The sequence below is a fragment of the Comamonas thiooxydans genome (genome assembly GCF_002157685.2).
GTDB lineage: Bacteria > Pseudomonadota > Gammaproteobacteria > Burkholderiales > Burkholderiaceae_C > Comamonas > Comamonas testosteroni_H.
In genome coordinates this window covers 2915011-2972681 of the sequence record NZ_AP026738.1, presented here as the reverse complement: position 1 = coordinate 2972681, position 57671 = coordinate 2915011, and the positions used below count along the sequence as shown (strand labels likewise).

The window sequence follows — 57671 nt, the reverse complement described above, 5'->3', positions numbered from 1 at the left end:
CAGGCGATGCGTATGTCAGCTGGTTGGGCTTTGCTTTGGCTGCCGCAATGATCTCCTTGACTGTCTTGTACGGGCTACTTGCGCGCACGACCAGTACATTTGGGGAGCGCACCACCATGGACACCGGCGTGAAAGCTTTTTCTGTAGCGTAAGGAAGCTTTTCCATAAGACTCGGGTTGACCGAGTGCGCTATAGAGGACACGAGTAGCGTGTAGCCGTCCGGAGCACTCTTGGCAACCATTTCCGAGCCGATGATGGTGCCTGCTCCAGGTTTGTTTTCAACGATGACCGATTGCCCGAGTTCTTGTGACATTCCGACTGCGAGCGTTCGCGCGATCAGATCTGCCCCACCTCCGGGTGCGAATGGAACCACTAACTTAACTGGTTTGTCAGGGAACGCTGCCTGGGCCGCGTTGAGACCAATGGCCAGGGTGGCCGCAAACATAGTGGCCGCCTTGAGGGACGTTCTAATAGTGCGTTGGAAGGAATGTTTCATTGATGTCTCCGGTAATTTTTATGTCTATCAAAACCCCTGCAGCTGACTCTTGCGTGGTCTTGTCTTGCTGCAGGGAGGTCGAACTGTGCTGATTCCTACAAGGCGTGGCAGGCCATGCGCCCATACCATGCTCGGTTTCAGTGGGCACGCGGTGTTTACGCTCCCTTTTGGTAGGCGCGCTATCGAAATAGAAACAACGCAAAGAAGCGGATTGCTGTCGGTCTGGGCGAGCGCTGTGGCAGGGCTCGCTTACTTCTGATAGATGCGATGAGCAAAAGCAGCGATGGCATCGGCCATGGCACGTGGCTGCTCTGGTGCCATTGCGTGACCGGCGTCACTAATCACCTGCTCAGTGACACGCTCGCCAAGGTAGAGTTTCATTACCTTCGGAATCACTACCGCATCGTGCTCGGCCTGTAGATCCAGGATGGGCACATGGGTACCAGCAGAGAAATAGTCATCGACAGGGGTGCTGCGTCGAGCATGGCTTTGAGCCTCGTGAGTCTCAGTGTTCCAGCCGTCTAGCCAGACGCGTGGATCGTGACCAGGGGCAAAGAAGGCTCGGCGCAGGCAGTCCAGCCGCTGTTCCTCTGACAGGCTAAAGTCACTTGCTCCATCTATGGCGTCGCGCAGACGGCTGTATGGCATTTCGCTCGACTCAGGCGGAAGCTTGCCCGCAGATGCAGCAGCCATGATGACGCCGCATACCAAGTCGGGTCGATCAGCGGCCAGCATGCGAGCGGGTTGGCTGCCCCAGGCATGACCCACTATGAGGATAGGGCCGGTGCGTTCCTGATCTAAGACAGCGGCCACATCGGCGGCAAAGTCATGCAAGCTGAGGCCCTGCATGGGACCATGGCTGTGCCCGATACCGCGCGGCTCTGGGCGAATTACGCGGAAGCCGTCTTGCTGCAGGTAGTCCGCCACGACGTCGTAATCGCGACCTGATCGAGCCAAGGAAGGAAGAATGCAAATGATTCGACCAGTGCCTTGATCGGCATATTCGATATGAACTTCCGTATTGCTCTTTGGTGGGAGGTACCGAACAAGTCGGCGTGATGTCTCTTTAGTTGTGTTAGTCATAGAACCAGTCTCTTACGCCACTGGCACTGCAAAAAGCCTCTAGCGGCTATATCAGCTATGCCTTTTGGCTATTTCACTGAGCATCGGCGGCACTTTGGGACTTAGTACGGCGGAGGCTTTCATTGCTTGGGGTCGCCTCAGAAAACGGAAAATAAAGCACGCTAAGCCGGTTGCAACGGTCGTAGCGGCCTGAACTTGCCCGCGCCGATCTTGGCGCTGCTGCGCCAGAGGTAATCGCCGGTCAGGTTGATGTGTTCCCAGCCGAGCGGCGACAGGTATTGCAATAGCGCGTCATCGACAGCATGCCCGTTGCCACGCAACGCATGTGCTGCGCGCTCCAGATAGACCGTGTTCCACAACACGACGGCCGCCGTCACCAGGTTGAGGCCGCTGGCCCGGTAGCGCTGCTGCTCGAAGCTGCGGTCGCGGATTTCGCCCAGACGGTTGAAGAATACGGCGCGGGCCAGCGCGTTGCGCGCTTCGCCCTTGTTCAGTCCAGCGTGGACGCGGCGGCGCAGCTCCACGCTTTGCAACCAGTCCAGGATGAACAGCGTGCGTTCGATGCGCCCCAGCTCGCGCAGGGCGATGGCTAAGCCGTTCTGGCGCGGATAGCTGCCGAGTTTCCGAAGCATCAGCGAGGCTGTCACCGTGCCCTGCTTGATCGAGGTCGCCAGCCGCAGAATTTCATCCCAGTGGGCACGAATAGCCTTGATGTTCAGCCTGTCGCTGCTAATCATCGGTTTGAGCGCGTCATAGGCGGTATCCCCCTTGGGGATGAACAGCTTGGTGTCGCCCAGGTCACGGATGCGCGGCGCAAAGCGGAAGCCCAGGAGATGCATCAGGGCAAAGACGTGATCGGTGAAGCCTGCCGTGTCGGTGTAGTGTTCCTCGATGCGCAGGTCGGACTCGTGGTACAGCAGGCCGTCAAGTACATAGGTCGAGTCGCGCACGCCGACATTGACCACCTTGGTGTGGAACGGCGCGTACTGGTCGGATATATGGGTGTAGAAGGTTCGCCCAGGGCTGCTGCCATATTTCGGGTTGATGTGACCGGTACTCTCGGCCTTGCTCCCGGTTCGGAAGTTCTGGCCGTCCGACGATGACGTGGTGCCGTCGCCCCAGTGTTCGGCGAAGGGATGCCGGAATTGGGCGTTCACCAACTCGGCCAGCGCTGTCGAATAGGTTTCGTCGCGGGTATGCCAGGCTTGTAGCCAGGCGAGCTTGGCGTAGGTCGTGCCGGGGCAGGACTCGGCCATCTTGGTCAGGCCCAGGTTGATCGCGTCGGCCAGGATGGTGGTCAACAGCAGATTTTTGTCCTTGGCCAGATCGCCCGATTTCAGGTGCGTGAAGTGGCGGGTGAAGCCCGTCCACTCATCGACTTCGAGCAGCAGTTCGGTGATCTTGACGTGTGGCAGGATCATGGCTGTCTGGTCGATCAGCGCCTGCGCGGTGTCGGGTACCGCCGCATCCAGCGGCGTGATCTTCAGGCCCGACTCGGTGATGATCGCATTCGGCAGGTCGTTGGCCGCTGCCATGCGGTTGACCGTGGCAAGCTGCGCTTCAAGCAGCGTCAGGCGGTCGTGCAGGTACTGGTCGCCGTCAGTGGCCACGGCCAGCGGCAATGCGCTGGACTGCTTGAGGCTGGCGAACTTCGCGGGCGGCACCAGGTAGTCCTCGAAGTCCTTGAACTGGCGCGATCCCTGCACCCAGATGTCGCCCGAGCGCAGCGAGTTCTTCAGCTCGGACAGCGCGCACAGCTCGTAGTAGCGCCGGTCGATACCCGCGTCAGTCATCACCAGCTTCTGCCAGCGCGGCTTGATGAAGTCGGTCGGGGCATCGGCAGGCACTTTGCGGGCGTTGTCGGTGTTCATGCCACGCAGTACCTCGATGGCATCGAGCACGTTCTTGGCGGCGGGTGCGGCCCGCAGCTTGAGCACGGCAAGGAATTCCGGCGCGTAGCGGCGCAAGGTGGCGTAACTTTCGCCGATGCGGTGCAGGAAATCGAAGTCATCGGGCTGAGCGAGCTTCTGCGCCTCGGTGACGCTTTCGGCGAAGGCATCCCAGGACATGACGGCCTCGATGGCGGCGAACGGATCGCGGCCAGCTTGCTTGGCCTCGATCAGCGCCTGGCCGATGCGCCCGAACAGCCGCACCTTGGCGTTGATCGCCTTGCCGGATGCCTGAAACTGCTGCTGATGCTTGTTCTTGGCGGCGTTGAACAGCTTGCCCAGGATGCGGTCGTGCAAGTCGATGATTTCGTCGGTGACCGTGGCCATGCCCTCGATGGCCAGCGCCACGAGGGTGGCGCAGCGCCGTTGCGGCTCGAACTTGGCTAAGTCGGCGGGCGTCATCTGGCCACCCTCACGGGCGATCTTGAGCAGGCGGTTCTGGTGCACCGACCGCTCGATACCGGAAGGCAGATCGAGCGCCTGCCACGCCTTGAGGCGTTCGATGTGTTCCAGCATGTGCCGCGAGTTCGGTTTAACCGGCGACTGGCGCAGCCAGGCCAGCCAGGTCGTTTTGCCGTTGTCCCGGCGCCTGAGCAGATCGTCGAGGCGGCGGCGATGCGTGTCCGACAGTGGTTCGGCCAAGGCATCATAGATGCGCCGGTTGGCGCGAGTGATGGCCTCGGCGCTAGCGCGCTCGATGGCGTTGAGCGCGGGCAGGATGATCGACTGTCGCCGCAGATGCTCAACCAAGGTGCTAGCCAGCACGATGCCTTTGTCGGTTTGCATGGCCAGGTCGGTCAGCGTGTGCACGGCCTGCCGGTAGTGGCTCATGGTGAACGGCTGGAAGCCAAACACCGTTTGCAGCTCGACCAGGTGCTCGCGCCGGGTCTGCTCCCGCTGTCCGTAGTCGTCCCAGCTTTCGACGCCGACCTTGAGCTGGTCGGCGACCAGTTTCAGTAGGGGCAAAGACGGCGCCTGATCGACACCAAGGAAGATTCCGGGAAAGCGCAGGTAGCAGAGCTGCACGGCAAAGCCCAAGCGATTCGCAGGCCCGCGCCGCTGGCGGATGATGGAGAGATCGGTATCGCTGAACGTGTAATGTCGAATTAGGTCGTCCTTGGTGTCCGGCAACGCCAACAGGCTTTCGCGCTCGGCGGCGGACAGTATGGAACGACGAGGCATATTTATTGATCCAATTTCAAGTATTGATACAGGGTCTCCCGGCTGACACCAAATTCACGGGCCAGCTTCGCTTTTTGCTCGCCCGCCGTGACGCGCCGTTTCAGTTCAGCAATCTGTTCACCGCTCAGAGACTTCTTTCGGCCTCGGTAGGCTCCGCGTTGCTTAGCGAGCGCGATGCCTTCGCGCTGCCGCTCACGGATCAAGGCCCGCTCGAATTCGGCGAATGCCCCCATGACCGACAGCATCAGGTTCGCCATCGGTGAATCCTCGCCGGTGAAGGTCAGGCTTTCCTTGACGAACTCGATGCGCACGCCGCGCTTGGTCAGCTTTTGTACGAGGCGGCGCAAGTCATCGAGGTTGCGCGCCAAGCGATCCATGCTGTGAACCACCACGGTGTCGCCTTCGCGCACGAAGGCCAGCAGCGAATCAAGCTCGGGCCGCTGGGTGTCCTTGCCCGACGCCTTGTCGGTGAACACCCTGCCGACTTCGACATGCTCCAGTTGCCGCTCCGGGTTCTGGTCGAAGCTGCTGACCCGGACGTAGCCGATGCGTTGACCCTGCAAGATACCTCCAAATACGAAAGTGTCAGGAAGAAATCTATGACCTTTCGCCGCAGGTGTCAAGAAACACAAAAGTTAACTCTATTCTGACGTTGCTGGGTGGCTTCTCCTGACATCAGGATAGGGTATAGCTCAGACTGACATTATTATTGTTGCGCCGCCGCAAAGAAGGTAAAATGCCTTTTCCCAAAGAATCAGCAAGCCAACTATCGGAGTTCCTACCCGTGTAAGCCTCTTTCTCGCTGCGAGCCAGCTTCAATACACACCACGCTCGCACGAGGCTGCACGTCCGATTCACTGCGTCTTGCTGGCCCTGGATTACTCGGGGTTCGTTCTCTATTCCGCTGGCCGGGAAGACGCGCTTGCGTTCGCCCCAACTGCCACCACTGGCTGGCAACCACAACGGAATAGAAGAATGATGAAATCCTTACGCCAGGACTGGCTTTCCAATGTCCGAAACGACTTACTAGCGGGCATCGTCGTCGCGCTAGCGCTCATCCCCGAGGCAATCGCCTTCTCGATCATTGCGGGCGTTGATCCGAAGGTCGGTCTTTACGCCTCATTCAGCATTGCCGCGATCATTGCCTTTGCCGGTGGTCGCCCTGGCATGGTGTCTGCGGCCACAGGTGCAATGGCGCTGCTGATGGTGACCTTGGTCAAAGACCACGGCCTGCAATATCTGCTGGCTGCCACCGTGTTGACCGGCGTACTGCAAATTCTCGCGGGGTGGCTCAAGCTGGGCGCATTGATGCGCTTTGTCTCTCGCTCGGTCATCACCGGCTTCGTCAATGCGCTGGCCATCCTGATCTTCATGGCGCAGTTGCCCGAGCTGACCAATGTGACGTGGCACGTTTATGCCATGACGGCGGCAGGTCTCGGCATCATCTACGGCTTTCCCTACATCACCAAGGCCGTGCCGTCGCCGCTGGTTGCCATCGTCGTGTTGACCGGAGTGGCGATCTTCCTCGGCCTCGACATTCGCACTGTGGGCGACATGGGCAAACTGCCTGACAGTCTGCCGGTGTTCCTGCTGCCTGATGTGCCGCTGAACCTCGAAACGCTCAAGATCATCTTCCCTGTCTCGGCCACCTTGGCGGTCGTCGGCTTGCTGGAATCCATGATGACGGCTTCCATCGTCGATGACCTGACCGACTCCAACAGCAACAAGAACCGCGAATGCGTGGGTCAAGGTGTGGCAAACATTGCTACCGGCTTCCTCGGCGGCATGGCAGGTTGCGCCATGATTGGCCAGTCGGTCATCAACGTAAAATCCGGCGGTCGTGGCCGACTCTCCACGCTGGCCGCTGGCGTGTTTCTGCTGCTGATGGTGGTGTTTATCGGTGACTGGGTGGCCCGCATTCCGATGGCCGCACTGGTCGCGGTGATGATCATGGTGTCTATCGGCACCTTCAACTGGGCCTCGATCCGCAATCTGCGCGAGCACCCAAAAAGTTCCAGCATGGTGATGCTGGCCACCGTGGTAGTGACGGTTGGCACCCACGACTTGGCCAAGGGCGTGCTAATCGGAGTGCTGCTGTCGGGCTTCTTCTTCGCCCACAAGGTGGGCCAGATTCTGCGCGTCACCTCTCGCACCGAGGACGAAGGCCGCGTGCGCACCTACACCATTACCGGCCAAGTGTTCTTTGCCTCGGCGGATCGCTTCATCAATACCTTCGACTACAAGGAAGTCATCGAGAAAGTGCGCATTGACGTAAGTCGCGCCCACTTCTGGGACATCACCGCTGTTAGCGCCTTAGACAAGGTGGTCATCAAGTTCCGCCGTGAAGCCACCGAGGTCGAAGTCATCGGCTTGAACGAGGCCAGCGCCACAATGGTGGACAAGTTCGCCGTGCATGACAAAGACGGTGCCGAAGACATGCTGATGGGCCACTGAGAGGAAACAGGATCATGAAGAACGAAAACAAAGTGCTGGCCTGCGTGGATCAATCCCACTTCGCCGATTACGTGGCCGACTACGCCGCATGGGCCGCTCGCCGAATGGACGCGCCGCTGGAGTTTCTGCACGTCATCGACCGCCACCCCGAGCAGGGATCGGGCGAAGATCACAGCGGTGCCATCGGCATTGACGCCCAGGAAAATCTGCTGACCAAGCTCACCGCCGAAGACGAGGCCCGCACCAAGAATGCTCGCGAGCAAGGCCGCATCTTCCTGAACCGACTGCGCGAACGGGCCACCGCTGCCGGTGCCGCGCTGGTCGATGTTCGCCAGCGGCACGGCGAACTTGAAGCAACGCTGGCCGAACAGGAAGACGGCGTGCGCCTGCTGATACTCGGACGCCGTGGCGAAGCCGCAGAAGCCACACAGCGCGACTTGGGCCGCAATGTGGAGCGGGTGGTACGTTCGCTGCACAAACCGATCCTGACCGTGACCGAAGGCTTCAAAGAGCCGCAGCGCGTGATGATCGCCTTCGACGGCGGTGTCGTGACCCGGCGTGGCGTCGAAATGGTCGCTGGCAGCCCGCTGTTCCGAGGTTTGCCTATCATCCTGCTGATGTCGGGGAAGAAAAGCCAGGATGCACCCAAGCAGCTTGATTGGGCCAAGACCACCTTGGAATCGGCTGGCTTCGACGTCACCGCCTCACTGATCCCCGGCGATGCGGAAAGCATCATCGCCAAGACGGTCAAGGAGCAGTCCATCGACATGCTCATCATGGGCGCATTCGGTCACTCGCCGCTGCGCACTTTGATGTTCGGCAGCAAGACCGCTGACCTGCTGCGTTCCTCGACCATCCCCACGCTTCTACTGCGATAGCGAAGGAGTCGCCTCAATGGACATGGAACAGTTCCGCGCTCGACTGCTGATCGAGCAAAGGGAAACCGTTGAGGCAATCCAGCAGGCTCAACAGTCCGCCGCGCCGGTCGAGCTGGATCAATCCTGTGTCGGTAGGGTGTCGCGTATCGACGCCCTCCAACAACAGGCTCTTGCCCAAGGATTGCGGGAGCGGCTGACCATTCGCAAGCGCAAGGTCGAAGCTGCGCTGGCCCGCCTCGACTCTGGCACCTATGGGCTGTGCTGCGCCTGTCACAGTGATTTGGAGCCGGAACTGTTGAACGCCGATCCTGCTGTTGTGTTCTGCCAGGAATGCGCGACAGCGCGTCAATGACAAAGCCGTATTGATGCCCAACGGCGGAGCCGTTTTGCCTTAACGTGCTTTATTTTCCGTTTTCTGAGGCGACCCCATACAGGTGCACCACACTGGTAAACGCGGCTTCGTAGAGGCCGCTGCCCATCGCCACGCCCATGAACGCCCACGCCACGAAGATATGCAGTGTCTGCGTGGCCTGGCTCAACATCAGCAAGCCACAGGCAAAAACCAGATTGCTGGCGAGAAGCACCGACCTTCCGCCAAAGCGATCAATCAGTCGGCCCGCGATGGGGCCTACCGCCGCAGCCACCAGCAAGGCTGCCGAGAAAGCGCCGAACACCAGAGAGTACGAGGTGCTTGTCGACTGACTGATTGGCCTGGCCAGCACCGCGAGCAAGTAGTACGACGAGGCCCAGGACAGGGTCTGGGCAATCCCGAGCATGACTGTGACTTGCGTGCGGCTCAGTGCCATCTGTATCGTTTAAATGCTGCGTTGGTTGACCCGTTTGGACAGTTCTTCGGCACTTTCACGGCGCTCGCTGTAGCGATCCACCAGGTAGTCCGAACAGTCTCGCGTCAGCAGCGTGAACTTGACCAACTCTTCCATCACGTCCACCACCCGTTCGTAATACGAAGAGGGCTTCATCCGGCCAGTCTCGTCGAACTCGGAAAATGCCTTGGCAACGGACGACTGATTCGGGACGGTGATCATGCGCATCCAGCGACCCAGCACCCGCATCTGGTTGACCGCATTGAAGGACTGCGAACCACCCGAGACTTGCATCACCGCCAATGTCTTGCCTTGCGTCGGTCGCACGGCACCAGCGGACAAAGGAATCCAGTCTATCTGCGCTTTGAGGATGCTGCTCATGGCACCATGACGCTCTGGAGAGGTCCAGACCATCCCCTCGGCCCACACAGCCAGCTCACGCAGTTGCTTGACCTTCGGGTGATCGTCGGGGGCACCATCGGGCTGCGGCAGGCCACGCGGATCGAAGATCCTGGTCTCGGCACCCATCTTGCGCAGCAGGCGCGCCGCCTCTTCGGTCAGCAGTCGGCTGTAGGAACGGTCACGAACCGAGCCATACAGCAGCAGAATGCGAGGCGCATGCGTCGCGCGCTGTGCGGGTAAAAGGCCTTCCAGGCTGGGCTTTTCAAAGACTTGTTCGTCGAGGTTCGGTAGATCAGAGATTGCCAATTCGATTTCCTTTCGAGTCAATGACGGCTTCCCCGTCTTCTTTGGAGAATGCGGCCTGCTGAGGCTTTGACAGGATGTCCAGCACGGCCTCCGAGGGACGGCACAAGCGGGTTCCCAGAGGGGTGACCACTATCGGGCGATTGATCAGGATGGGGTGCTGGAGCATGAAGTCAATCAATTGCTCGTCCGTCCATTTGGGCGCACCCAAGCCAAGCTCGTCATACGGCGTACCTTTTTGGCGCAACAGATCGCGCGCTGGCATGCCCATGGCCTGGATCAGGCCCGCCAGCGTGGCGCGATCAGGAGGCGTCTTGAGGTATTCAATGACCGTGGGCTCTTCCCCGCTGTTGCAGATCAGGGCCAGAACATTGCGAGAGGTACCGCAAGCAGGGTTGTGGTAGATCGTGATGTCGCTCATAGCGCTAGATTTCCGTTGCAAAGATTCAAGACGCCACGCTGAGCCGCAAGGCCAGCGCTGCAAGTGCGATGAGCAGCACGGGCATGGTCAGCACCGCACCGACTTTGAAGTAGTAGCCCCAGCCAATGGTTGCGCCTTTCTTGGCGAGCACATGCAGCCAGAGGAGCGTGGCCAGGCTGCCAATCGGCGTGATCTTGGGGCCGAGATCGCAGCCAATCACATTGGCGTAGACCATGGCTTCCTTGACCGTCCCGCTGGCCGTGGATGCGTCGATGGACAAAGCTCCGATCAAGACCGTGGGCATGTTGTTCATGATGGAAGACAGCACCGCAGACAGCACGCCTGTGCCCAGTGAAGCGGTCCACACGCCACCGGCTGCAAACTGCTTCAGCAACATGGCGATGTAATCCGTAAGCCCCGCGTTGCGCAGCCCATAGACCACCAGGTACATACCCAGCGAGAACACCACAATCTGCCATGGAGCGCCATGAAGCACCTTCCTGGTGCTGATGACATGGCCACGCGCAGCCACCGCCAACAAGATCGCAGCTCCCACGGCGGCCACGGCACTGACAGGGACGCCCAGGGGCTCCAGCGCGAAGAAGCCGACCAGCAGCAAGACCAGCACGACCCAGCCGGCCTGGAAGGTGGCCACATCCTTGATCGCAGCCGAGGGCTGTTTGAGCTGGGCCACGTCGTAGGTGGCAGGAATATCGCGTCGGAAAAACAGCAGCAGCACACCGAGGCTGGCCAGGACCGAGGCGATGTTGACCGGCACCATCACCGATGCGTAGTCGTTGAAGCCTATCTTGAAAAAGTCGGCGGAAACGATATTCACCAAATTGGAGACGATCAGCGGCAGACTCGCGGTGTCGGCAATAAACCCGGCGGCCATGACAAATGCCAGCGTTGCTGCCGGAGAAAAGCCCAGCGCCACCAGCATGGCCATCACGATGGGCGTGAGAATCAGGGCTGCTCCGTCATTGGCGAACAGGGCCGAAACGGCGGCCCCCAGCAGCACGATGAAAGCAAACAGCTTGACTCCACTGCCACCACCCCAGCGGGCAAAGTGCAATGCAGCCCATTCGAAGAAACCGGCCTCATCCAGCAAAAGGCTGATGATGATGACGGCGACAAAGGTCGCCGTGGCATTCCAGACGATATGCCAGACCACCGGAATATCAGCCAAGTGCACGACTCCCATCAGCAGCGCGATACCGGCCCCAATCGAAGCGCTCCAACCAATACCAAGGCCGCGTGGCTGCCAGATAACCAGCGCCAGGGTGAAGATGAAAATAAGGATGGCCGTCAACATGACGTATAGGTCCTAGAAAAGCTATGAGTCGGCATCAGTGCCGCCCACAGCGTGCGGACGTCAGTGAAGCCTGGTGCTGCAATCCAGACTTTGGAGCTGGATCGCAATGGCAGTAACGGGATTCAGTGCGAAGAGAGTTCACGCGCCGTGGACTGCAGCACAGCCTGCTCCAGCTTTTGCGCCGGCAGGTTCACCAATAGCTCCAGGCGACGACGAATCATGTGCATCGTCTGCCGGAAGGCTTCCAGCTTTGCATCGTCAGAGGCATCGCCTTCCGAGGGGTCCGGGTAGCCCCAATGCGCTGTGGCGGGGTGACCAGGCCAAAACGGACAGACTTCACCAGCGGCGTTGTCGCACACGGTGATGATCAGATCCATATGCGGCGCGCCAGACACCGCAAACTCGTCCCAGCTCTTGCTGCGCAAACCATCTACCGAGACACCGGCCTTTTGCAGCACTTGCAGCCCCAGCGGATTGGGTTGCTGATTCTCTCGGGGGCTGCTGCCCGCCGAATAGGCCTTAAAACGGCCTTGACCCATATCGTTGAGCAAGGCCTCGGCCAAGATGCTGCGTGCCGAGTTGTGAGTGCACAGGAACAGGACGTTCAGGGGAGCTTTGTTGTCAGACATGGTTTTGGCAGCAGGACTTGGGTGTGGGAAAAGCTTGCAGCGACGTCTAGCACTGGCATGGCATAGCGGCGTCATCGGTACAAACCGCGCCCTGGCAGCAGTTCTCGGTGAGATATGCCAACAGATCGTTCATCACGGGGAAGGCCGCGCGATAGAGCACGTTTCGGCCCTGCCGTTCCTGGCTGACCAGGTCGGCATGAAAAAGCTCTTTCAAATGAAAGGACAGTGCATTCGGCGCGATGCCTAGCTGCTCAGCTAATGCACTAGGTGTCAGGCCTTCAGGTCCGGCCACAACAAGGGCGCGAAATACGCGCAATCGGGCCTCGTGAGCCAGAGCGGAGAGTGAGCGAATGACGTTTGCTTCTTGCATGAGTTGATAATACATCAATTATTGAATTAATGTATAGAGCTATGAGCAAAGTCGACCCCTCCATAAATGCAGCTTATGGCGAAAGGGGCCGAATCAGTGATTTCGTAGACACTGGTCGCTAATTCAGTTGAGGCGATTCGACTTACTCAACCGCAGCGCGTTGAAGATCACAGATGCTGAACTTAAGCTCATTGCTAACGCTGCGATCATTGGCGAAAGAAGCCACCCAGTGAACGGGTACAGAACTCCCGCAGCAATCGGCACACCAATTCCGTTGTATATAAAGGCAAATAGTAAGTTCTGCCGCATGTTGCGCACTGTGTCAGTTGAGATTTCACGCGACTGGGCAATGCCACGCAAATCACCCTTGACCAGCGTGATCTGACCGCTGTTCATTGCTACGTCGGTCCCGGTTCCCATGGCCACACCTACATCAGCTTTTGCCAAGGCCGGCGCATCGTTGATCCCATCACCAGCCATGGCAACCACATGGCCTTCACTTTGCAATCGCTCCACGAGAGCTAGCTTGTCGGCGGGCTTGACTTCGCCATGGACTTCATCAATTCCAAGCTTGGCACCAACAGCCTTGGCTGTGGTAAGACCATCTCCGGTTGCCATGACAATTCGCAAGCCGCTTGCATGAAGCGTTTGAATGGCATCCAAAGTGCTAGCTTTGATAGGGTCTGTTACTGCCAGGATGCCTGCGAACTTCCCATCAGCCGCTAAATGCATGATGCTTGCACCCTCTCCTCGCAGGCGTTCTCCGTCCGCTTGCAAGGAAGATACAGAAACGCCTTCTTGAGCCATCAGTGTGGTGTTGCCTAATGCCAAGCGCCGCCCCTCAACGGTTCCACGTACACCAATACCGCTGGCGGAATCGAAGTCCACAGGTTTAGCGAGTTGCAAGCCTTGTTCACGTGCAGCTCGGACGATGGCATCCGCAAGCGGATGCTCGCTCCCCTGATCCAAGCTAGCGGCAAGCCTCAAAACTTCGTCAGCGGTGAAATCTGGAGCAGGAATCGCTTTATCGAATGCAGGCCGACCTTCTGTCAGGGTGCCCGTTTTATCTACGATGAGCGTATCCACTTCACGCATTTTTTCGATGGCGCCTGCGTCACGGAACAAAACGCCTTGCTCTGCAGCGCGCCCTGTGGCCACCATTACTGACATGGGTGTGGCCAAACCTAGCGCGCATGGGCAGGCGATGATGAGTACCGCGACGGCATTGATCAACCCAAACACCCAACTGGGCTCTGGGCCAAAAATTCCCCAGACGAAGAAGGTCACTACAGCAACTAGCACGACAACCAGAACGAACTTTCCAGCCACTACGTCGGCCATTCGCTGCATCGGTGCCTTAGACCGTTGGGCCGATGCAACCATCTGAACTATCTGGGAGAGCATGGTGGCAGTGCCCACCTTTTCTGACCTCATGACCAGAGCTCCACTCGTATTGAGTGTGGCGCCGATCAGTTTGTCGTCAACGCGCTTTGTCACAGGTATTGGCTCGCCCGTGAGCATCGATTCATCAACGGCGCTTTGACCTTCCGTGACAATGCCATCCACGGGTACTTTCTCGCCTGGACGTACGCGCAGCAGGTCTCCGACATGCACGTGGCTGAGGGGAACATCTTCCTCACTGCCATCTGCATTGATACGCCTTGCCGTCTTAGGAGCTAGGCTAAGCAATGATTTGATAGCGGCCGAGGTCTGAGAGCGAGCCTTCAGCTCAATGATCTGCCCCAACATGGTCAAAGAAATGATGACCACCGCTGCCTCGAAATAAACAGCTACACGGCCCATGGATACGAACGAGTCGGGAAACACACCAGGTGCCAGCGTCGCTACGAGGCTGTAGACAAAGGCGGCTCCCGATCCCAAGCTGATCAACGTCCACATGTTCGGACTGCGGTGGATGATTGACTGCCAGCCTCGAACAAAAAAGGGCCAGCCCGTCCATAGCACCACGGGCAGGGAAAGAGTCAACTCGACCCATGTTTGGGTCTGCATAGTGAACCAGCCGAACTTGTGTCCGAACATGGCCAGAGTGGTAACAATCAGGGTGAGTGGTAGCGTCCACCAGAATCGCCGTTGAAAGTCTTGCAACTCGCTGTTGTCCTCTTCTCCAACCGGGATCAGTGGCTCCAGAGTCATTCCGCATTTAGGGCAGTTTCCGGGATGATCTTGCCGGACCTCCGGATGCATCGGGCAGGTATAGATCGTTCCGGCGGGAACCACGCCCGAGTCATCAAACGATTTCTGATCTGAATGACTTGCAGCCACATGAGCATGTTCGTGCGAGCTGAGCAACTGGGCCTCAGGCACTAAATGCATTTGGCATTTAGGACAACGCCCCGGATGATCTTGATGGACTTCAGGATGCATTGGGCATACATAGACTGAGCCCTCTACTGCGTGATCCGCCTGCCCGCTACTCGATATGAATTGCGCAGGGGCATGAGCAAATTTTTGCTGGCAATCGGCACTACAGAAGCGATAGGTCCGTCCCTCGTGAACTATCTGATGAGGCGACTGTAGAGAGACAGTCATGCCGCAAACAGGATCCTTCAAAGGCTCAGCCTCAGTCATGGTGTTTTCCAACTCAACTGACTCTGAAGAAGATCGATGCTGATGATGATGCATGCCGATGGCCCTTCACGATGTTGGATCGATTCTTGGCCCTTACACCATGTGAATGTCAAGCCAGAATCTGCTCGAAAAACAACTCTATCCACCTATTCTGAGATAGCGCAATCAGAGTTCGCTGCTTGTGGCCATCTCAATTTAAGAAATAGTTCTTTGTTGAGATGGCCTTTGTCTGACTACATGACGCGGACGCCATCCAAGCATGAATCGACGGAAGCGTTTTACCCTTCCTATCAGTGTCTACGTCTGCTTAGAGCAGCTCCGCTTCTGCTGTCGGTGGTTGATCTCGGAGGATCAAATTCCTTTTGGGGAAAGAATCCCTAGCCAAGCCACACTCGCCAAAACCAGAACTGCAAGTGTTGTCTCCATGAACAGGCTCTGGCGTAGCTTAGCGACTGCTTGCGCGCGATTCCCTGAGCCCAATGATGCCTCCAGACTTGGACTAAGCCGGAACCGATTTGCAGCTGCCAAAGCAAGCATTCCGAGAACCAGCACTAGCTTGCCTAGCAGCAACTGACCATAGAGTGTCGAAACAAGCGGATCAAGCGAAGGCCCTGCGATCAATACATAGTTGACTACACCACTGGCCGCAAGAACGAAAACGATCAGCGTTCCGACATGGGCAAAGCCGTTTGATGTGCGGCTCAATATGGCTACGGTGTCCTGTGTCGCATTTGCCCTACTTGTGGCTAAGATCAAAAAAGCAAGCAACGCGCCGACCCATGCACCTGCTGCCCAGAGGTGGGAGATGTCTGAAGCAAGGTGGATGTATCCACGCATTCCGTCGTCCATCGCTCCATGACCAGCCCAGGCCAGTGTCGCCAGCGCTACACCGCTAGATACGGACATGGCAACGAAGCGAAACGTTGGATTGAACTTCACTAGGGCAATCAAGATGCAAAGCGCTAGCGCAAGAATACGAATGCACCAAGCAAGGCCCATGTGAGTGCCGGTGATGAGCATCTCGAAGATATGCGTTGACAACTCGGAGTAAGTTTGCGCACCGGACATGGCCTTGGCAAGGACTGTCATGCCAATCACTGACAGTCCAATCCCGATTACTGCACATACACCAACGCAAACGCGATAGCGACGCGCAATTGCCAAGGATCGCTCGTCGTGGCCAAGGGCATAGACGCTGAACATGGCGACGCCAAAACCTGCAGCCATGTCCAGATACAGCGCAAGGCGCAATACGATGGTGAACCAATCCTCGGCCATTTGCTTACTTCACCTGGAATGTGACGTTGCCATTGATAGGGTGTGTGTCTGACGACACTGCACGCCAATCCACGCGATAGGCACCGGGTTGAAGCGTCTGAGCGGGAGTAATGACCATGGTTTTGCCATCGCTAGCGCCAGAGACGCTTGCGCTGACCTTCATTGCGCCGTGGTTCGGCATTCCGGGCATCCCCGTCATGATCAAGTTCGCTGCCGAGAACTGAGGAACCAGCGTTTCCGAGAACTTCAACTCAATCGTGGCAGGTGCCGCGACCTGCGACTTATCCGCAGGAGAGGAGGAAACTAACGAAGGATGTGCAAATGCTGCGGAAGCGAACAGTGTTGCGGCAATTGGCGCGATGAACTTAGCGACCAGGTTTGAGCGGTTCATGAGAGACTCCTATCTAAGTGTGATGGTGGTTTGAAAACAGATGTCGAATCTAGGTCTGTAGAGTTGGCGCTCCCAAGGACGCGCCAACTAGGAAGGGGACATTGGCCAGGCTAGAACCAGAAGCGGACACCGGCCACCCAACGTGTTTGCTGAGCACGGCCACCGTCGGCACGAACGAGATCAGCGGTTCGCCCGAAACTTCCCGCACGTTCCACTCCGATATATGGAGCGAACTGACGGCTGAACTCGTAGCGCAGTCGCAGGCCCGCAGATGCTTCGGCTAGGCCCTTGCCGATATGCCGCTCTGGATCATCCTTGCCGTAAAACTGCATTTCAGCTCTTGGCTCAAGGATCAGGCGCTGAGTCAGCAATAGTTCGTAGCTTGCATTTAGGCGAAGCGCAGTTCTGCCGCCACTGCCAACATAGGCTGTGGCCTCCAGCTCGAACCAGTAAGGGGCCAGGCCCTGCACACCAAATGCCAGCCATTGACGGCTAGGTCCCACGCCGTTGTCTAAGCGCAGACCCAACTGTGTATCCCAATAGGTTGTGGCAGCACGGCTCCAAAGCAGTTCGGTGCGAGACTCTTCGAGCTTTCCTTTGGCGACGTCACCTTCTGCCTTCAAGACAGCTTTGTTGTATGAGGTCCCGTACCATGCTTGCAAGTCATAGGCCGTTGAATCATCACCTCTGCGTGAAAAACGGCGTTCCAGGGTCTCACCACGCAGCGAGGCAAAGGTATGCTCGTCCGCAAGCATCAAGCGCGGGACGCCAGGCACCGCGTAATCGCCCGATCCCAAGGTCAACCCATTGGAATACCCATGTGGGTCGCGAGCATCTGGAGGTGCGGATCCCCCTTGCATCTGCATGCTGCCGTGATCCATCGCAGGGCCGCTTGCAGCGCTGCCAGTCATAGCACCATGACCTGCATGTGGATCAGCTGCAGTTGTGGCAGGGCTTGCCGGTGCTTCCATTTGCATATTCGCTTGGCCATGCGATGAATGGTCGCTTTGCGCCTGGGCCGCAATACTCACCAGAGCGAGGAGCGCAGTGGACAATGCACGAATAGGGAGTGCTTTGGACATTTTTGATCTTCCTTGTGAGGTTTGTTCAAGACACTACGACTTCGCGGAACATGCCTGCATCCATGTGGAACATCAGGTGGCAATGCCATGCCCAGCGCCCCAGAGCATCTGCCGTCACCAAGAAGCTGATGCGTTGTGCAGGCTGTACTGGCAAGGTGTGTCGACGGGCGAGGAATCGACCATCAGGGCTCTCCAGTTCACTCCACATCCCATGCAAGTGCATAGGGTGAGTCATCATCGTGTCGTTGTGCAGGATGACTCGCAAACGCTCGCCGTGACGGAAGTGAACAGGCGTTGATTGCCCGAACTCCAATCCATCAAGAGACCAGGAATATCGCTCCATATTCCCCGTCAGGTGCAACTCCACCTCTCGTCCAGGACCGCGCGAGTCCATCGGACCTGAAGGTGTATGCAGATCTGCCAAGGTCAGCACCCGTCTGCCGTTATTGCGCAGACCGATACCGGGATCGTCAAGATTGGTGCGGGCCATATCGACTCGCATATCTGTTCTTGCGCCATATTCAGTGCGAGCATGGCGTGCGGTGGTGCTGGGCACTGCCAAGCTCCCAGCAGGCTTGGCATGCTGACTATGGTCCATCGCCATACCACCGTGATTCATGCCGGCCATCGCACCATGATCCATGCCGGCCATTGCCCCCGACATACCAGCCATCCCGGCCATACCCGTCATCCCAGACATGCCGGTCATCCCAGACATGCCGGTCATCCCAGACATGCCGGTCATCCCAGACATGCCGGTCATCCCAGACATGCCGGTCATGTCCATGTCGGCTCCAGAACTGCCATGGCTCATGGCGCCCATCATGTCGCTCATACCCAGCCATTCGACGGGATCGAGTGCGGGGACTGGAGCCTGCAGGCCTTCGCGCACTGCTAACGTAGCGCGTGCGTAGCCTGTTCGGTCCATCGACTGGGCAAAAATCGTATAGGCGTCATCACGTGGCTCGACAATCACGTCTATGGTTTCGCCAGGGCCGAATCGGAATTCATCGACAGTCACAGGCTCTACGTCGACACCGTCAACATGAACCACCGTGAGCTTCAGGCCCGGTATACGTACGTCATAGAAGGTATTGCCCGCGCCGTTGACCATGCGCAGCCGGACACGCTCGCCCGGACGGAAAAGAGCAGTCCAATTGCCTGCAGGTGTGACGCCATTTGCGAGGTAGGTCAGGGTCGCAGAAGAGAGGTCGGCTAAATCCGTTGGATTCATGCGCATCTCGTTCCACATCTTGCGCTTGTCTAATGCCGCTGACACGCCATCACGCGATGCATCACGGAAGAAATCAAAGACCGTGGGCTGGTTGTAGTTGTAGTAGTCGCCCTGAACCTTGAGCTTTGCGAAAACGCGCATGGGGTCTTCGTCAGTCCAGTCAGAGAAGAGCACGACATGATCACGATCTGCACGGATAGTCTCAGGTCCTGCGGGATCAATGATGATCGCTCCATACATGCCGGTGAGTTCCTGCATGCCTGAATGTGAGTGATACCAGTAGGAACCGCTTTGCTGAACCTTGAAACGGTAGGTAAACGTCTCTCCAGGAGGAATGCCCGCAAAGCTGATGCCTGGAACTCCGTCCATCTGGTAGGGCAAGATAATGCCGTGCCAATGAATAGAAGTGGCCTCGCGCAGCTTGTTCGTGACGCGAATCGTCACCGTCTCCCCCTCTCGCCAGCGCAGGGTTGGTGCAGGAAGCGATCCATTGATCGTTGTCGCCATCCCTGGCTTGCCCGTAAAGTTCACGGCGGACTCGGCGATCACCAAATCGAACTCGTTACCCTTCAGCACCGGAGCGGCCCCGCGGACTGTGGAGCTCTGCTGTGCGAATGCCATGAGCGACTGCGTTGACAGGCCCGCCAGAACGCCTCCTGCGGCCAGCCCCTGAACGAAGCGCCGACGAGAGAACCCTTGAGTGGGAGTGACAAAAAATGGCGAATGACGCGGCATAAGGTGAAATCCTCCAGAGCTTCCAAGAAATTCGTTTTCGGCGACGCTTGCCTGATGCAATGAGCGCTCGATATGTTCAGTATGCTAGGGCGTGCTGAATTTCGGAGGAGTGACTCATTCATTACATTCATGTAATGCTCGCGTCATGTTTGGTGCGACGGAGGGCTTCTATCCAGAAATGCCTTCGATGCAGTCAAAAGGTTCACTCTGCTAGCCACGCTTGATGACTTCCCAGGAAGGAACAACGAGGCAGTGTTGGCCTTTCTATCGCCAGGATTTCAGGAACATTACATTTTTCTTATCTTCATGTCAGAGGGCTTCAAACTCGGCACACTCTTGATCGTCCACTGCAGCGGAGCGAGTACATGAGGATTTTGATTGTTGAAGATGAGCCTAAAACAGGTGAGTACCTGCGCCAGGGATTGACCGAGGCTGGCTACATTGCTGACCTCGTCCCAAATGGCTCAGACGGCTTACATCTGGCTTTGCAAGGGGAGTACTCCTTGGTGATCTTGGATGTTATGCTGCCGGGCCTCAATGGTTGGCAGGTGCTCCAGTCTTTGCGTGATCGAGGACTACATATGCCGGTCCTGTTTCTTACTGCACGGGACCATGTCGAGGACCGTGTCAAAGGACTAGAGCTCGGCGCTGATGATTACCTGGTAAAGCCGTTTTCTTTCGCAGAGCTACTCGCCAGAGTTCGCATTATTCTTAGACGTGGACATCCGGCCAATGAAGGTACTACTCTGACTGTTGCAGATCTCGAGCTAGACCTGCTGCGTCGCCGCGTATCTCGCAACGGCAAACGTGTTGACCTCACAGCCAAAGAGTTCGGACTCTTGGAGTTGCTGATGCGCCGACATGGTGAAGTGCTGCCACGTTCATTGATCGCATCGCAGGTATGGGACATGAATTTCGACAGCGACACCAACGTCATTGAGGTGGCCATGCGCCGTCTGCGGGCAAAAATTGACGAAGGCCACTCGATCAAACTGATCCAGACCGTACGAGGAATGGGCTATGTGCTTGAAGTCCCCGAGGAGGAATAGGTGCAGCGTCTCACTCGCAAGGGAAAGCTTTCTTTAACGATTCGCTTGGCCCTCTTCTTCACGGCTGTTGCGGCAGCCGTAGTGCTAGGTTTAGGCGGCCTATTTCTAGTCGTTACAGAAAAGCATTTCGTGGAATTGGACCGAATGACGCTTCAGGACAAGCGCCATTTGATCGAGAAAATTCTCCAGAACACCAAGTCGGTCGATGATGCTCGTTGGCGTCTAAATGAGGCACTGAACTATCACGAGGATCTTCAAGTCCAGGTGAAAGATGCCCAAGGAGAAACCGTATTTCAATCGCCCGCATCCGGCTTTGCAGTGCCGGATCGCAATTCGACTTTTATCGACAAGGAAGGATCGTTTGGGGTGTGGCGGCACGCAGATGCAGAATTCCACACCTTGAGCTTTGAGACGCTCCCGGCCTACGCACCGTCGCCATTAAAGATAGTGATCGCAGCAGACACAAAGCATCACATTCAATTCCTCAACGGAATTCGCACAAGCTTTGCCATTTATGTGATCGCAGCAATTTTGCTGTGCTCACTTCTGTCTTGGCTCGCGGCGCGACAAGGGCTAGCACCGCTGCGAGAGATGAAATCACGTGCGGCCGTTGTGACGGGACAGAAGATGAGTGAACGCATGCCGGTCGAGGCTGTACCCGTAGAAATGGCCGATTTGGCGCATGAGCTCAATCGCATGCTGGATCGGTTGCAGGACGATTTTCAGCGACTGACAGATTTCGCGTCTGATTTGGCCCATGAACTGCGTACGCCCATCAGCAACCTGTTGACGCAGACTCAGGTTGTGCTGGCGTCCAAGCGTGATGCCGCGACATACCGAGACATTCTTGCCTCGAATGCCGAAGAGTTTCAGCGTTTGGCTCGTATGGTGTCAGACATGCTGTTTCTGGCCAAAACTGAACGGGGCGTAAGCCTGCCGCGCAAGGAGCAATTTTCGGCACAGCAAGAATCGTATGCATTGCTGGAGTTCTACGAGGCTGTCGCTGAAGAAAAGCAAATTCATTTGAAGTTAAAAGGCGATGGACTCGTTGATGGTGATCGACTGATGTTCCATCGTGCTGTGAGTAATTTGCTATCTAATGCTTTGCGCTACACGCCGCATGCAGGCATGGTCACCATCGACATTGAGACCGCAGCTTCCTGGACACTTGTCACTGTGGAAAATACAGGGCAGGACATTGATCCCAAAGTCCTGCCCAGGTTATTTGACCGCTTCTACCGAGCTGACCCTTCCAGGGCTCATCCGGACTCAGACGGTAGCGGATTGGGTTTGGCAATCACCCGAGCAATTGCCGAAGCTCATGGAGGCTCCATTACCGCTACTTCAGCCAATGGACGAACTCGCTTCACCTTGAAATTCCCCACTCCGCAGCCGACTTCCTAAGCAGATCAGAAAACAGGCTTTTCTTGAGAGCAAGAAGACACTATCCGCAGCAAGATGTCTTTGCTGAAGTTGAGCCGCAGCATTTCGTCTGCGGCTTCTCAGCATTTGCCTGCTCGGCTTCGGCTAACGCCAATAATTCTGGAGTGTATCCAGCGGTCTGGATAGCCAACATGTAGTCGGCGTCGCTCAGATCGCCAGAGACTTGCACCGTTTTATCTCGCGCATTCACTCCGATCTTTGCTTCATCATCGATCGCCAAAATGGAGCGCTGAATCCGCGCGGCACAGGCACCACATTTCATGTCATTGATGCGAAAAATAGCCATTACGTACTCCTTTAAAGTTTGTGGCTAAAGTTTCATCCTTCACATGATGTGAATGTCAAGTATCTGTCTGCACAAGCACTGGAGCACGCTGTGTACGTCAACTACGTTGGTCTTCACTTTTCGCTTTGGGTTTATTGGTATGCAGATTTGGGGTAAGAGCTGCCGCGAAAAAGCTGACAACAATGTCACCGGGCAGTCCTGATTTTGTTGGGCTCCGACTCCTAAGATCAACTCATCTTCTCCTCACCTTGATCAAGGCCCAGGAGATGTGTTCATCAACTGTCTTAGGAGCCAACCATGTCTCAAAACCGCATCTCCATTTCCTCCGTACTCGCAAGCGTTGCTGCCGTTGTCACCCTGGCTCTTCCTGGAATGGCCTCTGCAGCCTACGAGCATCCAGCCAACAATGAACAAGGCGTGATCGTGCATCCGCAGCACTTTGAAAGCCAGAAAACCCGAGCTCAAGTCAAGGCCGAGACTGAAGCTGCCATGAAGCAGGGCCGCCTTTCTTACGGTGAAAGCAATTTCCCACGTGGAACTCCCGAGACAGGATCGAGCAAAACCCGCGAGCAAGTGATCAACGAAACGCGTAATGAATCGCCAGCTGCGCGAGATGCTCGCCTCCAATCATTTGCAGGCTGATCTCCATCAAAGACGCATGCATCGCGGATGCAGCTCTTTCCTGCATTTTTGTTCCGATCTACCGCAGAGGCCTCAAGCAACAGAGGCCTCTGCATGTAGAACATAAGCTTGAGCTAACTACAAATTTCCCGGAAGAATTTCGGCCCAGATGATCGCAATCATCACTTAGGGGGGCGACACTGGGTTCAACGATGCGCGGACTCACCGAGGCGGATATCGCTACCGAGCATCACATTGCATGTTTCCTCATCCATTAACTTGAGGATGGGACAGGACACCGCCTTCTTCAGAACTGAGTTGTGCATACGGTGTCGCGCTTCCTTCAGACACAGCTGTAGCGTTTGCTCCTAGGATGCGAGTTAACCACTGGCTTGCCGAAGATCTGTAGCATTTAAAGATCGGTAGCAACGTATGGCCTTCACCGCGTACCCCTGGTAGATTGACTACACTAACTGCTGCCATGCTACGAAGTCGCATTCACCGCCTATCCACCGCAGTCCTTGTGGCGCTTTCGCTGCTGTTCGCACAGTTGGCGTTGGCGGGTTACGTCTGCCCACAGGAGGAAGGCGTTGATGCAATGACGGCCAGGATGGAGGCCGGCATACCATGCGAAGGTATGGACCAACAGCAACCGGTTCTGTGTCATCAGTACACCAATGCCCCGGATGTGACCTTCGAAGCAGTCAAACTGCCCGTGGCGTCATTACCTGCCATCGTGCAGGTGTTGGAACTGCCGCTAGTGCTCGAATTTGATGCTGCACTTGCAGTGTCCTGGCCCATCACCTTGGAGGTTCGACCGCCTCCGGACCCTCTTTTTCTCTCTACTCTCAGACTCAGAGTCTGATCACTCCGTCGACTGACTGGTGCTGGCATGGCTTGTCCATACGCCGGCGATGCCCTCATTCGTCCACGGAGTTTCCATGTCCCCTATTTTTTTGCGAGCGGCCTCCCTGGCTGCCGTCTTTCTGCCGGCCGTTGCTGCTGCAGAATCGATTTCATTCGACCAGGCAATAAGCTTGGCCGTCCAACGCTCCGAAGCAGCCCGCGCAGCCCAGGCGGCGATGCAAGGCTCTGTCCATTCCATCCAGGCTGCGGGTCAGCTGCCAGACCCCATGCTGCGGGCCGGCATCGACAATTTCCCGGTTACCGGCTCAGACCGCTTCAGCGGTACCCGTGAGTCCATGACAATGAAGCGCATCGGTGTCAGCCAGGAGTGGCTCTCCGCCGATAAACGAGCCGCGCGCGAAGGTGCGGCTCGTGCAAGAGCCGACCGCGACGCCGTACAAAAAGACATTGCCGAAGCCGAGGCTCGCCTGCAGGCCAGCATGGCGTATGTCGATGCTTGGTTCGCCACTGAAGCACTCAAGCTAACCACCCAGACCGAACATCACTTGCACGAGGAGCTGAATGCGGCAAAAAGCCGCATAGCAGCTGCCACAGGCAACAGCGCAGAAGCGTTGCAACTCCTATCCGCCAAAGGGATTGCAGAGGATGAAAGTGAAGAGGTTCGCCAACAGCAGTCTGCAGCCATGGTCAGTCTGCAACGCTGGATCGGCGTTCTTCCCGACGCTCTCAACAAGCCACCGACCTTCCCGGTTCCCGAGGAGCGGGACTACGTGGCGAGATATCCAGCCGTCGCTGGCTTAAAAAGCGACGTCGAAATTGCTCGCCAGAATGCGAACGTCGCAGCCAAAGAGCGCTCTCCCAACTGGACCTGGGAAGTTTCCTACGGCCAGCGCACTGGCTATTCCGATTTGGTTTCAGTCGGCGTCAGCATCCCGCTCCAAATCGCACCAAGCCAGCGCCAAGACCGCGAAACCTCGGCCAAGCTGTCCATGGTGGACAAAGCAGAGGCTGACCTGACGGAGGGAATGCGCGCAGCCATGGCCGATTACCGCACCTTGACTAGCGACGCCGCGCGCCTGCAGCAGCGTATCGAGAGATACCAAGGCTCCGTAGTGACTCCGGCCAGACAGCGCACTTCCGCCGCCCTGGCAGCCTACCGCTCAAATCAATTGGCCCTGACCGCCGTGTTTGAGGCACGACATGCCGAGGTCGAAGCTCAGAGAAAACTCCTCGCACTGCAGCGTGATTTGGTACGTACGCAGGCCCAACTAAACCTCAAACCCATCGCTCAGGGAGGTGCCCAATGAAGCGCACAGCACTGGTCACTTCATTGGTTACGGCAGGCGTACTGCTGGCAGCCGGTGGCTTCTTTATTGGCCGCTTGACCTCCGAAGGCGCTGCCCCCCAGGCCGTAGCCGCCTCGGAATCCAAGGCTCCCACAGGCGAGCGCAAGGTCCTCTACTGGCATGACCCCATGGTGCCGGGACCTCGCTTTGACAAGCCAGGCAAGTCGCCATTCATGGACATGCAACTGGTGCCCGTCTATGCGGACGAAGCCAATGACACGGGCGTCAAAGTCAGTTCTACGGTGCAGCAGAACCTTGGCATTCGGACCGCGACGGTCAAGCGAGCCGACATCGGCGCGTCGTTCGACGCCGTTGGAACGGTGCAGTTCGATGAGCGTCTGAGCGTCGCCGTTCAGACCCGTGTTGCCGGCTATGTCGAGCATTTGGCTGTGCGCGCTCCCATGGATCAGGTTCGCAAAGGTCAGGCTTTGGCCACCATTTTTGCGCCCGAGTGGCTGGGGCCACAAAACGAACTGCTCGCACTCAAGCGTTCAGGTGTGCCCCTGGAACTTATTACGGCAACCCGTGAGCGCATGCGCGCCATGTCCATCCCCGCAGAACTGGTACGCAAGAGTGAGGAAACCGGGGTCGCCCAAGCTCGCTATACCTTGCAGGCTCCGGTAAATGGCGTGGTGACGGAACTTGGTGTGCGAGATGGAGCCCAGGTGTCACCTGGCCTTACGTTGTTCCGTATCTCCGGCCTAGAGAAGGTCTGGGCCGTGGCTGAAGTGCCGGAAGCACAAGCCGTACGTCTGACGCGTGGCCAGAAGGTCAAGGCCGTTCTGCAAGCCGATGCATCCCAAACCTTCGACGGCGAATTGAAGGAGATCCTACCGCAGGTCAACGCCAGCACGCGCACCTTGCAGGCACGATTCGAGGTCGATAACCGCAGCGGCAAACTGATACCGGGGTTGCTGCTGCGCTTGCAGGTTGGCGGGGCTCCAACCTCTCGCCTGGTCGTGCCTGCTGAAGCCGTCATCCGTACCGGCACCCGTGCATTGGTCATCGTCCGCAAGGAGTCTGACAACTTCGAGCCTCGGGAAATCAAACTGGGTGAGGACTTGGGTGATCAATTGGAGGTGCTGCAAGGCTTGCGCGAAGGCGAGGAAGTAATTACCAGCGGCCAATTCCTAGTGGACTCCGAAGCGCGGCTCAAGTCAGCTCTGGGAGCCATGGAAGCCGGCCAATCCCAGCCGTCTTCCGCTACGGCCACCGAAGCCACCTCCATCTACCGAGGAGAGGGCAAAGTGGAAAGCATCGATGACGACGGGATCACGATTTCGCATGGCCCCGTGGCTGCTCTCAAGTGGCCCGCCATGACAATGAGCTTTGGCAAGGCCGACTTGATGACGCTCACGGGTTTGAAGCCAGGAGATCTGGTGCGCTTCGAGTTCCGAAAAGGCGGGCCCCTAGATTGGGAAGTCGTCTCCGTGAAGAAAAGCGGCAGCGACGCAGGAACCACCGGAGGCGCCAAGTGATTGCTACCCTTATCCGTTGGTCCATCGCCAACCGCTTTTTGGTGTTGGTCGTCACAGCGTTCCTTGTGGCGGCAGGCATCTGGTCGGCATCTCGCACTCCAGTCGATGCACTGCCAGACCTGAGCGACGTGCAGGTAATCGTCCGCACCACCTATCCAGGCAAACCACCTCAGGTGGTGGAAGACCTCGTGACCTACCCGCTGACCACGACCATGTTGAGCGTACCTGGGGCTAAAACCGTCCGAGGCTATTCGTTCTTTGGCGACTCCTTCGTCTACATCCTGTTCGACGACAAGACCGATCCGTACTGGGCACGGTCACGGGTTGTGGAGTATCTGAACCAGGTGCAAAGCCGCTTACCAATAGGTGCGACAGCCGCGCTAGGCCCGGATGCCACAGGTGTGGGCTGGGTCTACGAGTACGCGCTGGTCGACCGCAGCGGCCATAACGATATTGGACAGCTGAGAGCCCTCAACGACTGGTTTCTGAAATTCGAGCTGAAAACCGTTCCGGATGTGGCAGAAGTCGCCAGCATCGGCGGCATGGTCCGTCAATACCAGGTGGTGCTCGACGCGGACCGGATGCGAGTGCTCGGCATTACGCAGTCCGTGGTCGTGCAGGCTCTGCAGAAGGCCAATCAGTCGTCGGGCGGTTCGGTAGTGGAAATGGCCGAGACCGAGTACATGGTGCGCTCGCGCGGATTTCTTCAATCACTGGAGGACTTCCGTACCATCCCGCTCACCCTCAGCGGAGCGACACCTGTGCTGCTTAAAGACGTGGCCACTGTCCAGATCGGCCCAGAAATGCGCCGAGGCATCGCCGAACTGGATGGCGAGGGTGAAGTCACGGGCGGTGTGGTGGTCATGCGCTCCGGAAAGAATGCCCGTGCCACCATCGAAGCCGTCAAAGCCAAGCTAGAGACGCTAAAGCCCAGTCTGCCCAAAGGCGTTGAGGTGGTGGAAACCTATGACCGCTCCCAGCTCATTGATCGTGCGGTCGATAACCTGCGTGTCAAGCTCCTGGAGGAGTTCGCCGTCGTCGCCGTAGTCTGTGCCATCTTCCTATTCCACCTGCGCTCGGCGCTGGTGGCCGTTGTAACGCTGCCTATTGGGGTGCTAGCGGCTTTTGGCGTGATGCACTGGCAAGGCGTGAGCGCGAACATTCTCTCGTTGGGCGGTGTGGCCATTGCTCTAGGGGCTATGGTCGATGCCTCGGTGGTCCTGGTCGAAGCTGCGCACAAGCATCTGGAGCACTTTGAAGAACGACATGGACGCCCACCGTCCGTGGCCGAGCGCTGGGAACTGATCGCGCAATCAGCCGTGGAAGTCGGCCCTGCGCTGTTCTTCTCGTTGCTGGTCATCACGTTGTCGTTCCTGCCCGTGTTCACCCTAGAGGCCCAGGAAGGACGGCTGTTCTCACCACTGGCTTTCACCAAGACCTACGCAATGGCTGCTGCTGCTGGCTTGTCGGTGACTCTGGTTCCAGTGCTGATGGGATACCTCATTCGAGGACGCATTCCAAAGGAAACTGCGAACCCTATCAACAGAAGCCTTATCGCCATTTACCGGCCTGCTTTGGAGTTGGTTTTGCGTTTTCCTAAGTCCACGCTGCTGGCAGCGGCATTGGCCCTGGCCATCACCGCAATTCCGGTCATGCGGCTGGGCGGTGAGTTCATGCCGCCGCTGGACGAAGGCGATCTGTTGTACATGCCCTCGGCGTTACCTGGTATTTCGGTCTCAAAGGCCGCAGAGTTGTTGCAACAGACAGACCGGCTTATCAAGACAGTGCCCGAGGTTCAGCGTGTGTTCGGCAAGGCAGGACGAGCAGATACTGCGACCGATCCTGCGCCGCTGGAGATGTTCGAGACCACGATCCAGTTCAAGCCACGTGAGCAATGGCGTCCTGGTATGACCCCGGAGAAGTTGGTTGAAGAACTGGACCGGGTGGTCAAGGTTCCGGGTCTATCAAACGTGTGGGTGCCACCGATCCGCAACCGTATCGACATGCTGGCCACCGGCATTAAGAGTCCCGTCGGCATCAAGGTCGCCGGACCGGACCTCGCCACCATCGACAAGCTCGCGGCACAGATTGAGTCCGCCGTGCGCGGCGTGCCTGGTGTTGCTTCTGCCTTGGCAGAGCGCTTGACTGGAGGCCGGTACATTGACGTGGATGTAGACCGACACGCCGCGGCACGGTTCGGCCTTTCTGTGGCTGACGTGCAGGCGGTCATATCCACCGCCATCGGCGGTGAGAATGTAGGGGAAGTTATTCAGGGGCGAGAGCGCTTCCCAGTGAACGTACGCTACCCACGCGAAATCCGTGATTCGCTGGAACGCCTGCGCAAGCTACCTTTCGTGACTGACAAGGGGGCGACCGTCCTCCTGCAGGATGTGGCGAGAATCGCCGTCACGGAAGGACCTCCGATGATCCGCAGTGAGAACGCACGGCTTTCGGGCTGGGTCTATGTGGACGTGCGTGGCCGGGACCTGCGCTCCGTCGTTCACGACATGCAAGCTTTAGTCGGAAAACAGGTGACCATGCCTGCTGGCTATTCATTGTCTTGGTCCGGTCAGTTCGAGTATCTAGAGCGTGCCACAGAGCGCATGACAGTCGTCGTGCCACTCACATTGGCCGTCATCTTCATGCTTCTCTACTTACTGTTTCGTAGCGCAAGTGACGCTGCATTGGTCATGGCTGCAGTACCGTTTTCGTTGGTGGGAGGCTTTTGGTTCATCTGGGCACTTGGCCACGCTGTGTCAGTCGCCTCCGCTGTGGGATTCATTGCTCTGGCCGGCGTTGCCGCGGAGTTTGGCGTCGTGATGCTGGTCTACCTGCAGAACGCATGGAAACAGCATCTGGCCGCGGGCGAGCCAGACAATGAGGAGACGTTGCTGGCTGCCATTCGCGAGGGCGCAGTGATGCGCGTGCGGCCAAAGGCCATGACTGTTGCCGTGGTTATGGCGGGCTTATTGCCCATCCTGATCGGACATGGCACCGGCTCTGAAGTCATGACCCGCATCGCTGCTCCCATGGTCGGCGGGATGGTCACGGCCCCGCTATTGAGCATGCTTGTCATCCCCGCTGCCTGGTACTTGATCCATCGGAAGCGCCCCATCACTAAACACCACTCTCCGAACCTAAAAGCGTCCTCAGTCGAGGCTTCATAACCATTTTTTAGAAAGAAAGACCCATGAAAACAACTCACTTACTTGCCGCAGCCCTCACATGTGCAGCGTTCACAACAGTCCATGCTCAGGACATGAAAATGCCAATGAAGCCAGCTGCAAGTGCATCAGCTTCCACCATGCCCTTAGTTGATGGTGAAGTCCGCAAGGTTGACATCCAAAAGAACCTTGTCGTCCTGCGTCACGGAGATATTCCGAACCTGGCGATGCCGGCCATGACCATGGGCTTCGAGGTATCCGATAAGAAGATGCTCGACGGCTTAAAGGTTGGCGATAAGGTGAAGTTCCAAGCAGAGTCGATCAATGGCAAAGCTATGGTCACGGAATTGAAACCGAACCATTGATAGAAGAAGGGACTGTCATTGGCGTTGTTGCACTACAGGGACTTCCCGTCAACGCAAGCGCTGATCAGTAACTTTTGACTAACCTGACTGCCAAGACGATCAAGGTGCTTGAAACGAGAAACAGACTGCACATCTACAGACGGTGTTAGGCACGAGGTGTGCGCCCCCTGAAACAAACCGCGCAGCAGGGTGCTATTCAAATCTCGTGACGTATTGCGACTCACAATGCAACAACCGAGCTTGCCTGCTGCTGATCTAACCTGTTCATTGCATCTTTGATTTCACGTCTGGCATGTTGAAGTGCTTGCCTCAGGCAACGGCAGAAATGGGTGGTCTAGGGCGTTCGCTGGCATGGCCTGCGTTACAGGTGCGCTCCTGTGTCATGAGCGCCCACAGGATGCGTGCATTTTTGTTGGCTAAAGCCACGGCGGCCTTTTGCCAGCCACTGCGCGGCCTCAAGGCCATTACCGATTGGGAGATAGGGTCGAGGTTGTGTTTGCCGGTCAGCACTACGGCCTTGGCTCCTTACACCAGCAAAGTGCGCAGGTAACTATCGCCTCGCTTGGTGATGGCTCCGAGGTTGGATTTGCCTCCGCTGGAATTCTGTCTGGGCGTCAACCCAAGCCAGGCGGCAAACTGTGCACCCTTCCTAAACTGCTTGAAGTCGCCGACCATCGCTAATGCAGTGAGTGATCCCAAGCCCTTGATGGCGGCAGCTCGCTGCACCTGGGCATCTTCTTCACAGTGAGCTGTAATACGCTGCTCACACCAGTGAAGATGTTCATCGAGCTCTTGTCAATGCATGAGTGCACGCTGTAGCGCAATGCGGGCTGCGCCTGCGAGGTCATTGCTCGCATCTTCCAAGATATCGTGCAAATAGGTGCGCAAGCCTCTGGGGCTTTGCGGCAGGACGATGCCAAACTCGGCGAGCATTTCTCGAATACGTTTGATGCATGCTGTGCGTTCCTCATTGACCCTTCGCGCGGCTGATGCACACATAGTATGCCCTGCTGCTCTGAAGTCTTAACGGGAACAAGGCGCATCTGAGGACGGCTGGCTGCCTCGCAAATGGCAGCGGCATAATTGGCATTTTGTTTCCGCTCTTGCCCTGCAAGCGATAGGGTGCAACCAATGCTGCTGCCATCATGCGTGCATCCAAGTCCATGCGCAGCAACTGCCGAACACCAGTGGTGCGCACCACCGCAAGCCTCCATGACCATCAGGCACCCTGCAGGTAATTGCGCACACCATGCCAAGAACTTGCTGCGCTGGATGGCCCGGTTAGTGACCATCCTCCCTTGAGCATTGACTGCATGGGCCTGCAGCACATTCTTTGCGAGATCTACCCCAACACGGACGATGTTTTGCATGGCACGACTCCTGATGAATGACGAAGAAATTGGCTTGCCGATCCAACGTGACACTGCGTATCCAGCAGACCAAGATGGCGGGAAGTCCTTCGTATTCAAATTGCCGGCTAAGGCTAGGTAGCCTCGTGCGATGTGTCAGTCCCCGTAGTCCAAACCCCGCTATCGCACCACCAACTGGAAGCAATACAACGCAGCGCTCAATGCGCGGGGCTCACCGACCATCTGGCTGGACAAAGGCATGGCTGGTTTGCAGCTGCCAGCGGCAAACGCGGGCACAGCCCGAAGTTCTCCGATGCGGCCATCCAGTACGGCCTGACCATCAAACCTCTTTGGATTGACCTTGCGGCAGACCACATGCTTTGTTCTGACACTACTGGCGTTGTCTGGACTGCTGTGACCAGTTCCCGACTTCAGCACGTTGTGCAACCGCTAACGCAGTCTTACCGGTCCAGCTCCGCCGGCCTGCGCCTACTGGTCGACTCCACGGGCATCAAGTTCCTGGACGAAGCCGAGTGGAAGTGCAAAAAGCATGGGCCAGAGTGTCGCCGCCAAGTTGCCGAACTGCACATTCGAGCCGCCATCCCCAATCGGTTTACTGAACTGGGCTGCCCGCAGACGGTGGCTGTGGCCTAGCCGCGCCTGGGGTTGGGGAAATCTGGCCTGGGGCTGATATGTGCAACAACGCCCCAGTTATTGGGTCTTTTATAGGTAAGCTTGGGCTAACCCAGCTATAGCTTGGGTTGATAATGCTTCGAGATGGCTCGTAACTATTCCATCTTAATGCCATTAAATCCGACATGGTCCAAGCGAGCCAGTCAGCTCTAAATGGTCTATCAGATATATTTTTAGAAGCAACATCAGTTCCAGTCGATGTCCAAATTATTGTGGGTATTTTATAACCGGATGCAGTACTTGGACTGTGACCAACTTTATTTGTTTGATGTCCAACTTCTTGTCCGTGATCTGATACGTAAATAATGGACTTATAGTCATCTGCACTGGATGGGGAACTTATTAATTTTTCAAAGACAGATGCAACTACCCTGTCTTGATAAACAACAGCTGAATCGTAGTCATTTCTAAATTCCTGAACCCACATTGAACGTTCAGCCGCAGACATTATTCTTGATACTTCATCATCGGTAAATATAGGCTGCTTTTCCGGGTATCGCAGACGATAATGAGGATGAGCACCCAGCATATGTAAAACAATCAATTTCCGAGGGTGTGAATCTTTAAGGGCATTCTCATATGATGGTAATAAAATCTCATCAAGTGAATTGCTAGATCTACCTGGTTTATTATTTTCCATGGAAATCACATCGGCCATTGCTGCATGCTTTTGCGTAATTGCAATATCATCATGATTGCTTATCCACCAAGTTTTATATCCTGCTTCTTTTGCGAGAGCAATTATGTTTAGTTTCGTATCTGTTTCAGCAGTTGTGAAGTTCATCATGCTATCAATGGCAGGAATAGTGGTTGCTTCCGTGGACCATGAGTTACGGATAACGAGAAATCTATCGCCCATATCTTTTTGAAGCTTTTCGAGCATCGGCGTCGTATTTCTTTCGTAGCCATAAATGCGCATGTTATCTCGATTTATGCTTTCAGAAATAATAAGAACTACGGTGGATTTGTCTTTTCTAGCAATCGAAGGAATCTCACTTTTTGCTGACCTTTGTGCTAAGGCGCGTTCTTTTCCATATGATGCCCAGCTATCTTTCGTATTCTTTACGGATTCAGCTAAATTAGACCAAAAAATTAGAGGATTTATCCTTCTCCATGGCTTGCTGATGTATGAAACGGCGGATATCAAAATGATGATGGATAAAGCAATCAGCTCAATCTTCGAGACCTTCGTTCTTTTCCTTGCCCCTTTTAAAGATAACCAGAGAGCAACACCCGCTGAAATAAGTAAAATAATGCTAGATCCACTGAAATCACGGATGTGTGTGGAGATATAGCCTCCCATTTCCGATGTATTTGTGTTTGCAAGTGCACTTACCACCATCGTACTATCTGGCGCAGCAGCATAAATTGAGATGAGATGCGCTCGGACGGCTGAGTCTAATAAAAATACAAGAACAAAACTCCAAACAAGAAATGCTCTAATTAGATTTAATCTAGAGTTATTGATTGGAATTAGTAACAATAATAGAGTCGGTATAAGTAGGACGCTTATCTGTAATATTTTTCTGCCTTCATATCCTAGAGATGCAAAAACAACTTGCATCACAAGTAGAGCAATAATAGTTACCCATAGCTTATGGCGATCGGTAGATTTTTGAAAAAACAATGCTATTCTTGACCGGTGAAATTTAAGATTATCTTCGGATGCTGGTGCGCTCATAGAAATCCTATTAACCCTAATGGAAATATCGAAATTCGATTTGGAATAGGGGCACAGAACTCTATGTGTGCAATACCGACAGAAATCTGACATTCAGATTACATTTTAGTAATCAGGTTAATTTTAGCTGTGGATTACAAAAATATCATGTTGCAGACAATATTGCGTAAAGTGCCTATCTATATATTTGATGTGTCTGGGTAGAAAAGCACTCAGACGTTCTTCAAGTAATTGATCAAGGAATCTTTATCATGAAAACTAATCTCGTATTTCTGGCTTCAATCGTGCTGTCCTGCGCCACCGTTTCAATGTCTGCATCTGCAAATGAAAGTGGCGTCTTGGGTCCATCGGAAAGCGCGACTACAAAGTCCTTCGAAAGTACCAGCTCGACCACACGTACTGCAGACAGAACTTTTGGACGAGCAGGTGCTGAGTCTCAGGTCTCACGCGTTGTAGACACAACACGAAGCACTCAATATCTCAATCTTGTATGTGGAGAGACGGTCGAGTTCACCAACGGCAAGGAACAGTTCATCTGGAAATTTGATGTGATGGGTCATAGGCCCGTCGACCTGTCGAAGATCGCACCTGCAGCGTTTGCAGGTAGCACGCTAAAGATCTACGTTGCGAAAAATGAGCTCGAGCGCCATTGATTGCTACCCGTGTGCACAACAATAGAAAGCCATGAGCGTCTGGTCAATTTGTCAGCGCATGGCTTCCTAGTGCGCGCCGTAGATATGGCGCTGGGGACGAGGAGACCCGCAGCTTGTCGTGGAACCTGACATCAGCCTAGAAAGAACTCCGCATTCAGAAAGTGCCTGTGAAGCTCTGTAGCTTGCACGAATCGTCTGAAGTTCAGCAACGAGAACACTCAGATCCTGGATGCGATGATTGACATGTTCTATGTGTGTGTGCAAGAGCGCATTGACCTCTGCACAGTCCTTCGCAGATGACTCCCGTAGCGAGAGCAAAGAACGTACTTCATCAAGTGTCATATTCAGCGATCGGCAGCATCGAATGAAGGCAAGTTGGTCTATGTGGTCCGTCGAGTAAACACGGTAGTTGTTTTCAGCTGTAGCAGCCGAAGGCAGCAGTTTCTCGCGTTCATAAAAGTGAATGGTCTCAACCGCCGTACCAGCGACCTCAGCCAGTTCACCAATCTTCATAGACCCGGTTCGAAATGAGTTGACTCTATACTAACTAAAAGGTTTTTAATTGCCACATGGTCAACAGGAGATCGAGTATGAAGCCCCCAAACATTGATGACAACATGCTTAGTACCGCCACCACGGATTGCTGTAGCTCACACACCATCCCGAGCGTGGAGGCAACTCCGTTGGATCGAGGGCTAACGTACCGCATTCCAACGATGGATTGCGCTGGCGAGGAAGCTGAGATACGTCGTGCACTTGAACCAATTGCAGGTATCCGGGGACTCAGATTCCAGCTCTCGCAGAGAACTCTCAAAATTGATGCGGACACTGATGCCCTTGCTGCCGCATTGTTGGCAATCACTGAAGCTGGCTTTGAGCCAAAGCTGATCTCATCGAACACTGCGGACTCAAGCCATGCGGCCGGCGACAGCCACGACAATGAGCTTGTGCGTGGCACAACTCCAAAGTTGGTCGCGGCGCTTGCTCTTGCTATCGCTGCGGAAGGTGTCGGCTACTTCGCGCCAGAAACCATGGCTTGGAAAGTCGCCGGCTTTGCAGTCGCCGCGATTGCGATTTGGCTTGCGGGCTTTGACGTCTATAAAAAAGGGTTTGGAGCACTGCGTCGTGGCAAGCTGAACATCAATGCATTGATGACTGTTGCTGTGACTGGTGCGTTTGTCATCGGTCAATGGCCTGAAGCGGCGATGGTGATGGCGTTGTATGCCATCGCCGAGGCAATCGAGGCGAGGGCAGTCGATCGGGCCCGCAATGCCATTCAGGGGTTGCTTGCGATGGCTCCGGACCAAGCATCGGTTCGCCAAAGTGACGGTAGTTGGCTAACCGTCGCAGTTGCACAAATCGCAGTGGGCTCGACGCTGCGAGTCAAGCCAGGTGAGCGCGTTCCTATGGATGGAGTCGTTCAGGCAGGACAAACGAGCATCAACCAGGCCCCCGTAACTGGTGAAAGTATCCCCGTTGACAAGGCGGTGGGTGACCCGGTGTTTGCGGGCACCATCAACGAGTCTGGAACTTTTGAGTTTGAAGTTACTGCATTGGCCTCCAACTCGACGTTGGCGAGGATTATTCATGCCGTTGAGCAAGCACAAGCGACTCGAGCACCTACTCAGGGGTTCGTTGATCGATTTGCTGCAATTTACACACCTGCAATTTTCGTTATCGCCGTCGTCGTAGCATTGGTAGGCCCCTGGCTACTTGGCTGGACGTGGATGCAGGCCGTCTATAAGGCACTGGTTCTGCTAGTTATTGCTTGCCCCTGCGCACTCGTCATTTCCACACCAGTGACGATTGTGAGCGGCTTAGCGGCAGCAGCCCGCCGTGGTATTTTGATCAAAGGCGGTATCTATCTGGAAGAGGCGCGCAAGCTTAAGGCAATCGCGCTGGACAAGACCGGAACAATTACCGAGGGCAAGCCGCGCCTTGTGGACTGGTCGTTGGTTGATGCCGCGAGCAGCCTTGATACCGCGGAGTCGGTGGCAGCAGCTCTCGCTGGCCACTCAGATCATCCTGTGTCGCGCGCCATCGCAGCGGGCCTGAAGCCTAACAACGCAGACATTCAGAACTTCACGGCACTTGCTGGACGAGGTGTGCAGGCCGAACTGAGTGGAACAGTCTATGTACTAGGGAATCATCGCTTGATTGAGGAACGTGGCCAATGCTCCTCAGAGCTTGAAGCCACGCTCAAGCGGCATGAAGAATCCGGCCGTACTGTCACATTGCTTGCCGACCCGGAACGAGTCATCGCACTGTTTGCAGTTGCCGACACGATTAAGGGCTCCTCTCGTGAAGCTATATCTGAATTGAAAGCGCTTGGTATCACCCCAGTCATGCTGACTGGAGATAACCAAGCCACCGCCTCTTCAGTAGCCAGTGAAGCTGGTATCGAGCAAGCACGAGGAAACTTGTTGCCGGAGGACAAGCTAGCTGCCATCAAAACGCTCCAGGGCCAATATGGACTCACAGCAATGACGGGCGACGGTATCAATGATGCCCCAGCGCTGGCCCAAGCAGACGTCGGGGTTGCCATGGGTGCCGCCGGTACAGATACCGCTATGGAAGCAGCCGACGTCGTCGTGATGAATGATGACTTGCGAAGGATTGCTGAGACAGTGAAGCTGTCTCGATCCACCCATGCGATCCTTTGGCAAAACATCACTCTTGCTCTTGGCATCAAGGCCGTATTTCTAGTCTTGGCAGTGTTCGGGAATGCATCCATGTGGATGGCGGTATTCGCAGATATGGGGGCAAGTCTCCTAGTTGTAGTCAATGGGCTAAGGCTGCTTGGAAAAGTGCCCAAGTCCTGAATTCGACAGAGAGTTTTCGTGTGCACTAGCTTGAATTGTGAGGATAGTTATGAGCTTTTTTGAACGCCTACTCGGAGGCCATCACCGATCTGGTGGCGATCATCATGGGAATGGTCATCATCAAAAACGGACACCCGCCTCCTACAACGATCCAGGAGTGTCCGGTGGGATCATTTGTCCTAACTGCCGAACTCAAAGCTCTCCCCAAGCACGGTTCTGTCAACAGTGCGGAAGCGGCCTAGCCCCCCAGGCCTGCAACGCATGCGGCGTGCAGATGGCGCTTGGATCGCGTTTTTGCTCAAACTGCGGAAAGTCTGCTTAGAACTTAGGGAGAGCAGATGATCGGCTGGGTGATCTCTGTTCTCCTGAGATCTCAGATTACAAGAAGGTGTCAGAAATGTAATCTTCAGACCATGTAAATGGCTGAATAGTGTCAAAAATGTAATCTTGCTGAGAGGACAACTTCGCTACCATTGAAGCTTCGAAATTTACTAGAAAAATCCTATGGATTCTCTTAGATTCGAGGATGCCGCTCTATATCTTAGAGTTAAGAGGATGGAAGTATTAGCAAGCAATATTGCGAATGCTGACACTCCTGGATACCAAGCGAAAGATATAGACTTCAAGGCTGCGCTTGAAGAGACGCAAAGGCAAATGCTGACAGTGCAGTCTACGAATAAGTCCCACCTTGGGAACATTGCTCCAACATCAATTGATCCTCAGATTGCATTTCGCCCTGTCTCTCAGAATGCAATGGATAGAAATACGGTTGATCTCGATCAAGAGAGGGCATCATTTACAGCTAATGCTATTCGTACACAATTCGCTATGAATCAAGCTGTCGATGAATATGTAGAGATGGGGCAAATGCTGTCGAAATTAGTTTAATTTTATTTAGTTGGTCATTCATAGAGCGCATTTATTTGCGCTCTTTTTTTAATTCTGGTAGTAGAAGAATAAAATTCGCGACAAAGTAGTTGCCAACTATTTCGTTGGTTGAAATAATGAATATTTTCAAAAAGTGACAAGCTGGAAGATGCCAAATAATATAAATAGAGAATTCTTTGTAAATCACTTACTGATTCCGATTACTTTCCTGGCGCTAATTTTTTATTATTTCATGTATCTTGGAGGGGACTTTTTCTTTGCCGAGAAAATATATGCCCTGCAGGGTTATGAATGGTCTTTGAATGATCATTGGGTTACAAACAAATTGCTTCATAAGGGTGGGAAGCATCTGAGCACCCTAGCAATCGTTGTGATCATTGCACTATATATATTTGTACTTGCCTCCAAATCTGAACAGCGGAAAAAATGGCGGTCCCCATTGCTTTACCTGATTTTATCCAGTTTGGTCAGTGTAATTTTGGTGAGCCTTCTTAAGGTATTGACAAATATGGATTGCCCGTGGAACTTAAATCAATTTGGTGGCGATCGCCCTTTTATTGGTCTTTTCGAACACAGGCCTCAAGAGATGGGGAGCGGAAAATGCTTTCCGGCTGGTCATGCGAGCGCTGGCTATGCCTGGGTTGGTTTATATTTCTTCTTTAAGATGATCATCCCTAAGTATCGATGGTTAGGATTGCTGTGCGGCATTATGGTTGGATTGACATTTGGTATCTCTCAACAATTGAGAGGAGCCCATTTCATTTCTCATGACATTGTCACGATTCTCATTTGTTGGTTGATCGCCACTCTTTTGTTTATATTCTTTAGTATCAAGAAATATACTGTTAAAAATGAAAAACAACTCAAAATCCAACATCTTTAATAATATTCAAAAGAATAGAAAAGGATTTTCTAGAGTCTGGCATGCATCAAAGTACTCATGTTCGGGTATAAAAGATGCGTGGCTAGAGCCTGCATTCCGCCTTGAGGTAATATTATTTGTGATTTCGCTTCCATTGGCTCAATTGATTGGGAGATCTATGATGGAAAAATTGCTCCTGATCTCTTGTATCTGGTTTTTGATGATAGTTGAGGTAATTAATTCTGCGATAGAGTCCGCAATAGATAGAGTAGGACTTCAATATCACGAACTTTCCAGGAAAGCCAAAGATTTGGGAAGTGCTTCCGTATTAATGACAATTATTTTTTGTCTGATAATCTGGTCTTCTTTAATTTATAAAAACTTTATTTAATTTTCTGCCTAACAGCTGGAATACATTACAGGGATGCACCTCATGCATCGCTTAACATGCGTCTTCACGCTTACAGGGTGATGCCAACTCTTGTTCGTCGGGCAAAGCGTCCAATATGTCCGCTCATGCCTCACGAAGATTTCACGGATTTCTGCGCGCGGTGAGGCCGGCTGCTTTTTGCCGTGGCATCGTGTTGCCCGTGACGGAAAGACCGATGAAGGTGATCCTGCACTGAGCAGCAGAGCTTTAATTCGATGCAAAGTTTGCAATGCCTGCGATGAGCTTCGCCATATGTATCGCTCCTCCCGGTGGTTTTGAACTGACTGACCAGAGGTCCCCTTGAGTGTTTGAAGCATGTGCCGCGCCTGAGAAACTTGGGCTTGGCGTGATCGCACCTGTGGGCGCAGTGGATGCCCGCCGGTGTAGGCTTGGTGCCGGTCACGCTGGCCGAAGCGGCTCTACCGAACCTTTCTACTTGTGGCTGTACTCCTCTGTGCCACAAAGGGTCCGAGCCTTCATATCTGTGCTGAATTTGCTCTGCTCCAAACAGAAGCGGAGCCAGTTGTAGGCAAGGAAGATACTACTGGCAAGGGCAAAAGTGGACCGCTCCTGCCCTAGCTCACTGCCTACTCTGACTGTACTGAGTGGCCGACCCCACTCGAACTGAAGCCGGCATCTAAATCTCAATCAATTGAATTAGATAGCGACTAAATGTTCGTACAAAATGATCGAGCCAATACCGATCAGCAGGACACCGCCGATGGCTTCGGCCCAGCGCCCAGCAATATTCCCCAGTACACGCCCGACCATCACGCCCAACGTCACCATTGCGAATGTTGCGAAGCCGATAGCGAGAGCAACGGTGGCGATGCTTACGTCCAGAAAAGCAAGTCCTACGCCCACGTCCATGGCATCAATGCTTGTTGCAAATCCAGTTGCAACTAATAGCCAGAAGCCATGTCGTGCAGGCTTGCTGGGCTCTTCACCATCAGGCACTTTGATTGCCCCGATCAACATTCTTCCACCTAGCACCAGAAGCAGCACGAAGGCGATCCAGTGGTCCCAGGCCTTGACGTAATCTGAAGCCGCATAGCCCAGCGCCCAGCCTACCAAGGGTGTGATGGCTTCGATGACACCGAAGATGGCGCCAGTCCCAGCGCGGTTTGAGTAGCGCAGAACCTTTGCCGACGGCTGCGGCAAAGGCATCGGTGGACATGGCAAAGGCCAGGAGCAAGATAGAAGCGGCATTCATGGGGAATTCATTCTTAACGGTCGGGCATGAGCACAACGGCATCTCACCGCGGCCCGAGCTCGTCGCGATGAAATGCCTATGGTCTCGCCAACCGAAGAACGGATGCATACGCCACAGCAAATTGAATGCCGAGTATGTTGACGCATGCGCTTCCAGGGTGGAAGCAGGCTACTCCCCAAGGGGGACTAAAGTTTACAAGCGATCAAAATGCTTGAGGAACATAGCCTTTTTTGAGTTCTGGGCTTTAGAAATGGCTCGCATTTTCAAAGCGCTGGCCTCTAGCAAGAAAGCTACGTCGATACCGCCATTAGGGCTGTCCATGCACTCCCCTGTTGATTTCCACTCAAAACTGACCCGCCGGAGGCTAAGGGGGGTGCGGATAAAAACTTGGACTGGTTTTATGCGGCTAGACCAAGTTCTTGTCGGTATTCCACAGGACTTAAACGTCCCAGAGATACCTTGATACGTTTTTCGTTGTACCAATGAATGTAAGTATCGACAGCTTCAATGAACTGCTCAATCGTTGTTGATTGCCAGTTGCAGGGATAGAACAGCTCTATTTTCAGCCTTCCAAAGAAGCCTTCGCATGCAGCATTGTCTGGCGAGCACCCTTTGCGAGACATCGAGCGAACCAACTTTGCATCATGGACCCTCGAGAGCCAGCCGGGCCATCGGTAGTGAGCTCCACGATCAGAATGAATCACAGGGCGGCTCTCGCTACCTTGAACAGCATCAATGGCCGCATCCAGCATTGTGTTGACGAGATTTGCATTGGGATGAGTCCCAATCGACCAGCTCACCACCAGCCCGTCAAAGCAATCAATGACTGGCGACAGGTAAACCTTACCAGCAGGAATCTGGAATTCAGTAATGTCGGTGAGCCACTTCTCATTGGGCGCAGCAGCATGGAAGTCTCGATTGATGAGGTTTTGAGGGGCAGCACCTATCTCTCCAAGGTATGAGTTATATCTGCGGCGTTTGGGCTTGGCCACGATCAACCCTTCCTGCTTCATCAGCCGACGCACCACCTTCTCTGAGATGCCCGTGCACTCCTTGAGCAAGGATGCCTGCACTCTGCGATATCCATAGCAACGGTAGTTGTTGTCGAAGATCTCGGTGATGCTTCGGCGTACATCCAAGTATTTGTCAGCCAGCTTCAGCCGGGCACGATGGTAAAAATACGAGCTTCTAGCAAGTCCAACAAGAGAAAGTAGTTCTGGCAATTCATACTGCCCGTGCAACGCGTCAACCAGCACAGCCTTATCTTTGTTTGCCAGCCTATGCAGATCAATGTCAGCCCCATTTTTTAAGATTTCATGGGCCTGCTTGAGAAGCTCACGTTCTATCTTCAGCCGCCGAACATCCTGGCGCAATGATTCAACTTGGCGCCTGAGTGCTGCTTCATCCAACACTGGTGATCGCTTTGGACTGTGTTTCATTGCGACAGGGGCACAAGGGCCAAGCAACTGATTTTTCCAGTTGTACAAGGTCCCCCTACATACCCCTAACTTGTCCGCAATCTCCTGTGCACTTGATTGGCGGGAACACAGTTGCACCACTCCCTCACACATCAAGGCATCAGGCTTTGTAGCCGGCCAAGATCTGCCCACTATCGATTTGCTGGTCTCGGGGCAGTCGTGCCGAACCCACGCAGTCAACGTTCCTCGACCCGGGTAACCCAAAGCCCTCATCGTTGCTGCAATACAGCGATCGTGCGCGAGGTAATGAGCAACCGCAACCTGTCTTTGCTGCAGCGAATATTTTGGTGCCCTTGGCGCTTGGCTCGCTGGCAAATCCTGATGCTTCAGGTAGTGCTGATACCAGCCTTTCAATGCGTTCTTGGTTGGGTATCCCAACTGGCGAATTGTGGCTCTGACACGCAAGCCAAGCTTGATGTAAAGCTCAACTGCAAGAATCCTGTCTTCGTATGAGTACATGAACTACCTCCTGGTAGTCCAAGTTTTTGTCCGCATCCCCAGTGGGTCACTTCTGGGTGGAAATCAACAGTCGTGCTCCAGGATTTGCCTGGCTGCTTCATTCTCGAGTTCTTCGAGGTAACGTTGGCAGCTCATAAGGACTCCTGATGGAACGAGGAGGCTCTGAACTAGCTATGAAACTCAGGTCGATCCAAGTTGGAATCTCACGACTGAGATTCAAAGATGTGTGGCGTTGTCTTAGGTGAGGCAGGTAATGAAATCCCAATTTTGGTGATCCCGCTTGAGGATGTCGCGAAAGCGGTACCGCCGTGCATCCGCGCTATAGCCGCAACGATGGCCAGTCCTAAGCCGTGATTGAGATTTGCATGTGCGCGGGACGCATCAGCACGATAGAACCGATCAAACAGGCGTGGCAGATGGATGGGATCGATCTCCGCTCCTCGGTTGATCACCGCAATGCTAACGTTGTCACGTTTGCCATCGGGTGTCTCCACTACGCTTTGGGAGATCTCGATAGTGATCGTTGATCCGGCTTCTGCATAGCGTGAAGCGTTGCCTAAAAGATTGGATAGTGCACGGCGAACCAAACGCGCATCCACAGCAACACTTGCATCTCCATCGATTAGAACTTGAAGGTGCGCTTCTTGAAGCACTGCCTCATGGAACTCGGCCACTTCTGAGGCAAGCTCTGCAAGACTCACTTTGGCGGATCGCCGCGCTTCAGTACCGCGGTCTGCGTGTGACAGAAACAGCATGTCAGCCACGATTCCGGCCATGCGCTGTAGATCCTCTAGGTTGGAGGCCAAGATGTCCTGTAGTTCAACAGCACTACGCGGTTTACGAAGCGCCAACTCGCAACTACTGATCAAGGTGGTCAACGGTGTGTTTAGTTCGTGTGCCACGTCAGCATTGAACGCCTCCATTTGTTGATAGGCGATGGCCAGTCGGTCAAGCAATGCATTGAACTGTGCGATCAATGGTCTTAATTCTTGAGGTTGATGGCTATCATCTAAACGGCGATGCAAGTCTTGCGCAGAAAGGCTTCGCGTTTGATCCACCAGTAGGCGTAAAGGCTTGAGTCCTATGCGAACAAGCCATGTGCTCGCAAATGAGACCAGCAATGCACCCGCCACGGCGGCAATGCCCAGGGTCCAGGCCAGACGATTAAGCAGTCGGTCATCTGGTCTACGGTCTAGCAACAGGACCGCTTGCATTGGCTGCAGGCCGTCGTTAACTGTCGGAACTTCCACTGAAAATTTGCGAACTGCAACCCGGTCGTCATCTTCAGGTTGGCGCAAAAGTTCAAATGCGCTTTTACCGGAGGTTGGCACCAGGCGTAAAGACAGTTCGTCATGCCCCGTGACGAAGTCGTTAAGCATGTGGTTCAAGGCCTCCGGGGAGTGAACCCCTCGGCTCTCGCTTAACAGGTGCTCGATTGCTGTTTTCTTGTGATCTAAGGTGTCTTGCTGACGTTCCGACAGCGTGACGGAGATCACGAAATAGACAGCAATGCATACAAAACCGAGGCCAACAATGGTTTGCAGTGCTAAGGCGCGGGCTAAACGTCGAGCTAAATGTGGTGCAGCGGTCTTGCTCATGTTGTGCGAGATTCGAGCACATAGCCCATGCCACGGACGGTGTGGAGGAGATGTTGCTCAAAAGGCTGATCAAGCTTTAGCCGCAGGCGTCGGATAGCGACCTCTACCACGTTGGTCTCACTGTCGAAATTCATATCCCAAACCTGAGATGCCAACTCTGTTCGTGTTAACACTTCCCCTTGGCGGCGTAATAGAAGGCTAAGCAAATTGAACTCTTTGGCCGTGAGCTCGATTCTCTGGCCCGCCCGCGTGGCCCTACGACGAATTAGGTCTAACTCTAAGTCAGCTAAGCGCAGAGTCGTCGCTTCGGGGGCGGCTTGGGCAACGCTGGGGCCACTGCGCCGTAATAGAACATGCAGGCGTGCGACCAGTTCAGAAAATGCAAATGGCTTAACGAGATAGTCATCGGCGCCACACTGCAGTCCCTTGACGCGATCCTCAACCTGGCCACGGGCAGTCAACATCAGTACAGGTGTTTGTTTCGTTTGCCTCAGCGCAGCTAGCACGGCTAGGCCATCGATGCCCGGAAGCATGCCGTCAAGCACGATCAGGTCATAGTCCATTTCACTGGCCAGGTGCAGACCGTCAATACCGTTGTGGGCTACATCCACAGTGAAGCCCTCTTCCGCCAGACCCTTGTTTAGGTAATCGGCGAGCTTGATCTCATCTTCTACAACCAGGATTTTCATGCTGACTATTCTGAGATAGGCGCACGCATTTTGAAAATGACAAATTTGTCATCCGGCTGTCAGGATGGTGAGGGGAGCACTTTATTATAGTGGCAGCGCCCACCCGCTTTCTATTCCTCACCTGGGCAATGTATCGCCCGGCTGACTTTGGATTGCACGGGTAGGAGTTTTAACAATGATTTCTTCGTCGTCTCATCGTGCTGGCCGAGCAGCTAGTGCGTTGCGTCATGCGTTGTTGTCCACCAGTTTGGCTTTAACTGGCGTGGCAGGCATAGCGCAGGACAATCCTGCCAATAAGGCGTCTCTGGCACCACTGACTCTGGACACTGCAGTAGCACGCGCTATCGACCAACACCCTCGTTTACGAGCTGCCCAGCGCGGTCTTGAGGCAAGCGATGGAGCCGTTCTGCAAAGTAAGGCGAGGCCTAACCCTGCGCTCTCGTATTCACAAGAAGATACGAGCAGAGATAAACGTACCACGACGGTTCAATGGACCCAAATGCTGGAAATCGGTGGCAAGCGCGATGCGCGCATGCGTGCTGCAGCACGTGGCCGAGATGTGGCTGAGGCGGAGCTGGATGCCGCCAAAGCTAATCTTGTCGCAGATGTCCGACTCGCATTCTTCGGGTTGTTAGTCGCACAGCAGCGTGAAGTCCTCGCAGGACAAACTCTTGACATCGCTCGAAGCGCGCGTGAGGCTGCATCGAAGCGTGTAGCAGCGGGCAAGGCAGCGCCCCTAGAGGCCAACCGGGCCAGTGTCGCTGAGTCCAGTGCAGAGCTGGAGCAAGCCCAAGCTCAGGCCGCAAAACGAGTGGCTCGTCAACAATTACAGGCCCTTATAGGAGAGGGAGGCCCTGTATTTGGTGATGCGCAAGGCAAACTTGACGCGTTGCCTACTGTTCCGGAAATTGGGGTTCTTCAAAGCCGCTTGGAGCAGTCGCCTTCCATTCAGCAAGCTCGCTTCACTGTTGAACAGAGCCGGGCGACCGCAGATCTGGAGCGCGCAAAGCGAATTCCTGACCCAACGGTGAGTCTAGGTATGAAGCGCGCTCAAGAGACCGGCAATCAACTCGTAGTCGGCGTCTCCATTCCTTTGCCTGTGCTCGATACCAATCGAGGAAATCAGTTGCAAGCCCTCCGCCTGGCTGACCAAGCTGAAGAGCGCTTGCTAGCTACCCGGTTGGAACTTCAGTCTCAACTTTATGCGGCGCGAGAGACGCTAGAGGCAAGTCGTAAACAAGCTATCCAACTGTCTGAACGCGTGCTGCCGACTGCACAAGTCGCCTATGAGGCGGCAAGCAAAGGATTTGCGCTAGGGAAATTCGGCTATCTGGACGTACTTGACGCGCAACGCTCTTTGTTTGATGTACGTAGTCAATACCTGGACCAGTTAATGGCCACACATCGTGCTTCGGCCGATATCGAACGCTTGTTGGGCACAACAGACGAGTAAGTTTTTTGCACAGATCATCAACATGAACGATACAAAACCATCTCCATTTGGGACTCGGCGTACTCAGATTGCAATTGCTGCAATCCTAGTAGTTGGCGCTCTTTCTGCTGCACTAATTCTTCGCAGTGGTCCAGACAGCAGCAGTGCTAAAGGTGCCGGAGGTCAGGGGCACTCAGAAGCCGCTAGCCACGCAGACACAGAACATCACGGCGAGAAGCAAAGCGGTGATCACAAAGATGAAAAAGGACACGCAGATGGTGAGCACCATGATGAAAAAGAGCAAAAGGACGGAGCCAAGTCTGCAGAGAAGAAAAGCGCCGAAGGTGCTCATGATGACGATGAAGGTCTAATCCAAATGGATTCGCAGCGTATGCAGGCTGCAGGCATTCGAACCGCAGAGGTCGGCGCTGCAACTGTTCGCTCAGTACTGCAACTTCCGGGGGAAATACGCTTCAACGAAGACAAAACGGCTCACGTTGTCCCTCGAGTCCCTGGCGTCGTCGACTCGGTACCCGCCAATCTCGGGCAGGTTGTAAAGAAGGGGCAGTTGCTGGCTGTGTTGAGCAGTGCGGCTGTTTCTGAGCAACGAAGTGAACTTCAAGCCGCTAGCCAACGCTTAGCACTGGCGCGTACAAGCTATGCCAGAGAGCAAAAGCTGTGGGAGGAGAAGGTATCGGCTGAACAGGATTACTTGCAGGCTCGGCAGACACTGCGCGAGGCAGAAATTGCCGTTTCAAATGCTCAACAGAAATTGGCAGCCAACGGCGCCGGAGGCGGTGGCGGTGCACTAAACCGATTTGAATTAAGGGCTCCTTTTGACGGAGTGATCGTCGAGAAGCATCTCGCCGTCGGTGAAGCTGTTCAGGACACTACCCAAGTTTTCACAATCTCAGACTTGCGCTCCGTTTGGGCTGAAATGAGGGTTGCAGCATCTGACTTGCCCGCCGTGAAGGTAGGGGAAAAAGCAACTGTCAAAGCGACAGCATTCTCGTCGTCTGCGACTGGGGTGGTTGCTTACGTGGGTGCTCTGATTGGCCAGGAAACACGTACCGCTCCTGCTCGAATCACTCTAGAGAATCCTGAAGGTGCGTGGCGCCCAGGTCTATTCGTTAATGTGGAGTTGACGGCCTCTTCGCAACAAGTGCCAGTGGCGGTAGCTTCCAGTGCTATCCAGCGTCTGGACGGCCAAAACAGTGTTGTGTTTGTGCCCGTCAAGGGGGGTTTCCGAGCTCAACCTGTACGCGTTGGTCGCTCAGATCCCCAGACAACAGAAATTCTTGAAGGGCTGAAGTCCGGCCAGTCCTATGTGACTGAAGGCAGCTTCATGCTTAAGGCCGAACTGGGCAAGGCTACAGCCGAGCACGCACACTAAGCAAGGGCTGCAAATGTTCGAACGAATTATCCGATTTGCCATTGAGCAGCGCTGGCTGGTCATGGTTGCCGTTCTGGCCCTAGCGGCTCTTGGCGTATACAACTATCAACGCCTCGCTATTGATGCTGTACCTGACATTACCAATGTTCAGGTACAGATCAATACGCAGGCCAGCGGCTACTCACCGCTTGAGACTGAGCAGCGAGTCACTTACCCAATTGAAACGGTGATGGCCGGCCTGCCCAATCTGGAACAGACTCGCTCGCTGTCGCGCTACGGCCTGTCGCAAGTGACAGTAGTGTTTAAAGATGGCACTGACATCTACTTTGCTCGCCAGTTAGTCAACGAACGCATCCAACAGGCCCGTGACAATCTTCCCGCTGGTGTCACTCCCACGCTGGGACCTATCTCTACAGGTTTGGGTGAGATCTATCTTTGGACCGTTGAGGCCGAGGACGGTGCAAAGAAGGCAGATGGAACGCCTTACACACCTATGGATCTGCGCGAGATACAGGACTGGGTGATCAAACCGCAACTGCGTAATGTGCCTGGTGTCACTGAAATCAACTCTATTGGCGGGTTCGCGAAAGAGTATCTGGTTTCGCCACGCCCAGAACAGCTGGCGTCCTATGGTTTCACTCTTGCTGACCTGGTTGCTGCGTTGGAACGCAACAATACCAATGTGGGAGCTGGATACATTGAGCGTCAAGGTGAACAGTATTTGATCCGTGCCCCAGGTCAAGTCTCTGGCATTGCTGACATTCGAGAAGTGATCGTGGGTTCGGCTCAAGGCCAGCCCATACGTATTCGTGATTTGGCAGAGGTTGGCTTGGGTCGTGAGCTTCGCACTGGAGCTGCCACGGATAACGGCCGAGAGGTCGTGCTTGGCACGGTCTTCATGCTGATCGGGGAGAACAGCCGTGTGGTCTCGCAGGCTGTGGCTGCACGTATGGAGCAGATTAACCGCAGTCTTCCTGAAGGCGTGAAAGCGATCACGGTCTACGATCGCACAAACCTCGTCGATAAAGCCATCGCAACGGTCAAGAAGAATTTGGTGGAAGGTGCGGCTTTAGTTGTTGTCATCCTCTTCCTTTTCCTAGGCAACCTCCGCGCGGCCCTGATTACAGCGCTGATCATTCCGTTGTCCATGCTGTTCACCTTTACTGGCATGGTGCAATACAAAGTCAGTGCCAACTTGATGAGTCTGGGCGCTCTTGACTTCGGCATCATCATTGATGGCGCGGTGGTCATTGTGGAGAACTGCGTGCGTCGTCTTGCCCACGCGCAAGAAGCACGCGGACGCTCTTTGACGCGCAGTGAACGCTTCCACGAAGTATTTGCTGCAGCCAAGGAAGCGCGTCGGCCATTGTTGTTTGGACAATTGATCATCATGGTGGTCTATTTGCCAATCTTTGCGCTCACGGGTGTAGAGGGCAAGATGTTCCATCCCATGGCGCTGACTGTGGTGATCGCGCTTGCTGGCGCAATGCTGCTGTCCATTACCTTCATTCCTGCGGCGATTGCTCTTTTCATGGGTAACAAGGTTGCGGAGAAGGAAAATCGCCTCATGGTTTGGGCACGTCGCGTTTATGCACCAGCCCTTCATCGCGTCATGAGAGCTCCTGCAGTTGTTCTGACTGCAGCTGGTGTGGCGGTGGTGCTAAGCCTGCTGCTGGCAACGCGTCTTGGTAGTGAATTTGCACCAAACCTCAACGAGGGCGATTTCGCCATTCAGGCTCTGCGGATTCCAGGAACCAGCCTGACCCAGTCCCTTGAGATGCAAATGCAGATCGAGAAAACCTTGAAGAAAGAGTTTCCTGAGATCGACAGGGTATTTGCTCGTACAGGTACCGCGGAGATTGCCTCTGACCCGATGCCTCCGAACATTTCGGACGGCTACATCATGCTTAAGCCGCAGTCCGAATGGCCGGATCCGGCACGTACACGAGACGATTTGCTGGCAGCAATTCAGGCCGCCGCAGATCGAGTTCCAGGCAACAATTTCGAGTTCTCTCAACCCATTCAGCTGCGCTTCAATGAGTTGATATCGGGTGTGCGTAGTGATGTCGCTGTAAAGATTTTTGGCGACGACATGACCGTGCTGGAGAAGAACGCACAAGCTGTCGCAGGCATGTTGCAGCAAATTTCTGGAGCCTCTGAAGTCAAGGTCGAACAGACCACAGGCTTGCCAATGCTCACCGTGAAAATCGACCGTGAGAAGGCCTCGCGCTATGGTTTGAACATGGGTGACGTGCAAGACACCATCAGTACGGCACTGGGCGGTCGTGAAGCCGGCACAGTTTTCGAAGGCGACAAGCGATTCGACATTCAGGTTCGCTTGCCGGACGAAGTGCGCAATGACATGGAAGCGATAGGACGCCTACCTATCGCGCTTCCACGCGGTACGGATGGCCGACTTGGTTTTGTTCCGCTTTCGGCCGTGGCTAGTTTTGATATCGCACCAGGCCCTAACCAGGTGAGCCGAGAGGATGGTAAGCGCCGCATCGTGGTGAGTGCCAACGTGCGCGGACGTGATATTGGATCTTTCGTCACAGAAGCACAACAACGCCTCGAATCGCTGCAACTGCCTGCCGGCTACTGGACCCGATGGGGCGGAACCTTCGAGAACCTCGAGTCGGCTAGAAAACGCTTGACGATTGTTGTGCCGGCAGCATTGCTGATGGTCTTTGTCTTGCTGTTTGCAATGTTCGGCAATGTTCGTGATGGTCTCATCGTGTTCACGGGCATTCCGTTTGCGCTGACAGGTGGCATCTTGGCGCTCTGGATGCGCGGTATTCCTTTATCCATCTCGGCAGCGATCGGGTTTATCGCGCTGTCAGGCGTGGCAGTGCTCAATGGCTTGGTGATGATTGCCTACATCCGATCGCTGCGCGAAGAAGGAAAGCGCCTATATGAAGCAGTCACTGAAGGTGCTTTGACCCGACTGCGGCCAGTTCTGATGACCGCGTTGGTTGCATCGCTAGGCTTTGTTCCGATGGCCATCGCAACGGGCACAGGCGCGGAAGTTCAGCGCCCCTTGGCCACAGTGGTGATCGGCGGGATCTTGTCGTCGACTTTGCTGACCCTTCTCGTGTTGCCATTGCTTTATAGCTTGATACACCGCAAGGATCTCTCCGAGACGGAGGATGAGCAGGTGTTGGCGTCTACTGAGGAAAAGCCAGCCTGATACAAGTAGTTCAATTCACCTCATAAAAGCCATGGCCTCTAAGGCCATGGCTTTTTTCTTGTAACAATACTTAATATGACAACATTGTCACATTCCTGTTGGCAATCTGTCGGTGGGTATTTTCTACACTTAAGCCATCTTCTCTGAATAGACGACTTTCTTAGATGGAGAAGAAAATCAATTCACTTAAGGAGTATTAAATGGCTCACCGTAAAATTTTTGCATCTCTCACCGCCGCAGCCGCAATGGCAACCGTTATGGCAATGCCTGGCGTCGCAGTCGCAGATACGTACTGGCACCCCACAAATAATGAGGCTGGTGTAAAAGTATACCCCGAGCATTTCAAGAGCTCTCGAACCCGTGACCAAGTTCGTGAAGAAGCAGCGAATGCCGTACGAGAGGGCGGGGACAATCGACTGCGCAGCGGAAACTACCCAGCTGAGGCGAAAGGTACGGAGCCCGAAAAGACACGTCAGCAAGTTATCGACGAACTGATTAAAGAAACCCCTTCGCAGCGAGATGCTCGTAACCAAGCTATAGCTGGGTAATCAGTAATATTTTCTTGGCGTGGATTCGTGGTAACACGATCCACGTTTTTTTTCGCTCAAAAAATGACAAAAATGTAATCGGAATGTCATCGTGCAGATCAGATTTTATCTCTAGGATTGTGGGTTTATATAAATTCAAAAATAGTTTCATTGAGAAGCTGAATAGTTCTTGATTAAATTCTTTTCGTAAAATGAAGACTTTAAATAAAATAAGTGAATTCCTGCGCTCTAGTGGCATGCAATCAACACGCATGATCATTGGAGTTAGTATATGGATTGCTATTTTTTCTAATTATTATCTTTGGCTGAAGATATCTAAACTAGGTGAAGAATCGAATATAAGTTTAATAATATCTTTTGTTTTTATATTGATTGGTGTGAATATTTTTTCGATTTCTGTTTTGGGATGGGGGTGGCTTTTAAGGCCAATTGCCAGCATCTTTGTAGTCGGTGCGGCTTCAGGTGCCTATTTCATGCAAGCATACGGGATTGTTATTGATTCCAATATGATAACTAATGTGCTTCAAACAGACTTCAATGAAGCCTCGGATCTGATTAACTTGCAGATGATTTTCGTGATCTTGCTGCTGTCGTTGCCTCCATTGTGGTTTATATGGCGCAGAAATTTCTCAAAATCTACTTTTGGCAAACTGATATTGCAACGTTTGATGCTTGCTCTCCTGGGGATTTCAATAGCAGTGGTAAGCCTAATTGTTTCTTTTCAGGCGTTCTCCTCAACCATGAGGAACCATAAGGAGATTCGCTATTTGATTAATCCATACAACGGAATATATGCGGTTTTCAAGAAAATTGACGATTCCCAGAAGAGGAAATCTAAAGATTTGGTAAAAATAGGAGAAGGAGCATACATTGAAGGGACTATAGACCCTATAGTATTTCTTGTAGTCGGAGAAACCGCTCGTTCAGATCATTTGGGGTTGAATGGCTATTTAAGAGATACCACACCTTTGCTATCAAGTCGAAAAGACATTTTGTCATTTAAAAATGCCTGGGCTTGTGGAACGAGCACCGCAGAGTCATTGCCGTGCATGTTTTCTCATTTATCAAGAGAGGAATTTTTTGATCGAAGCGAAAATTACGAAAATTTATTAGATGTTCTAAAAAGGGCAGGATTGGATGTCCTTTGGGTTGACAATCAATCAGGGTGTAAGGGGGTATGTGCGAGAATACCTGCTAGTAATCAAGAGATTATCGAAGGTAATATCAATTGCAGAGATGATGGCTGTTTTGATGCAGCAGTGTTGAACAATCTCCAAAAGAAAATTGAAGACTTGCCAAAACCTGGCAAAGCTAAAGGAACCGTTATTCTAGTTCACCAAATGGGAAGCCATGGTCCAGCCTATTACAAGCGCTCTTCATCAGATAGAAAAGCCTACTTCCCAGAGTGTGACTCTTCAGCTCTGCAAACCTGCAGTCGAGACCAAGTAGTTAATGCATATGACAATAGCATAAGAGAGACTGATTATTTCATTTCGAATGCAATTGATTGGATTAAGGAAACATATCCAGATCGACCAACTGCAATGATGTATGTCTCAGATCATGGCGAGTCTTTAGGAGAAAATAATATATACCTCCATGGCCTACCTTATAGTTTGGCACCCGATGCTCAGAAACGGATTCCTTGGATCGCTTGGTTCTCTGAATCATTTAAGCGCGAGAAATTCGACGAAAATGGATGTGCTGCTCTATTAGACGTTGATGCCAAGATAAGTCATGATAATTATTTCCATTCGGTTTTGGGAATGATGAATGTAAAGTCTGAGATCTACAATCCTGATCTTGATATTTTTAAAAAATGCAGGAAGTATTGATTTTTGAAGCGATGTTGAGCAAATGGGTTTCTGACTATCTGGTTGGATAAAGGCATAGCATGGTTTGTCGCTATCAGTGGCAAACAGGGGCGTAGCCCGAAGGGGGATGCGAACAAATGCTAGGACTACCAGGATTTAGTTCATATTCTCATACGAAGACAGGATTCGTGCAGTTGAACGTTACTTCAAGCTTGGCTTGCGTATCAGGGCCACAATTCGCCAGTTGGGATACCCAATCAAGAACGCATTGAAAGGCTGGTATCAGCACTTCCTGAAGTATCAGGATTTGTCAGTAAGCCAAGCGCCAAGAGCACCGAAATATTCGCTGCAGCAAAGACAGGCAGCGGTTGCTCATTACCTCGTCCACTATCACTGTATTGCTGCCACGATAAGGGTTTTAGGTTACACGGGTCGAGGAACCTTGTCGTCTTGCGTCACGGCGATATTCCGAACCAGGCTAAGCCGACCATGACCATGGGCTTCGCGGCATCCGAAAAGAAGATGCTAAAGGTTGGAGATAAGGTGAAGTCCTAAGCAGAGGTGATCAATGGCAAGGCATGGTGACGGAGCTGAAACCAAGTCGCTGATAGAAAAGAGCCTGCCGTCCACGGCAGGCTCTTTGTTCAAGACATTCGTTTAGGCAGCAGACCGTACTAGCAGAGCTCCAAACTCGCAAGTCATCGTGGGCTTTCGTTTACTTTCTGCCAACAGCCGAAGATTGGCCTAAAGCAGGCATCCATTAGTGGCAGCACAGGTGTGTGCTTCAGGCTATTGCTGTTTGAAACTCCCCTATGGATCATGTTTTTGCCGGTGCCTGAAGATCTTTGAGAGTCAGGGTGCTCGGAGCATATTCGGAGCACCCTACCAAGGGGGCCTATTAATCTCAAACGATTCGGGGGTTCCGAGCCTTCACGGCGTTCATGGCAAAGCCCGCTAAGGCAATGGCAAGCACCAAAGCTTGCGCAATCGCGGTTTCCGCTGACGGATAGATGCCAAGCACTTCAATGCGCGGCCAATGGATCGGGCTCGCGCTCAACCAGCCAGCCTCCTGGAGGCCAGCAACCCCCTTGCCAGCGAGCACTACCGCGAGCACCGCAACCAGGATCGAACTGAGGCTGAAGAACTTACCAATCGGCATGCGCGCACTGCTCCGCAGCATAAGCCATGCAATGACGGCCAGGATGGCCACTCCGCATACCAATCCGCCTAGCAAGGCACTGTTGTTGCCGTCACTGGTCAGTGCAGAGTAAAACAACACGGTCTCAAACACCTCGCGGTAGACGGCGATGAACGACAAGGCGAACAATGCCCACGCTGAACGCCGCGTCATGGCTGCCGAAAGTTTGTCCTTTAGGTAGGCCTGCCACTTGCCCGCTGCGCTTTTCTGGTGCATCCAGAGCCCTACGCTCAGCAGCACAACGGCCGCGAACAGTGATGAAACCCCCTCGGTCACCTCACGGCTTGCGCCGCTGATGCTCATGAAGTAGGTGGCCACCGCCCAGGTTAGACCACCGCAAGCCAGTGCGGTCACCCAACCGCCATGCACATAGCCCAGCACATCGCGTCGTTCTGCCTTCTTCAGGAAAGCCAGCATTCCCACGACGATCAACAGCGCTTCAACCCCTTCGCGTAGCAGGATGGTTAGGGAGGCAATGAAGGTGGTTAGTGGGTCTGCCTTATTAGCGCCGAGTTCGGCGTCCACCTGGGCAAACAGATCGTCCAGCTTCTGTGCTGTGGCATCGGCTTGTTCCAACCGCCCACCGGCGAGCGCACCGCGATAGGCCAGCATGGCGTTTTCGACTTCTGTGAGAAGTGCCTGGTTGCGTGCGCGCAATGCAGGCTCAAGCGGCTCAAAACCATCCAAGTAAGCCGACAGGCCCAGTCGTGTTGCGCTGGCCCGGTCGCCCGCGCGCGCCGCGGCAAGGCTCTTCTGAAGGAGTGAGCGGGCCAGGGTTAGTCCGCCAGAGCCGCTCGCAACAGCGGTGACTTCTGGGTGGCTACGAACATATGCGGTGAGGTCGCGAGCTGCATCTGGTGCTATCAGTTCGGATAAAGCGGCTTCGGTCAAGGTCGCTGCAGCAGCTAGATCGGGAAAGACAGTCTTGGCGGCGGTGTCTCGACCCCAGGATTGTTCGCCGCGAGCACGCATGGCATCGTCATGCGACAGTGTTCCTGTGAAGAAGGCCAGCGCCCAACGATCCTCGTCAGCGAGCGTGCCGAAGCCCTGCATCGATGTGCCGGTCACGCCTTGAGAAATGACCTGGTACAGCGCGAGCACACTTCGCGAACGGGCACGATCATGATCGGTGAAGGCGATCGGGGGCGGGTCTAGCTTGGTGCTGAGTGGGCCGTCGCCAGCACCAGTTGCCCCGTGGCATGACGCGCACTTGGCTTCAAACAGCACCTTAGCGCGTGCGAGATCCGGTGGCTGAGTAGGAGATAGCGGAAACGGATAGGCTTTGACCAACGCCGCTGCCAGCGAATTGGCGCTGTCGGCCACTGCTTTGGCATCCGCCTTTGCGGCAATGAGGTCTACTAGCACTTTGGCCTGCCGCTGCAACTCGGGCAGCACCGCAGTGCTCGGCAATGCGGCTAGCTGCAGCACAGCGGTTGCCGCGAATTCCTTCATTTCTTCGTATTCACTCGCACTTTGAATCTGGCCGTTGCTTACTGCGCCACCGTAGTCAACCGCCAGGTAGTCCAGCAACTGCCAGGTTTGCTTAGCCTGATCGCTGGCAGCAGGGTCGGCAGCCCAGGCGGGAGAAACCGACCAGAGCACAAACAATGCGGCTATTGCCAGGAATCTTCTGGCGTAAAGAGAAAGCATTTTCATGATATGGAAGTGTTATTGATTCTCATTTTATTCAGGATATGGCCCACTGGGCGTTGCTCAAGGCCGTTCGGCATAAGTTTCTAAAAAGGAGGTTTGCTTGTTGTAGGCAAAAAATGGCTCAACCAACAACGCCGCATAACTTAGGTTGCATTTATCGATCGAGTCACAGCCAACTGTGCTGAATGCCTATAAGAGGCAACATATTCATCTTCGTCATGGTTGCTGAACGATTACGTGACGAGCACTGCCAAGATTAGTGTTCCCAGTGCAATGCGATACCACGCGAAAACTCCAAATCCATGTCCGGTCAGATAGCGCATCAGAAGGCGTATGGCAAGCAGCGCAAATACGAAAGAGGCAAGGAGACCCATTACAAAAACGCCGATGTCGTCGCTCGACAATGCGTTCCAGTGCTTGAAGAGGTTGTATCCGGAGGCGGCCCCCAAGACTGGAATGCCAAGGAAAAACGAAAACTCCGTCGCCGCCTGGCGTGAAGCCCCGAACCATAGCCCGCCGATAATCGTCGCGCCTGAGCGCGAAGTACCCGGCCAAAGTGCAAGGCACTGCACGAAACCAATCTTCAATGCGTCGATTCGGCTGATCTCTTCGGCACGCTCGGCCTTTACATGCACGGGCCGCCGCTCGGCCCACAGAATCGCGATACCACCGATTACGAGTGCGACGGCCACTGGCCCTGGGCTAAATAGCAGCCTCTGCACATGAGATCCAATCAGCAATCCGAGCACTGCCGCAGGCATGAATGCAATGGCGAGGTTCACTAAGAACCGGCGAGCGCCCTGATCGGCACGCGCTGAGACAACAACGTTTGCCAGACGAGCCCTATATTCCCAGATGACCGCGAGCATCGCGCCGAACTGGATGAACACTTCAAAGACGTCGCGTTTCTCTTTCGCAAGGAATGAGAGCGCATTGCCCGCCAGGATCAAGTGCCCTGTCGAGGAGACTGGCAAGAATTCCGTGATGCCTTCGACGACGCCCATCATTAGCGTCTTGAGAACAAGTTCAGCGTGCATTTGCAGGCGGCATTGGTAGAGTCGAGTGGGACATCAGTTTCTCCGAAGCCATGTTCACGGCTCCGCATGTGTCAATGAAAAGATGGATCATCTTGCTGGCGTATGGGAATCTGCGCCGTTTCGTTCATGGCCGCGAAAAGCAGCGATCAGCAGAACCCCCGCTCCCAGGGTGATGCCAATGTCGGCTGCATTGAACGCCGGCCAGTGCCAATCACCCCAATGGAAATCGAGCCAGTCCACCACGGCCCCATGCCGCACGCGATCAATAACATTGCCGAGCGCGCCTCCGAGAATTGCCGCATAGCCCACAGCCTCAGGTGTTGCAGTCTTCTCGCGGGCAATAAGCCAGGTGAGAAAGGC

The 57671-nt window shown here is 54.4% G+C and carries 48 protein-coding genes, 4 pseudogenes and 1 riboswitch (2 of these 53 only partly in view); of the genes and pseudogenes, 25 read left to right on the top strand and 27 right to left on the bottom strand.

What is annotated here, in order from left to right; translation table 11 throughout:
* The 4 genes from CTR2_RS13625 to CTR2_RS13610 all read right to left on the bottom strand — a co-directional run.
* Positions 1 to 496, bottom strand: the 5' portion of a protein-coding gene (locus CTR2_RS13625; RefSeq protein WP_254913346.1) for a tripartite tricarboxylate transporter substrate binding protein. The gene continues 494 nt to the left of window position 1, outside the view; 496 of the gene's 990 nt are visible here — the first part of the coding sequence; its start codon is at positions 494 to 496; its stop codon lies beyond the left edge, outside the window.
* 249 nt (positions 497 to 745) lie between these two features.
* On the bottom strand, positions 746 to 1579 hold the full coding sequence (locus CTR2_RS13620; RefSeq protein WP_087083392.1) for an alpha/beta fold hydrolase: 834 nt from the start codon (positions 1577 to 1579) through the stop codon (positions 746 to 748).
* A 161-nt stretch (positions 1580 to 1740) separates the two neighbouring features.
* Positions 1741 to 4710, bottom strand: a complete 2970-nt coding sequence (locus tag CTR2_RS13615; RefSeq protein ID WP_087083395.1) for a Tn3 family transposase — start codon at positions 4708 to 4710, stop codon at positions 1741 to 1743.
* A 2-nt stretch (positions 4711 to 4712) separates the two neighbouring features.
* A complete protein-coding gene (locus CTR2_RS13610) occupies positions 4713 to 5273 on the bottom strand; it encodes a recombinase family protein (RefSeq protein ID WP_003055107.1) in 561 nt (186 codons plus the stop codon).
* Between the two features lie 412 nt (positions 5274 to 5685).
* On the opposite strand from CTR2_RS13610, the gene CTR2_RS13605 reads away from it, so the two are divergent.
* Genes CTR2_RS13605 through CTR2_RS13595 form a run of 3 tightly spaced genes read left to right on the top strand, consistent with a single transcriptional unit; the run spans position 5686 to position 8394 of the window.
* The gene (locus CTR2_RS13605; RefSeq protein WP_011518938.1) at positions 5686 to 7164 is read left to right on the top strand and encodes a SulP family inorganic anion transporter; all 1479 of its coding nucleotides are present in this window, start codon (positions 5686 to 5688) and stop codon (positions 7162 to 7164) included.
* A gap of 14 nt (positions 7165 to 7178) precedes the next feature.
* Complete coding sequence (locus CTR2_RS13600; protein WP_011518937.1) at positions 7179 to 8042, top strand: universal stress protein; 864 nt, start codon at positions 7179 to 7181, stop codon at positions 8040 to 8042.
* Positions 8043 to 8058: 16 nt separating this feature from the next.
* Positions 8059 to 8394, top strand: coding sequence for a TraR/DksA family transcriptional regulator (locus CTR2_RS13595; protein ID WP_011518936.1), 336 nt, complete (start codon positions 8059 to 8061; stop codon positions 8392 to 8394).
* Between the two features lie 73 nt (positions 8395 to 8467).
* Here the strand turns inward: CTR2_RS13595 and CTR2_RS13590 are convergent.
* The 11 genes and pseudogenes from CTR2_RS13590 to CTR2_RS13540 all read right to left on the bottom strand — a co-directional run.
* Positions 8468 to 8848: pseudogene (locus CTR2_RS13590) on the bottom strand (MFS transporter); the annotation flags it as partial.
* Between the two features lie 9 nt (positions 8849 to 8857).
* Complete coding sequence (gene arsH, locus CTR2_RS13585) at positions 8858 to 9574, bottom strand: arsenical resistance protein ArsH (protein ID WP_087083397.1); 717 nt, start codon at positions 9572 to 9574, stop codon at positions 8858 to 8860.
* The gene (arsC, locus tag CTR2_RS13580) at positions 9561 to 9992 is read right to left on the bottom strand and encodes an arsenate reductase (glutaredoxin) (RefSeq protein ID WP_087083399.1); all 432 of its coding nucleotides are present in this window, start codon (positions 9990 to 9992) and stop codon (positions 9561 to 9563) included. Before arsC ends, arsH begins: the two co-directional genes overlap by 14 nt.
* A 25-nt stretch (positions 9993 to 10017) precedes the next feature.
* Positions 10018 to 11307 (bottom strand): arsenic transporter, encoded by a 1290-nt coding sequence (locus CTR2_RS13575; protein WP_087083401.1) that lies wholly within the window; start codon positions 11305 to 11307, stop codon positions 10018 to 10020.
* A gap of 122 nt (positions 11308 to 11429) precedes the next feature.
* The gene (locus CTR2_RS13570) at positions 11430 to 11936 is read right to left on the bottom strand and encodes an arsenate reductase ArsC (RefSeq protein ID WP_034366674.1); all 507 of its coding nucleotides are present in this window, start codon (positions 11934 to 11936) and stop codon (positions 11430 to 11432) included.
* 46 nt (positions 11937 to 11982) lie between these two features.
* Positions 11983 to 12306 (bottom strand): ArsR/SmtB family transcription factor, encoded by a 324-nt coding sequence (locus tag CTR2_RS13565; protein WP_012839066.1) that lies wholly within the window; start codon positions 12304 to 12306, stop codon positions 11983 to 11985.
* A gap of 123 nt (positions 12307 to 12429) precedes the next feature.
* The gene (locus CTR2_RS13560) at positions 12430 to 14895 is read right to left on the bottom strand and encodes a heavy metal translocating P-type ATPase (RefSeq protein ID WP_087083403.1); all 2466 of its coding nucleotides are present in this window, start codon (positions 14893 to 14895) and stop codon (positions 12430 to 12432) included.
* A gap of 351 nt (positions 14896 to 15246) precedes the next feature.
* Positions 15247 to 16173 carry a copper homeostasis membrane protein CopD gene (gene copD, locus CTR2_RS13555; RefSeq protein WP_012838523.1) on the bottom strand — a complete coding sequence of 309 codons (927 nt, stop codon included), beginning with the start codon at positions 16171 to 16173 and terminating at the stop codon, positions 15247 to 15249.
* A gap of 4 nt (positions 16174 to 16177) precedes the next feature.
* On the bottom strand, positions 16178 to 16564 hold the full coding sequence (copC, locus tag CTR2_RS13550; RefSeq protein WP_003078546.1) for a copper homeostasis periplasmic binding protein CopC: 387 nt from the start codon (positions 16562 to 16564) through the stop codon (positions 16178 to 16180).
* Between the two features lie 110 nt (positions 16565 to 16674).
* Positions 16675 to 17646 (bottom strand): copper resistance protein B, encoded by a 972-nt coding sequence (locus CTR2_RS13545; protein ID WP_003055078.1) that lies wholly within the window; start codon positions 17644 to 17646, stop codon positions 16675 to 16677.
* A gap of 25 nt (positions 17647 to 17671) precedes the next feature.
* Entirely contained in the window at positions 17672 to 19615 is a 1944-nt protein-coding gene (locus CTR2_RS13540) for a copper resistance system multicopper oxidase (RefSeq protein WP_087083405.1), read from the bottom strand.
* 365 nt (positions 19616 to 19980) lie between these two features.
* Between CTR2_RS13540 and CTR2_RS13535 the strand changes: the two genes are divergently transcribed.
* Positions 19981 to 20664, top strand: a complete 684-nt coding sequence (locus tag CTR2_RS13535) for a heavy metal response regulator transcription factor (RefSeq protein WP_019042269.1) — start codon at positions 19981 to 19983, stop codon at positions 20662 to 20664.
* Positions 20665 to 22068, top strand: coding sequence for a heavy metal sensor histidine kinase (locus tag CTR2_RS13530; RefSeq protein WP_087083407.1), 1404 nt, complete (start codon positions 20665 to 20667; stop codon positions 22066 to 22068).
* 40 nt (positions 22069 to 22108) lie between these two features.
* On the opposite strand, the gene CTR2_RS13525 is transcribed toward CTR2_RS13530, so the two are convergent.
* Positions 22109 to 22393: a heavy-metal-associated domain-containing protein gene (locus CTR2_RS13525; RefSeq protein WP_003055071.1), complete on the bottom strand. Its 285-nt coding sequence runs from the start codon at positions 22391 to 22393 to the stop codon at positions 22109 to 22111.
* Between the two features lie 297 nt (positions 22394 to 22690).
* On the opposite strand from CTR2_RS13525, the gene CTR2_RS13520 reads away from it, so the two are divergent.
* The 5 genes from CTR2_RS13520 to CTR2_RS13500 all read left to right on the top strand — a co-directional run bounded on the left by CTR2_RS13520 (position 22691) and on the right by CTR2_RS13500 (position 30234).
* Positions 22691 to 23035 (top strand): DUF4148 domain-containing protein, encoded by a 345-nt coding sequence (locus tag CTR2_RS13520; protein ID WP_012838519.1) that lies wholly within the window; start codon positions 22691 to 22693, stop codon positions 23033 to 23035.
* Between the two features lie 920 nt (positions 23036 to 23955).
* Entirely contained in the window at positions 23956 to 25188 is a 1233-nt protein-coding gene (locus CTR2_RS13515; RefSeq protein ID WP_012838517.1) for a TolC family protein, read from the top strand.
* A complete protein-coding gene (locus CTR2_RS13510) occupies positions 25185 to 26705 on the top strand; it encodes an efflux RND transporter periplasmic adaptor subunit (RefSeq protein ID WP_012838516.1) in 1521 nt (506 codons plus the stop codon). The genes CTR2_RS13515 and CTR2_RS13510 overlap by 4 nt, the downstream gene beginning before the upstream one ends.
* Entirely contained in the window at positions 26702 to 29872 is a 3171-nt protein-coding gene (locus CTR2_RS13505) for an efflux RND transporter permease subunit (RefSeq protein WP_012838515.1), read from the top strand. Before CTR2_RS13510 ends, CTR2_RS13505 begins: the two co-directional genes overlap by 4 nt.
* Before the next feature lie 23 nt (positions 29873 to 29895).
* Positions 29896 to 30234 (top strand): copper-binding protein, encoded by a 339-nt coding sequence (locus tag CTR2_RS13500; RefSeq protein WP_012838514.1) that lies wholly within the window; start codon positions 29896 to 29898, stop codon positions 30232 to 30234.
* Between the two features lie 528 nt (positions 30235 to 30762).
* On the opposite strand, the pseudogene CTR2_RS27610 reads toward CTR2_RS13500, so the two are convergent.
* Positions 30763 to 30960 (bottom strand): annotated as a pseudogene (locus CTR2_RS27610) (transposase); the annotation flags it as partial.
* The gene (locus CTR2_RS13495; RefSeq protein WP_439645371.1) at positions 30912 to 31604 is read right to left on the bottom strand and encodes a hypothetical protein; all 693 of its coding nucleotides are present in this window, start codon (positions 31602 to 31604) and stop codon (positions 30912 to 30914) included. The pseudogene CTR2_RS27610 and the gene CTR2_RS13495, both read right to left, overlap by 49 nt.
* Before the next feature lie 132 nt (positions 31605 to 31736).
* Between CTR2_RS13495 and CTR2_RS13490 the strand changes: the two genes are divergently transcribed.
* Positions 31737 to 32237: a transposase gene (locus tag CTR2_RS13490; RefSeq protein WP_012838512.1), complete on the top strand. Its 501-nt coding sequence runs from the start codon at positions 31737 to 31739 to the stop codon at positions 32235 to 32237.
* On the opposite strand, the gene CTR2_RS13485 is transcribed toward CTR2_RS13490, so the two are convergent.
* Complete coding sequence (locus CTR2_RS13485) at positions 32197 to 33957, bottom strand: phosphoethanolamine transferase (RefSeq protein WP_238553892.1); 1761 nt, start codon at positions 33955 to 33957, stop codon at positions 32197 to 32199. The two genes, CTR2_RS13490 and CTR2_RS13485, sit on opposite strands and share 41 nt — an antisense overlap.
* 251 nt (positions 33958 to 34208) lie before the next feature.
* Between CTR2_RS13485 and CTR2_RS13480 the strand changes: the two genes are divergently transcribed.
* Positions 34209 to 34610, top strand: coding sequence for a CzcE family metal-binding protein (locus CTR2_RS13480; protein ID WP_003075109.1), 402 nt, complete (start codon positions 34209 to 34211; stop codon positions 34608 to 34610).
* A 66-nt stretch (positions 34611 to 34676) separates the two neighbouring features.
* On the opposite strand, the gene CTR2_RS13475 is transcribed toward CTR2_RS13480, so the two are convergent.
* Complete coding sequence (locus CTR2_RS13475; protein WP_003075108.1) at positions 34677 to 35123, bottom strand: Cd(II)/Pb(II)-responsive transcriptional regulator; 447 nt, start codon at positions 35121 to 35123, stop codon at positions 34677 to 34679.
* Positions 35124 to 35200: 77 nt separating this feature from the next.
* Between CTR2_RS13475 and CTR2_RS13470 the strand changes: the two genes are divergently transcribed.
* From CTR2_RS13470 to CTR2_RS13450, 6 genes are all read left to right on the top strand, one after another.
* The gene (locus tag CTR2_RS13470) at positions 35201 to 37432 is read left to right on the top strand and encodes a heavy metal translocating P-type ATPase (protein ID WP_087083411.1); all 2232 of its coding nucleotides are present in this window, start codon (positions 35201 to 35203) and stop codon (positions 37430 to 37432) included.
* A gap of 59 nt (positions 37433 to 37491) precedes the next feature.
* On the top strand, positions 37492 to 37674 hold the full coding sequence (locus CTR2_RS13465; protein ID WP_003069802.1) for a hypothetical protein: 183 nt from the start codon (positions 37492 to 37494) through the stop codon (positions 37672 to 37674).
* Positions 37602 to 37754: a double zinc ribbon domain-containing protein gene (locus CTR2_RS27550; protein WP_223305788.1), complete on the top strand. Its 153-nt coding sequence runs from the start codon at positions 37602 to 37604 to the stop codon at positions 37752 to 37754. Before CTR2_RS13465 ends, CTR2_RS27550 begins: the two co-directional genes overlap by 73 nt.
* 182 nt (positions 37755 to 37936) lie before the next feature.
* Positions 37937 to 38320 carry a flagellar basal body rod protein FlgB gene (gene flgB, locus CTR2_RS13460; RefSeq protein ID WP_003069800.1) on the top strand — a complete coding sequence of 128 codons (384 nt, stop codon included), beginning with the start codon at positions 37937 to 37939 and terminating at the stop codon, positions 38318 to 38320.
* Positions 38321 to 38453: 133 nt separating this feature from the next.
* Positions 38454 to 39203 (top strand): phosphatase PAP2 family protein, encoded by a 750-nt coding sequence (locus CTR2_RS13455; protein WP_223305787.1) that lies wholly within the window; start codon positions 38454 to 38456, stop codon positions 39201 to 39203.
* Complete coding sequence (locus tag CTR2_RS13450) at positions 39172 to 39573, top strand: diacylglycerol kinase (RefSeq protein ID WP_012838508.1); 402 nt, start codon at positions 39172 to 39174, stop codon at positions 39571 to 39573. Before CTR2_RS13455 ends, CTR2_RS13450 begins: the two co-directional genes overlap by 32 nt.
* A 696-nt stretch (positions 39574 to 40269) precedes the next feature.
* Here CTR2_RS13450 and CTR2_RS13445 read toward each other — a convergent pair.
* The 4 genes and pseudogenes from CTR2_RS13445 to CTR2_RS13430 all read right to left on the bottom strand — a co-directional run bounded on the left by CTR2_RS13445 (position 40270) and on the right by CTR2_RS13430 (position 45049).
* Positions 40270 to 40825 (bottom strand): annotated as a pseudogene (locus tag CTR2_RS13445) (manganese efflux pump MntP).
* Between the two features lie 19 nt (positions 40826 to 40844).
* Positions 40845 to 41009: riboswitch (yybP-ykoY riboswitch) on the bottom strand.
* Positions 41010 to 41223: 214 nt separating this feature from the next.
* A complete protein-coding gene (locus CTR2_RS13440) occupies positions 41224 to 42762 on the bottom strand; it encodes an IS3 family transposase (RefSeq protein WP_087083413.1) in 1539 nt (512 codons plus the stop codon).
* 203 nt (positions 42763 to 42965) lie between these two features.
* A complete protein-coding gene (locus CTR2_RS13435; RefSeq protein ID WP_003062497.1) occupies positions 42966 to 44360 on the bottom strand; it encodes a heavy metal sensor histidine kinase in 1395 nt (464 codons plus the stop codon).
* Positions 44357 to 45049 (bottom strand): heavy metal response regulator transcription factor, encoded by a 693-nt coding sequence (locus CTR2_RS13430; RefSeq protein WP_003062499.1) that lies wholly within the window; start codon positions 45047 to 45049, stop codon positions 44357 to 44359. The genes CTR2_RS13435 and CTR2_RS13430 overlap by 4 nt, the downstream gene beginning before the upstream one ends.
* A gap of 175 nt (positions 45050 to 45224) precedes the next feature.
* Between CTR2_RS13430 and CTR2_RS13425 the strand changes: the two genes are divergently transcribed.
* The 7 genes and pseudogenes from CTR2_RS13425 (at position 45225) to CTR2_RS27545 (ending at position 53978) form a co-directional block, all read left to right on the top strand.
* Entirely contained in the window at positions 45225 to 46502 is a 1278-nt protein-coding gene (locus CTR2_RS13425) for a TolC family protein (RefSeq protein WP_012838505.1), read from the top strand.
* A 22-nt stretch (positions 46503 to 46524) separates the two neighbouring features.
* The gene (locus tag CTR2_RS13420) at positions 46525 to 47874 is read left to right on the top strand and encodes an efflux RND transporter periplasmic adaptor subunit (protein ID WP_034349613.1); all 1350 of its coding nucleotides are present in this window, start codon (positions 46525 to 46527) and stop codon (positions 47872 to 47874) included.
* Positions 47875 to 47887: 13 nt separating this feature from the next.
* Positions 47888 to 51061, top strand: a complete 3174-nt coding sequence (locus CTR2_RS13415; protein WP_003055034.1) for an efflux RND transporter permease subunit — start codon at positions 47888 to 47890, stop codon at positions 51059 to 51061.
* Between the two features lie 200 nt (positions 51062 to 51261).
* Positions 51262 to 51609 (top strand): DUF4148 domain-containing protein, encoded by a 348-nt coding sequence (locus CTR2_RS13410; protein WP_003079124.1) that lies wholly within the window; start codon positions 51262 to 51264, stop codon positions 51607 to 51609.
* 251 nt (positions 51610 to 51860) lie between these two features.
* A complete protein-coding gene (locus tag CTR2_RS13405; RefSeq protein WP_012838504.1) occupies positions 51861 to 53444 on the top strand; it encodes a phosphoethanolamine transferase in 1584 nt (527 codons plus the stop codon).
* A 142-nt stretch (positions 53445 to 53586) separates the two neighbouring features.
* Positions 53587 to 53880: pseudogene (locus tag CTR2_RS13400) on the top strand (IS3 family transposase); the annotation flags it as partial.
* A gap of 32 nt (positions 53881 to 53912) precedes the next feature.
* Complete coding sequence (locus CTR2_RS27545; protein WP_224651146.1) at positions 53913 to 53978, top strand: hypothetical protein; 66 nt, start codon at positions 53913 to 53915, stop codon at positions 53976 to 53978.
* A gap of 349 nt (positions 53979 to 54327) precedes the next feature.
* On the opposite strand, the gene CTR2_RS13395 is transcribed toward CTR2_RS27545, so the two are convergent.
* From CTR2_RS13395 to lspA, 3 genes are all read right to left on the bottom strand, one after another.
* On the bottom strand, positions 54328 to 56277 hold the full coding sequence (locus CTR2_RS13395; protein WP_041744142.1) for a cytochrome c/FTR1 family iron permease: 1950 nt from the start codon (positions 56275 to 56277) through the stop codon (positions 54328 to 54330).
* A 230-nt stretch (positions 56278 to 56507) separates the two neighbouring features.
* Positions 56508 to 57311, bottom strand: coding sequence for an undecaprenyl-diphosphate phosphatase (locus CTR2_RS13390; protein WP_003055168.1), 804 nt, complete (start codon positions 57309 to 57311; stop codon positions 56508 to 56510).
* A gap of 87 nt (positions 57312 to 57398) precedes the next feature.
* Positions 57399 to 57671, bottom strand: partial view of a signal peptidase II gene (gene lspA / locus CTR2_RS13385; protein WP_041744141.1) — the 3' portion only. Its footprint extends 234 nt past the window's final position; the window shows 273 of its 507 coding nt (coding positions 235-507); its start codon lies beyond the right edge, outside the window; its stop codon occupies positions 57399 to 57401.

Bases quoted from the DNA above. Each gene is read 5' to 3' on its own strand.
- CTR2_RS13540 (WP_087083405.1), bottom strand. From the start codon at position 19,615: ATGCCGCGTCATTCGCCATTTTTTGTCACTCCCACTCAAGGGTTCTCT.
- CTR2_RS13525 (WP_003055071.1), bottom strand. From the start codon at position 22,393: ATGGCTATTTTTCGCATCAATGACATGAAATGTGGTGCCTGTGCCGCG.
- CTR2_RS13475 (WP_003075108.1), bottom strand. From the start codon at position 35,123: ATGAAGATTGGTGAACTGGCTGAGGTCGCTGGTACGGCGGTTGAGACC.
- CTR2_RS13510 (WP_012838516.1), top strand. From the start codon at position 25,185: ATGAAGCGCACAGCACTGGTCACTTCATTGGTTACGGCAGGCGTACTG.
- CTR2_RS13615 (WP_087083395.1), bottom strand. From the start codon at position 4,710: ATGCCTCGTCGTTCCATACTGTCCGCCGCCGAGCGCGAAAGCCTGTTG.
- CTR2_RS13500 (WP_012838514.1), top strand. From the start codon at position 29,896: ATGAAAACAACTCACTTACTTGCCGCAGCCCTCACATGTGCAGCGTTC.
- CTR2_RS13560 (WP_087083403.1), bottom strand. From the start codon at position 14,895: ATGACTGAGGCTGAGCCTTTGAAGGATCCTGTTTGCGGCATGACTGTC.
- CTR2_RS13605 (WP_011518938.1), top strand. From the start codon at position 5,686: ATGATGAAATCCTTACGCCAGGACTGGCTTTCCAATGTCCGAAACGAC.
- CTR2_RS13425 (WP_012838505.1), top strand. From the start codon at position 45,225: ATGATTTCTTCGTCGTCTCATCGTGCTGGCCGAGCAGCTAGTGCGTTG.
- CTR2_RS13520 (WP_012838519.1), top strand. From the start codon at position 22,691: ATGTCTCAAAACCGCATCTCCATTTCCTCCGTACTCGCAAGCGTTGCT.
- CTR2_RS13390 (WP_003055168.1), bottom strand. From the start codon at position 57,311: ATGCACGCTGAACTTGTTCTCAAGACGCTAATGATGGGCGTCGTCGAA.
- CTR2_RS13395 (WP_041744142.1), bottom strand. From the start codon at position 56,277: ATGAAAATGCTTTCTCTTTACGCCAGAAGATTCCTGGCAATAGCCGCA.
- CTR2_RS13620 (WP_087083392.1), bottom strand. From the start codon at position 1,579: ATGACTAACACAACTAAAGAGACATCACGCCGACTTGTTCGGTACCTC.
- flgB (WP_003069800.1), top strand. From the start codon at position 37,937: ATGGATTCTCTTAGATTCGAGGATGCCGCTCTATATCTTAGAGTTAAG.
- CTR2_RS13480 (WP_003075109.1), top strand. From the start codon at position 34,209: ATGAAAACTAATCTCGTATTTCTGGCTTCAATCGTGCTGTCCTGCGCC.
- CTR2_RS13450 (WP_012838508.1), top strand. From the start codon at position 39,172: ATGAAAAACAACTCAAAATCCAACATCTTTAATAATATTCAAAAGAAT.
- copD (WP_012838523.1), bottom strand. From the start codon at position 16,173: ATGGCCGAGGATTGGTTCACCATCGTATTGCGCCTTGCGCTGTATCTG.
- CTR2_RS13495 (WP_439645371.1), bottom strand. From the start codon at position 31,604: ATGCAAAACATCGTCCGTGTTGGGGTAGATCTCGCAAAGAATGTGCTG.
- CTR2_RS13535 (WP_019042269.1), top strand. From the start codon at position 19,981: ATGAGGATTTTGATTGTTGAAGATGAGCCTAAAACAGGTGAGTACCTG.
- copC (WP_003078546.1), bottom strand. From the start codon at position 16,564: ATGAACCGCTCAAACCTGGTCGCTAAGTTCATCGCGCCAATTGCCGCA.
- CTR2_RS13420 (WP_034349613.1), top strand. From the start codon at position 46,525: ATGAACGATACAAAACCATCTCCATTTGGGACTCGGCGTACTCAGATT.
- CTR2_RS13600 (WP_011518937.1), top strand. From the start codon at position 7,179: ATGAAGAACGAAAACAAAGTGCTGGCCTGCGTGGATCAATCCCACTTC.
- CTR2_RS13430 (WP_003062499.1), bottom strand. From the start codon at position 45,049: ATGAAAATCCTGGTTGTAGAAGATGAGATCAAGCTCGCCGATTACCTA.
- CTR2_RS13575 (WP_087083401.1), bottom strand. From the start codon at position 11,307: ATGTTGACGGCCATCCTTATTTTCATCTTCACCCTGGCGCTGGTTATC.
- CTR2_RS13515 (WP_012838517.1), top strand. From the start codon at position 23,956: ATGTCCCCTATTTTTTTGCGAGCGGCCTCCCTGGCTGCCGTCTTTCTG.
- CTR2_RS13565 (WP_012839066.1), bottom strand. From the start codon at position 12,306: ATGCAAGAAGCAAACGTCATTCGCTCACTCTCCGCTCTGGCTCACGAG.
- CTR2_RS13545 (WP_003055078.1), bottom strand. From the start codon at position 17,646: ATGTCCAAAGCACTCCCTATTCGTGCATTGTCCACTGCGCTCCTCGCT.
- CTR2_RS13570 (WP_034366674.1), bottom strand. From the start codon at position 11,936: ATGTCTGACAACAAAGCTCCCCTGAACGTCCTGTTCCTGTGCACTCAC.
- CTR2_RS13410 (WP_003079124.1), top strand. From the start codon at position 51,262: ATGGCTCACCGTAAAATTTTTGCATCTCTCACCGCCGCAGCCGCAATG.
- CTR2_RS13485 (WP_238553892.1), bottom strand. From the start codon at position 33,957: ATGAGCGCACCAGCATCCGAAGATAATCTTAAATTTCACCGGTCAAGA.
- CTR2_RS13595 (WP_011518936.1), top strand. From the start codon at position 8,059: ATGGACATGGAACAGTTCCGCGCTCGACTGCTGATCGAGCAAAGGGAA.
- arsC (WP_087083399.1), bottom strand. From the start codon at position 9,992: ATGAGCGACATCACGATCTACCACAACCCTGCTTGCGGTACCTCTCGC.
- CTR2_RS13435 (WP_003062497.1), bottom strand. From the start codon at position 44,360: ATGAGCAAGACCGCTGCACCACATTTAGCTCGACGTTTAGCCCGCGCC.
- CTR2_RS13440 (WP_087083413.1), bottom strand. From the start codon at position 42,762: ATGTACTCATACGAAGACAGGATTCTTGCAGTTGAGCTTTACATCAAG.
- CTR2_RS13405 (WP_012838504.1), top strand. From the start codon at position 51,861: ATGATCATTGGAGTTAGTATATGGATTGCTATTTTTTCTAATTATTAT.
- CTR2_RS13470 (WP_087083411.1), top strand. From the start codon at position 35,201: ATGAAGCCCCCAAACATTGATGACAACATGCTTAGTACCGCCACCACG.
- CTR2_RS13415 (WP_003055034.1), top strand. From the start codon at position 47,888: ATGTTCGAACGAATTATCCGATTTGCCATTGAGCAGCGCTGGCTGGTC.